This is a genomic window from Vibrio sp. T11.5, from assembly GCF_027587155.1.
Classification (GTDB): domain Bacteria; phylum Pseudomonadota; class Gammaproteobacteria; order Enterobacterales; family Vibrionaceae; genus Vibrio; species Vibrio neptunius.
On sequence record NZ_JAPPTP010000027.1, the window covers coordinates 1 to 56,282 of the forward strand.

Below are 56,282 nucleotides of genomic sequence, written 5' to 3' on the forward strand. Positions count from 1 at the left end.
GTTAGCAATCATTCAAACAAGAGTTTGTAATCAGTCCCTCGAAAAGGGGGAAATCATACTTATTTAGTCCTTTTGGTGTGTGTCCTCGAATTCACTTTCGTCCTTTTGGTGTGTGTCCCCGAATTCACCCTCCCGAATTCTGCTCCGAATTTATGCTGACTATTTGGAGTGAAAACTGAATATAAGCCGATTTTTAATGAATTGTAGCTCTGCTGGTGCTGCGTGTAGAAAGTTAAAGTGTCTGTCTAAATTGCTACCGATAAGAGAGAACGATATGGACTTTGGACACGATCCGATAAAACGCTTATTTTTCAAATTATACTGGCCAACATTAACGGGAATGCTCACCATGGCAGCTTACCAACTGGCTGATGGCATCATTGTTGGGTATGGCGTGGGTACCATGGCATTAGCTGGTATAAGTATGAGTTTTCCACTTTTGTTTGTTGCAATCTCGCTTGCTATGTTAATTGGCGTGGGCAGCAGCATGGTTATTGCAATTAAACTGGGAGAAAACCAATCTGCAGTCGCCAATCGTGTTTTTCATTACAGTTGTAGCATTTCTGTATTGGTTTCTGTTGCGTTAGCTTGTGTATTGCTGGTGTTTACAGATACATGGGTTGGCCTACTTGGTGCCAGTGCTGATATCCAACCATACTTAAAGGAATACTTAATATACTGGACGTTATTTTTGCCTACGCTTTTCCTCCGGTTTAGTTTTAGCTTCTTTGTTAATAATGACAAATCTCCCCATATTTCACGTAATGCAAACATTGTATCCAGTCTTTTGAATGTCTTGCTCGATCTCTTGTTCGTCCTTGTTTTTGAGTGGGGAATAAAGGGTGCTGCTATTGCTACGGGTATCTCTCAAGCGCTTGCTGTTATTTATATGGCTTATCATTTCTACCTCGGTGAAAAGCATCTTTCATTTAAAAACTATGCATTTAAGATACGCGACCGCGAACAAAAGCGAGTGATAGGTCTAGGCTTTCCTATTTTCATCTCAGAAATTTCGGGCGCTTTGGCTTTCGCAATGCTAAACAAAGCTGCAATTTCACATGGAGGGAGTGAAGCCGGTGCGGCATTGGCAACCGTTAATTTCACGCTATTTTTTGTGATGAAGTTTCTTGTTGGCGCAGCTTTCTCGGTACAACCAGTGTTTGGTTTTAATCATGGAGCAAAAAATCATCATCGCATCGAAGCGCTACTCAACTTTTCACTGAAATTCGTCTTTGTGATAGGTGTATTAGCTTATGTCCTCATCTATTTGTTCGCTGAGCAGCTCGTCACTCTATTCAATGTTGTGAACCCTAAAGAGGTCCAATTAGCGATTCAAGCTCTTTTGTTGTTCTACCCTGCTACCGCGTTTATGGGAGCAAACTTGATATTCGGAGCCTACTTTCAATCAGTCGAAAAAGTAAGGGTAGCAACCAACTTAGCGTTAATTCGTGGCATGGTTTTAGTCTCGTTTTTTTTAATGGTGTTACCAGACATCTTTGGTTTGGTAGGAGTGTGGCTAGCGATGCCATTGGCCGAATTCATCGCCTTTTTGTTAACGCTTCCTTTGCTCTATTTTAAGAAGGAAGAGCAGTTAGTGTAGTGGTTACATAAACTATCGAATTGTGCTTTCAGTGATTGGAATTTGTGGCTTGCTTTTTTCGCCACTGAGCAGGGGTTTGCCCTGTCACCTTTTTGAATTGGCGGATAAAATGCGTAACATCTTTCCAATCTAACTCGGTGGCAATGGTCTGGACAGAGAGTGAGCTGTGAGTCAACCGATAGGACGCTTTCTGTATTCTGGCCTGACAGATCCATTCTCCAACCGTAAAGCCAGTTTCTTTTTTTACTATGGTTGCCACATGAGAAGATACGCGGTGCACTGCCGCTGCCACTTCTTTCAGTGAAATTGCATTGTGGCAATTCTGATGAATGAATTTCAGTGACTCTGATGCTAATTGACTGATGGGTTTTTGGCTGTGTTTAAAGCTCATCCCTCGGTATACATCACCTAAGATGATTGAGAGATAGGAGCTCAACAAGTGGGGGGATTCAACACTTGATTGCTGACTTTCATCGCCTAAAGCTTCTAGAATTCGAATCAAAAAAGGCAGTCGCTCTTGGTCTACCGGAACGTTAGGTAAGGCCCCAGCGGTCACTTGCTGAAAAGGCTGCATCAATAAGCTTTCTTCATCCACCCCTAAACAGGCAATGCAAAAAGACACTAAATACATATCAATGTTTTCGGCCCTTAAGGCTTTGTGGGGTACACCAGGAGGAATGATGACGATAGCAGGAGCAACAACTTTTAAATTGGAACCATAGACCATCTCGACAACACCTTTGGTTAGCAATGCCAAGCGATGTTCTGGGTGGTGAGCTGTCTGATTATGCCCGTCAAAAGAGACACCAACCAAGTGTTCGATTTCAACATTGTGGGAGTGCTGCATCAATGATTCCTTCGGCTATGTATCATAGTATTAGCCGATTTTACCTTAAAATAGAGGTTATAGATCAAGTTTGTCTTATTGGGCGTAGCGGACTTGACGTTGTGCACGGCCTTAACAGGCTGAATTTTTACCTGCGGCACCCTCTAATTCGAAAGTGCCGCCCTATGTACTACCGTGAATACTATGTGCTGTTCAATGAAAAGGGGACCTATAACCTTGTTAAGAAGGCCATTTTCAAATGCTTGAGGCCTTGTTTAGTATGGTGTCGCCAATATTATTTTGCGCAGAATGGTTGGCTTTTATTAATGTTGGTGCAAGGCTGGGTTTCTGGTCCGTTTGGGTTGCGACCTAGTTCAACCACTTTTTTACCATCAACATCAAACATTGCGAAGTCGTATTGCTCAATTTGATCAGTGTCCCAACGGTCTAACTTAAGTGTTTTGTTCTTTAAGTCTACTTGAGAAACCCATAGAGTCGGGAAGTTCATATCATACGCTACGTCCCACTTTGTATAGCCGCTACGCATTTCATGAGCAACACCTTCAATAATATTGCCTAGTTGTTTATTGTCGCGGATACCAAAACGTTCTTCATACGCTTTAACTTCCTCCAGTGCATATTGAGCTCGGTGACGACGATCCAAAGAATTAATCGAAGCGGTTGGGAAGCGCTTCTCACCCATTAGCTCTTTGTCGATTTCCGCCATTGTGTCAAAGGTTGGGTTGTTAGAAATGACGTCTAAGGAACCAGCTCCTCGATATAGTTTTTTTTCGCCATTGACCATTTCAACAAGGATGGTCTCACCAGAATTATCGGCAAAAATGAAGTGAGCAAGGAAATGGTCTACTGTCGCATTCGCATCATACTGCCCAGGTACACCACCAAGTTTTTGATCGCGTATATTGGTGTTATTGATAATAGACTGCACTTCATCAAGGTTTTTTGCATTCGCAACAACGTATTGTACAAATTGCTGACCATCGATGTTTGTATTGCCTTTTTTTAGTGCTTTTTCATCTTGCCAGTCGGTATTGAGATAATGAATCTGACCAAGTACACCATGCTCGTTGATGGCTTCTGTGACAAACTCTGCGTCGAAGCTTGCAATTTCAATCATGGCATATTTTGACTTGTAAGCTTGGTTGGCAACCCCTGATTTGTTGAGGTCAACCCCGTATACTTTTGGTGCGCGTGTATCAAGGACAGTCCCTCTTGGGATACCGCGAACAACGGCTTGATCATATCCTTCCCAATCCATAGAGCGTGTGACCATTGTCGTATCTAAAGCGTCTGAGTGGTATAAAGCTCGCGTACAAGCCTCTGCTGCGCTCGAAATGGTGCCCATTGTTGTTGCAGCTAACGTGAGTGCTAATAATTGTTGATTCATAATCTAAATATTCCAAAAGATAAGTTTTTATCTGTGAATTGCTAGAAGCCGCAAGTAAAAGACCAAGAATATATGTGCCAAAGGCAGATAGAGTGGTTTTGTGTCTGGCTATCTTCAGCTTTCCACTTTTTAGAGGGCGTATAATGTTTGGTTATTGAATTGGTATCATTTACGCGCTGGAATTATGCATTAAGTTTCATATTTATTCAACGGGAAATCAACAGGTTAAGATGAAGGTATGGACTAGTTCATCCGAATAAGAAATTAGAAAAAATTAGGGACACACACCAAAAATATAGGGACACACACTATGAGTAGATTGCTGCTTATGGCTTATCGCTTATTCGCTGGAAAGTGCCCAAACTTCTGGGCAACTCATATCGTAAAGTGACCAACGGCATCTAAACTAGATGCCGTGTCATACCAATTCAGCCAAGCTCCTGCTCTAAAGGCGTTTGTTCCTATACCTTGTGATCTTCCTTGCCGCCATCTGCAAATCACTGAACAGTCTATCTAGGCAGGATACGAGTCAATATTGAATCTGCATCAGTCAAATACCACACCGGATACAAAAACCGCCAGACATAAGACTGGCGGCGGCTTTACGCAGATTTTTGCTTATTGCTGTAACTTGGATTTTGCTTCTTCGACTTTGGAAAAGTCTAGGCCAAGCTCCTCAACGGCTTCTTTGATTAGCGCTGGGTTTTGCATTACTTGGCCCATAAGAAGTTGTAGCTTCTCTTGAGGTAGGCCAAGTTGGCTGATGGTTGCCATGGCTGCTAGAGGATTCTGTGTCAACGTTTGAAACAGCTCGTTGATTTGCTCGTCGCTGATGTTGTTCTCTTTCAACGTCTCTAGAATGGGGTTCATCGAATTACCTTTTAACCACTAAATGAAATAGGCACCCAGTCTAACATCAAGCCAGCTAAGGTTGTACTAACGCTAGCCGACTTGAGTGAAGAATATCTCATTGAAATGAGGGTTTGCGACCAAAGCGGTCATGGATACCAAGCTTTCCGTTGGAACATCCACCTCACCTGCTGAAGAATCGATGACAATCGATTCTCTGCGATGCTCATCGTAACGGGTGGTTTTGGCTTTTCCCTCTACGATTTGACCTGACTCTACAACCAGACGTACAGGGATATGATAGAGGCAAGCTATCTCGATGTAATCGTATTGGTTACAAGATATCATACTCAGTCCTCGTAAAATATCGCTAGCCAGATGGTTTCTTCATCTGGCGTGGTATAGCTGACTCTATGCTTAGTATGGGCTGGAATCTGGATATGGTCACCTGTTTTTAACTCGATTTCTTCGCCGGATTGGTACTGAAGGCGGGCGTACCCCGCCAGTAACAAGACCCATTCATGTTCGTCCTGATCATACCAAAAATCAGGTTCTGAACATTGTCCCTTAGAGACGATACGCTCTAGACGAAATCGACGTCCAGAGAGTAAGTCTTCAAACACTTCCTGTGATAAATCTTCGGGAATGGATTGTATAAGGTTCATCTCGTTATACCGTGTAATCAAACACTACAATGTCTTCGAGGATTGGTCTGAAGATCTCTTTTAAAGCATCATGTTCTGGGTGGGGGAGGTAAAGGTCGCGACCTGCTTCATCAGCAAACGTCATCATTACACAATGGGTATAGTGCTTATTTTTCCCTTCTGGGCTGTCATTGAGGCCCCATTCTACGCTTTCGACCCCACCAACCTTGTCTGGCATAGATAAAAATGAAGCTTTTAAGGCGTCAATCTGCTGTGATGAAGCATTCGGTTTAAATTGAATAAGTAGAATATGTCTGATCATGATTGTTCCTGAATGAGTGTCGTCTGAACGTGTTGCCAGATGGTCATCATTTCTTCACCAAAAAGGTAAAACTTAATGTCCAGCTGAGCAAATTCGCTCTCTGTGCATACCGTTAACGCAATCTCAGCGGCTTCTTGTAATGGATAACCGTAAATGCCGCAAGAAATTGCTGGTAAGGCAATGTTTAGGCACTGATGAGCGAGTGCTAGTTTGAGTGATTCACGATAGGCAGATTGCAATATTTGCTCGGGATTAGCAACTTGATGATAAATAGGGCCGACAGTGTGAATAACATATTTTGCTCCTAATTTACCTGCGGTGGTTATTCTTGCTTGGCCTGAAGGACAACGCACACCATCAACGGCTTCTACTTGCTGACAGGCTTTCAGGAGATCTGAACCTGCTGCTCTATGAATTGCACCATCGACGCCTCCGCCACCCAGCATCTTCGGGTTAGCCGCATTGACGATAGCATCTACTTTAGCTTGTGTGATATCTCCGTTAATGAGCGTGATCATGACCATTACTCCAGAATATAGGCGTTAGCGATATTGCTATAGTCACCTTTAGCGAAGGAGAGGATGTTGTCAAAGGCGTGTTGAAAGTAGAGCTCATAACTGCCTTGCTCTACATAGCCTAAATGTGGTGTTGCAACTACGTTGGGTAAACGCAGTAGAGGTTCGTTGTCTTTTGCGGCGGGCTCATAGTCAAAAACATCCACGGCGGCTTGTTTGGTTGGAGCCTTAGCCAGTGTTTGATAGAGCGCATCTGGCTCAATGAGCTCAGCCCGACTGATGTTAACTAGCAACGAATCCGGCTTCATTGTGTCTAGATCTTTCTGAGTGACAATGTGGCGTGTTGCATCGTTAAGTCTCAGGTGCAGTGAAATCACATCGCAATGTTCAAAAAACGTTTCTCGACTGCTTGCGGCTTGGTAACCCATCTCTAGAGCATTTTGTCTGGAGGATTCACTACCCCAGATCATCACCTGCATTCCGAACGCTTCAGCGTATTTAGCAATGCGTTGTCCGATTTTACCAAAACCCCAAATGCCAAGGGTTTGTCCATTGAGAGTTTTACCCAATTTAGGTTGACCGGATTGCTGCCACTGTCCTTGTTTGAACCGTTCTAGGTATGCAGGAATATGGCGGCTGGCTGCCATAATTAATGCCCAACACAACTCAGACGGAGCAATAGGGGACCCAATGCCTTCGGCAACGGCCACCTGATATTGATCGCAATCCGTTAGATTAAGGTGATTGCTGATTTTTCCTGTCTGGCTGATGAGTTTTAGGTTTGGTAGGTTTTTAAGTAGATTGGGTGTGATGATGGTGCGTTCTCGAATCAGCACCAATACTTCAAACGGTTGTAGCCGTTCGATCAATTGATTCTCGTTTGAAGGAATGTCAGAAAAAACAGTGACCTCATGGCCATTCAGTTTTTTATAACAGTCTAAGTGACGAACTTGATCTTGATAGTCATCCAATATTGCAATACGCACAGTACAGTCCTTTTAACCAATGAGATACATACATTAAAAGAGAAGATTGAAGAAATGTAGCGATAGTATTAGGTCAATGTTTGCGCTTTGAGCTCGACCACATTTCCTTCTGGATCATGGACATATATTGAGCGACCAAAACCTTGAGCACCATAGCGTTCTGCAAAGGGTTCATAGATGAGGCCGCATTCATCGAGATAGTCTAGCAGAGCGTTTTCTTCTAACGGAGCGATTTGAAGACAGAAGTGATCGATATTGCGGCCATTCTGACTGGGCGCTTTGCCTCCTAATTTGCCGAGCTCACTGTCGAAGACAACCAAGTCTATAAGGGCATGGCCTGCGCGAAGCTGTGTCAGGCCCAGTTCTGGAAGCTCCCGTTCGATAGGGCAGTGTAGTATGTCTCGATAGAAGTGGATCATAGCTTGGATGTTGCCTGTTCGCAGAACGATATGATCAAGCCCTTTTACTTCAATCATAATGGAGACTCCCTTAAGTCAGAAAACTAAGTTATACGCTAACACAAGCATGATGATACCGATGACCGCTTCGAGTATCTTCCACGATCTCGCGTGTCGAAAGGCAGGGATAAGGCGTTTCGCCCCATACCCAAGGCTGAAAAAGAATACAAACGCATTCTGAGCCCCAATGGCTAAAATTAATGAGAAGCCGAATGTAAACCCGCGAAAACCGTACTCATTATCGAAGTTAGAAGCTAGAACCTGGCTGAGTCAGAAATTCAACTTCTTCGGCAGTACTTTCTCTTCCTAGTATTTCGTTTCGGTGCGGATATCGACCGAATCGCTCAATGATAACCTTATGTTTCAGCTCAAAGTCATAGTTGTTTTCCATGCCCGGAGCTTTAAACAGTTCAACGGCACGCTCATGAATCAGTAGAGACTCACTGTGCATAAACGGCATATAAAGAAAAGACTGCTGCGTTGGAGACAGCTCGGCATCTTTACCTAGAGCGATGGCCTCTTGTGCCAGCGCTAGTGCTAGTGGGTCCTGAGCAAACGCTTTGGGCGTATTACGATACACATTACGTGAAAACTGGTCGAGTACAATGATTTCCGCCAATCGACCAAGAGCATTGGTTCGCCAGCTGTAAAGTTCAGATTGCGCCGCACGTTGTAATAGGTCACCGAAACGTTGCGTGATCGTATTATCTAGCTGTTCGCTACTTACAAACCAGTCTTTAGGTTCTAACTCTTCAAACCAAAAGGACAGGACTTCTTGCGCAGTGATGGCAGTCATGGTGATATCATCCTTGTATGTAATGGGTTTTCCGTCGAATCTAATATACGAGAGTGACGGATAAATTTAAATGTTTAATCAGGCAGTTAGTTATATTAGGGGCGGTGTAGATTCGATAACGTGTTGGTGAATCAGTTTGGCCAACAGTTCGATGCCTTGATGCCACTCCGGAGTATCCTCAAAGTTAGCGGTACTCAGACGGATACAGTGACGAAATTGATCCGCGGTTGCAAATACAGTTCCCGGTAAGATGCTGATCTTATGCTTATTGCATTCCTTATAGAGGGCGAAGCTGTCTACCGATTCGGGCAAGGTAAGCCAAACTAAAAAAGAACCTTGTGGTTGAGATAGGTGGTAATGATTACCGAGCTCAGCATAGCGGTTTAACGCTGTTGTAAGCAGTAGGCTGAAACGGCGGTTGTTTTGCTGATAGATACGCTGCATCTTACTGATATGCTGTCGATATTTTCCTGTCGATAGAAATTCGCCTACAGCGGATTGCATCAGGTTCAAGCTGCCCATATTGTCACAAATCAGATACTTTTCGATCTCTGAACGATATTTTCCAGATAGTATCCAGCCGATTCGCAGTCTGGAGTCGAGCATCTTTGACAGTGAATTCACGTAGATAACTCGATCTTGGTTATCGAGTGTTTTCAGTGGCAATACACCGCTATCAAATGCCAGTGCGCCAAAAACGTCGTCTTCGATAATTGGGATATCTTTAGACACGTTGAGTAGTTCAATTCGCCTTTCTTCCGGTATCCGTGAACCTGTTGGATTAGTGAAGTTTGGCGTTATCAGGATCACAGCGATGGGCCATTCCTGAATCGCATTTTCGAGCGCTTTAGGGTCGATACCATTGCGGATGCAACTCGGGATCTCGACCACTTTTAGCCCAAGTGATTCCATCAAAAGCAGATTACCAAAGTAGCAGGGGGATTCCACGGCGACGATGTCTCCGGGTGTGGTTAGAGCGCGAAGTGCAAGACTGATCCCCTGTTGAGCTCCGTGAGTGATAGCTAAATCATTCGGATTGGCTTTGACACCAAGGTCACGGCTGATTTTTGCCAACTGCTTAATGAGCCTATCATTGCCCGGAGGCAGTTGATAGTGACTCGGCATGTGGCTTTGCATTCTGCTGTGACGGCCTATTTCCGCATACAGCGATTTGATGGCTGGAGTCTGAATGTTTGGATGAGCAGAGCCAGTCGGTAACAATTCTCTCTCCTCTGGATAGCTGAGGATTTCTTTCGAAACAGATAGCAAATCAATCGACTGAGGTGGTTGCTGCTGCAACTCCCTTGGCTGTGCCGCTTTAACGCGATACCCTGATTTGGGTACCGCATAAATGAGCTCTTCGGCTTCCATCTCCTGATAGGCTCGAATGACGGTATTTTTGCTGACCTTCAAGTCGACAACCAGTTGGCGGATCGATGGCAGTTTGTCTTCAGGTTGATAAATACCATTGTTAATCGCCTGACGAATGTAGTGCTCTACTTGAACAAACTTGTTGTCGGCTAATGAATCTGTACCCATTAAAATAACTCTATCTGTGTCTTTTTGATTTATCTGTCCCTTATTAAAGTAGCGCCAATTAGAGAGAAAAAGCCAGAGGAAATGACATGTTGGTGAGGTTAATCCCGTTTGTATTTGTGGTGCTTTGGGCATCGGGCTTTGTAGGAGCTAGGTTTGGTCTACAGTATACGGAGCCCGTGACATTACTCACTATTCGCATGCTGGCCAATGTAGGGTTGTTTTTATTGCTGATTGCTTTACTTCGTCGCTCGATACCCCAAGGCAAATTGTTTTGGCATAGCTGCGTGGTCGGGGTTTTGATTCATGGCTTCTACCTAGGTGGCACCTATATTGCGATTGATTTAGGAATGCCAGCTGGGTTGAGCTCGCTTCTGGTCGGTATTCAGCCGATATTAACCGCCATCTTATTGGTGGTATTCAGTCGTGAACAATTCAAAGTGTCGCAGTGGATAGGCTTAGCTTTGGGATTTGTAGGTATTAGTTTAGTCTTGATTGGCAAAACTCAATGGCAAGAGGAAGCGCATAAGTTTGCCGCCATCGCTCTGTGTGGGCTGTCGCTGATCGGGATCACTCTCGGCACTTTGTATCAAAAACGTTTTTGCCAAGGTGCGGATATGGTCGGCAGTGCGATGGTTCAGTATTTGGCGGCAGCTTGCTTATTCTTGCCTTATGCGATGCATTTTGAGTCAATGGAAGTTGATTGGTCCGTCGAGTTCGTACTTACTCTTATCTGGTTGGTTGTTGTGCTGTCCTGCGTCGCGATTCTTTTATTGCTTTATATGGTGGAACATGGCGCATCGTCGAAAGTGGCTTCGGTTTTTTATCTTGTGCCTCCGACCACTGCAATCCAAGCGTGGCTTGTTTTTGGTGAGTCTTTTGATGGTCTTGGTATGCTGGGTTTTGGTTTCGCTGCGACCGCTGTCTACTTGGTGGTTAAGGCACCAAGTGGGCCCTCAACGAGAATACGACGTTCCAAGCCAATGATCAGTCGCTCTTAATAGCGCGGCACTCAGATTCTCGGGGTGAATACAGTTTGTCGGAGTGGCATTACAAGCGCTGGGTTTTAATCCGCTATTTTTTCTTTAGAACTCCCGTTGTGTGAACTAAGTTTATAGAGAACTCACTAACTGGTAATTTGTCATGAAGCGAACACCTGCTCTTCTGTCACCATTGATTGGATTGGTGCTCTCTTTTTTATCGGTGTCTGCGGCGGGAAACTCTAACGATCTGCGTGAACTGTCGTTCTTTACGGAGTCATATCCCCCTGCTAATTTCATGAAAGACGATAAAATCTCGGGTTATGCGGTTGAAATTCTCGTTGCTGCAAGCAAGTTGGTTGGAGAAGAGATTGATATTTCTCAGGTGACATTACAACCTTGGGCACGTTCATACCGAACTGTCTTAACGCAAGATAGCTCAGTGCTCTTTTCTACCACACGCTCAGAGCACCGAGAAACTCTGTTTAACTGGGTTGGCCCTATTGCTGATATAAAAATCGTTGTCATGGCACGAAAAGATGCGGGCATTAAGATTGAGAAACCGATGGATATGGCCAAATACCGGATCGGGGTGATTAGAGATGATATCGGTGAGCAAACGCTGTTGGCGATGGGCTTGCCAAGAGACTCAATGCAAGAAGCCAATTATGTAACGACACTTGCAGAACAGCTTATGAAAAAACGTATCGATCTTTTGGTTTATGCTCACCGTGCTGCAATATGGTGGTCAAAGCAAGCTGAACTGGATACGGATTTGTTTGAAGCGGTTTATGTGGTGAGGGAAGGCTTTGTCTATTATGCCTTTAACGTGGACGTTAAACCGGAAGTGACCGCTAAACTTCAAAAGGGTATTGACTTGCTGAAGAGTACTCAAGGTCAGTCAGGTAAGTCCTTGTATCAGGAAATTATGGACAAATACGAACGATAAATAAGCAGCTCTCTAGCTACTTATTTAGGTGTCTAAACTTTGGCTTTTTTAACAAAGTATGGATTATCAAACTTTTTCTCTGGGCCAAGTTCTGCTTTGACCAGTCGGTTCCAAAGTGCTCTATCGAACTCACCTTTTGGAATCGAAGGGTATAGGGTCTCTTCCTCTTCACGGGCGTAACGGAGAAACTCTTTTTTCTTTATCTGGTTATATTTACGCGCGATATGATTATGCTTTGAGATCCATTCCTGCTTGAATTTTTCTAGCGCAGGCTCAGCTTGTTCAATCGGCAGACGTGTAAGATAGATACGTTTGTAAGAGACTTTACGATCTACCATAGTTCTCATCGCGGTTTGGATATATTTACCGTGATTGGTGATTGAAATATCTTCTTTGTCGAACAGATTCACGCTCCAACCTGTTGGAAAGAAATTTGGTTTACGATATTGCTTATTCCGCACTTCTATCGCCTGGTGGATCACCAAGTCCGACGTACCGTTGAATGTCTGTTGCCATTTGGCTATGCGAATTTGAGTCGCAGTGGGCAAACGATAGATATGAGTAAACTTATCTTGGTCCATAAATGAATACACAAATTGCTTTTAGTTACGAGAAAGCCTATTTCAAAGGTAAGTGCTCAATAATAGGAACTTCGAAATAGGAATAGTGGGATAGGGATAGGCCCACAACAGGGTAATTCTAGTGAAAACTTCAACAGGCTGCCACACTTTATTGGTCAATTTTTGGTAAAGAGCTGTTACGGCTTAAATATGCGTTTTAACAATGACTCTTCTTGTGTACCACAGTTAAAGGGTATCGACTACGCTTACAGATAATTAGCAAATTATAACTCAAAAGGTAAGTATGGCTGGGACAGATACTGTGTCTATTCTATGGTTGTTGGTTTGCACGTGTATTGCTTTCTTTATGCAAGCTGGTTTTACTTTAGTTGAAACAGGCAGCGTTCGCGCAAAAAATTCCGTCAACGTTGCCATGAAGAATATGGCTGACTTCCTTGTTGTGTCGGTCGTGTATGTGCTGGTGGGCTTCCATCTTGCTCAGGGAAGTTCACTGCTGTCATTTGATACCCTGCCAATCAGAAGTGAGCACCTGTCTGTTGTTATGTTTAATCTTATGTTTGTCGCGACGGCGGCTACTATAGTGTCAGGCTGTGTTGCAGAAAGGATGAGTTTTCGTGGGTATGTGTACAGTTCTGCTTTTATTGGCATTCTTATTTACCCAGTGGCCTCTTACTGGACTTGGAATCCCAACTCTTGGTTACATACGTTAGGCTTTTATGATTTTGCTGGGGGGGTGACAGTACATGTCGTTGGAGGCATGTGTGGCTTGGTGGCCACCATGGTTATCGGCCCACGTAAAGAGCGCTTCATGGCGAAACAAGAAGTGAACGAGATCCCTTCCTATAACCACACCTTTGTCACTTTAGGTGTATTTCTCATGGTATTCGCGTGGATGGGCTTCAATGGCGGAAGCTTCTATCAGTTCGATGCACGTGTTCCGGTTGTGCTGTTTAACACCCTTCTGTGTGCCACTGTAGCGGGTTTCGTGACGCTTATTCTTGTTCATCGCTCTCGACATGTTCCAGTTTTTGTCACACTCAATAGCGTATTAGGGGGGCTGGTCATCGTAACGGCAGGTGCAGACCTATTCAGTATATTTGAAGTTGTGTTACTTGGGGTATTGGCATCATTTACCGTTTACTACGGTGATAAAGCACTGATTGCCATGCGTATTGATGACCCCGTTGGTGCGATTCCAGTTCATCTCTTCTGTGGCGTTTTGGGAGGTGTCTATAGCGGATATACACTCAGTTTGACCTCGAATGGCGACTTAGTGTGGGATGTCGGCGTGCAGCTTATAGGTATATTGGCGATTTTACTTTGGTCTGGTACAAGTTCTTACATGTGTTTCCAAGTGCTGAAGTATTTTCACCTTGAGCGTGTCGCCCCTGATGATGAAAAACTTGGACTCAACATTACAGAGCATGGCGTTCAGATGAGTTGGTTGGAGACACTTAGAGTGATTGAAAATATCAGCAGGAATGGAGATTATTCTAAGCGCGTACCTGTTGAACTGGGTACAGAAGCTGGAGACGTAGCGATTTCCTTCAATCATTTAATGGACAGGCTCGAATCAAACATTGGCGTTCTGCATAACGTCGCAAAAGGTAATCTTGTTGACGTCGACATTAAACCAAGTAGTGACAAAGACATCATGGCTAACTCGCTTCATTCGATGATTGTCAGTTTACGTTCCTTGATCGACGAAGTTGAGGATGAAATCCAAAGTCAGGCAAAACAGATTGAAACTAGTGAGCACTCTATTCAAGCCCTGATTGAGAAGTTCAAGCGTACACAAGACCAATTGATGGAGGCCGAGAAAATGTCGGCGCTGACTGGGATGGTCGTCGGTGTCGCTCATGAGCTTAATACTCCACTCGGAATCACAGTGACCAGTTTGTCTGTCCTTAGCGATAAACTGGATGAGGTCTCAAAGAAATTTTCTGAACGGACTATTACCACTGAGGATTTAAATCGATTTTTGACGGTCGCAAATGAGTGTGTCGAAATGGTGGTAAACAATATCGAACGCTCTGTCGCGATAGTCAGCAAATTGAAGCAAATTAACCAGAAGATGGCATCAGAAGAACCTAAAAGGGTGGCTCTAAGGCAAATGCTGGATGAGGCAGTGTTGCATGTGAATGAGACGCTGACGCAGAAATCGATCAATGTGGAAATACAGTGTGAAGCGTCTCTTGATGTCTATTTGCCGCCGATATCGCTGCAATGTGTGATAGAAGAATTACTCAATAACAGCGCGCTTCATGGATTTACCGCAGATGACCACCACTCGCAACGAGTGATTGTAGTGAAGGTCAAAGAGGCGAGTGGACGCATTGATATTATTGTTGAAGACAATGGAGTAGGCATACCGCCAGAGAATCAGAAAAAAATTTTTCAACCTTTCTTTACGACGTTACGCGCCAAAGGGGGTACCGGTCTAGGCTTACATATGGTTTACAACATCTGCACGCAAAAGCTTGCTGGTGAGATCGACATGCAGAGTGAAATTAACAAAGGTACTCGTTTTGTCCTCTCATTGGAGTCTTTCGCTGACGCTTAACGAGGTATTTACTGAGCGCCAGTGAGACAAAATAACGTGTAAAAATATTGCCGCAAAACCTTAAGCGTCTTGTCACTTTTTGCCAAGAAACTGGGGAGCAGTGAGTTAACATGCTGGTGCGGTGATGAATGTAGCAATTTTTGGTAGTGGTTATGTCGGGCTTGTCCAGGCAGCGGTGTTGAGTGATGCAGGACATAACGTTTGCTGCATTGATGTTGATGTTGAGCGAGTAGCAAAGCTGAAAAAAGGCATTGTGCCCATTTACGAACCAGGGCTTGAAAAGCTGGTTGAAGAAAACGTGTTGGCAGGCCGGCTGGCTTTCATGACACAAGCTGAAGAGGCCCTCAATCAAGTCGAATTAATTTTCATTGCAGTTGGTACACCTCAAGACGAAGATGGCTCTGCCGATCTTAGCCATGTTCTCGCGGTGGCGTCAGAGATAGGCAAATACATTAACAAAGATATGATTGTGGTTAATAAATCCACAGTGCCTGTTGGGACAGCGCGAGCCGTCGAAGGTGAAATCCAACAACAGCTAGCTCAACGTGGACAGCCAGCGCTTGATATTGTTGTGTTGTCTAATCCAGAGTTTCTCAAAGAAGGTAGTGCGGTGGTGGATTGTATGCGTCCGGATAGAATTGTTATTGGTCTGGATAAAAATCATCGGCGCTACCAGCAGCTTAAAGATGTGATACGCGAGCTCTATGCTCCTTTCAATCGAAATCATGAAAAACTGATTTATATGGATGTTGAATCGGCGGAACTAACGAAATACGCAGCAAATAGTATGTTGGCGACCAAAATCAGTTTCATGAACGAAATGGCCAATATTGCTGAGCACGTTGGCGCTAATATTGAGGATGTCCGTAAGGGCATAGGTAGTGATGAGCGCATAGGTTATCACTTTATCTATCCCGGTTGTGGCTATGGCGGTTCATGCTTTCCTAAAGATATACAGGCCTTGATCAAGACCGCCGAAAGCTGCGGTTACAGCAGTGAAATATTGAAAGCGGTCGAGAACGTCAACTTCTATCAAAAGCATAAACTGTATGACTTAGTGCAAACACATTTTGGGGGCAGAGAACAGCTGCGAAACAAGACGTTGGCATTGTGGGGTTTGGCGTTTAAACCGCGTACCGATGATATGCGTGAAGCGCCCAGTCGTGTATTGATAGAAGCACTATGGCAAGCGGGGGCGAAGGTTCAAGCTTTCGACCCTAAAGCAATGGAAGAAGCACAGCGAATCTATGGCCCACGTGCAGATTTGTGTTTGATGGGGACGAAAGAGGCCACATTGAGGGGGGCCGATGGGCTTATCATTTGCACCGAATGGCAGAATTTCAAGGCGCCAGATTTTGATTTTATCAAACAGGCCTTGAATCAGGCTGTAATCTTTGATGGGCGGAACCTGTATGAACCTGAACGCCTTTCAAGCAAAGGTATTCAGTACTACTCTATTGGCCGCCAAACCTAATTAGTAAAAGAGGGGCACAGTGCCCCTCGTCAAGTTAGCCTAAAAACTCTGCCTGTTTGGTGTGTTCAACGACTCTACGAACTACCACAGTATTGGCAATTAAGTCATGCCAGCCTTGTTTTTTGCTACTAAAAGCGATCCAAATGAAACCAAGGCATAGCGGGATGGCGCTGACGTAATAAGCAACATAACGAAGAACGGACTTTGAAAATGTCAGTCGATGACCACTATCTGCGTCGAGGACTTCGAGTTTCAGAGCCATTTTTCCGGGAGTTGCTGAACGATAAACCCAAAATGCAACTGTGGCGATTAGAGGACAAACCCAGTTAAGGACCAGATCCCACCCGCCCAATAGAAAATCATCCGAGTTCCAATAGACTTCACCATAAATCCAGTGCATTAATGGTGTAATGAGGAGAAAGAGCAGTACCGTATCGATCAGTGACGCCGCAAAACGGATCCAAAAGCCCGCGTATTCGGTTAATTTATCGTTCATTTTTACCTTCTAGCCAGTTGAACAGCCCTTTTATCGCAAGGCTTGGTTGTGTTGAGGTGCATATTAAGAGCAATATATCAGAAGCTGAAGGTTAATTGCTTTCTTTGCTGTGAATCTAACCAAATAATGACGACAATCATACCATTAGGTAAGAGTGGCGTTGTACTTAGAGATTAAAGAATGCAATGTTTGGCGTAGCTGGTAGCTTCGTTGGCTGTCCAGTCGCCTTTCGGTTTATCAGCTAAGTCCTGGCACCAATCTTCGCTACCGACCGTATTTTGAAAGACACAGTGCTTGGCAAAGTCGAGCGCTCCCTGAGCATTCCATTCGCTCTTCGGTTTATCTTGCATATTGTCACACCATTCCTGTGTGCCGATTTCTTCTTGGCACGCGCTCAGTGCTATCGCTGTGGCAAGAACGAAAACTATTTTTTTCATCGTTTCTCTCAATATTCTGTTTGCGCCACTATACCCAAATTTGTGTCTCAAGTGTGTAATTTACGGCTGAATCAAGGGTCTGATACGCGAATAAATGCATCAAATTTGGTGAATGATGTCACTTTTTGGCGCTGTCAAAACCATCAATTAAGGATCCGTTTCACACTCTAAAGATGAGTGACTCGCAAAACTGAAGTCAGCGATTATGATTTCATCGAAACGTTTCGATGAGTTTTTTGTTAATAGCAAGGCCGGTGTGAAATAGAAACTCAAGGCAGTTTGAACGTGTAATCGATAGGTCGATGAAATGAAAAAAAGTACCCTGATAAACTCTGAACTTTCTTACCTCGTGGCGACACTAGGCCATACTGATGAAATCACGATATGTGATGCAGGTTTACCGATCCCCGAGCAGGTAAAGCGTATAGATCTCGCGTTGACTCATGGCGTGCCGGGCTTTCTGGAAACAGTGCGAGTGATTCTTTCGGAGTCGCAAATAGAAGCAGTGATCATTGCTGAAGAGTTTGCCTCCGTCAGTCCAGCGCATCATGAAACTTTGATTGCTGAGCTGCGAGCTGAACAAGCGCAGACAGGAAAAACTATTTCAGTGGTTTATGTACCACATGAAGAATTCAAAACGCGCACGCACCAAAGTCGTGCCGTAGTGAGAACGGGTGAGTGTACGCCTTACGCCAATGTAATTTTCCAAGCTGGTGTTGTGTTTTAAGCCGTTTGAGACTGAGGACCCATTATGACTCAAGCTATTCTACAACTGAGTGAGATTGAGAAAGCTTTTCCCGGCGTCAAAGCCTTGGATAAAGCGAGTTTAAACGTTTATCCCGGTAAAGTGATGGCTTTGATGGGGGAAAACGGTGCGGGCAAGTCAACCTTGATGAAAGTGTTGACGGGAATTTACAGCAAAGATTCAGGTAGCATTCATTACCAAGGTCAATCAGCTGCGTTTAAAGGCCCGCGTGATTCGCAGCAAGCGGGAATCAGCATTATTCACCAAGAGCTAAACCTGATCCCAGAACTCACGATTGCAGAAAATATCTTCCTTGGCCGAGAGTTTACAGGCGCAATGGGTCGAATTCAGTGGGACAAAATGTATGCTGAAGCGGACAAATTGTTAGCAAGACTGAACGTAAAGCACAGTGCTAAACAACTGTTAGGCGAGCTTAGCCTCGGTGAACAGCAAATGGTTGAGATTGCTAAAGCTCTGTCGTTTGAGTCGAAAGTCATCATTATGGATGAGCCGACCGATGCACTGACGGATACCGAAACTGAGTCTTTGTTTGCCGTGATTCGAGAATTACGTGAGCAAGGCTGCGGCATTGTTTATATCTCTCACCGTCTGAAAGAGATTTTTGAAATCTGCGATGACATCACAGTGCTCCGTGATGGAAAGTTCATTGGCGAGTGCTCTGTAGCGTCTACCGACGAAGATGGACTGATCGAGATGATGGTTGGTCGTAAGCTAGAAGAGCAATACCCACGCATTGACGTTCAACATGGCGACATTTGCCTTGAAGTGATTGAATTGACTGGCTCTGGGGTTCACGACATCAGTTTTAAACTGCAGCGCGGTGAAATACTCGGTGTCTCGGGTTTGATGGGCGCTGGTCGAACTGAATTGATGAAAGTTATCTATGGTGCTCTGCCCAGTGAGCGCGGCGTAATTAATCTGAATAACAAGACCATTAATCCAGTGAGCCCACAAGATGGCCTTGCAAACGGTATTGCTTATATTTCTGAAGATCGTAAGGGCGATGGCTTAGTCTTGGGTTTGTCAGTCAAAGAGAACATGTCGCTTTGCGCTCTGGATAAGTTAACCAAAGGTGGTCGAATTCAGCATGGCGATGAAGTGGTTGCCGTCGAAGACTTTATTAAACTCTTTAACATTAAGACGCCAACTCGCGATCAGATCATTGGCAATCTATCTGGTGGTAACCAGCAGAAGGTGGCGATAGCGAAAGGTCTGATGACTAAACCTAAAGTACTGATCCTTGACGAGCCCACTCGTGGTGTCGATGTCGGTGCAAAGAAAGAAATTTACCAGCTCATCAATAAATTCAAGGCCGAAGGCATGAGTATCATTCTGGTCTCTTCCGAAATGCCGGAAGTATTGGGAATGAGCGACCGCATTATTGTGATGCATGAAGGCCGCATTAGTGGTGAGTTTGATGCCAAAGACGCCGATCAGGAGAAGTTGTTGGCGTGTGCAGTAGGCAAAGAAATAAACGAGGAAGCAGCATGAGTACTAATACCATGAGCAAACCAAACCAAGCGGGCAGCAAAAAACTGTTCAGCAAAGAGTGGCTTATTGAACAAAAGTCGCTCATTGCACTTATCTTCCTAATTGTTGTTGTATCGTTCCTTAACCCCAACTTTTTTACGGTCGATAACATTCTTAACATTCTGCGTCAGACTTCGATAAACGCAATTATTGCAGTAGGTATGACCTTGGTTATCCTAACCGCAGGTATTGATCTGAGCGTTGGCTCCGTTCTGGCTTTATGTGGTGCGTTTGCGGCAAGCTTGATCGCTTTGGAAGTGCCAGTTTTGATCGCGGTTCCAACGGCTTTATTTGCTGGGGCAGCACTGGGGGCTATCAGCGGCATCATTATCGCCAAAGGTAAGGTGCAAGCATTTATCGCAACGCTGGTCACCATGACCTTGTTACGTGGTGTCACTATGGTGTACACCGATGGTCGTCCAATTTCGACAGGCTTTACCGATACCGCTGATGCTTTCGCATGGTTTGGTACAGGTTACGCTTTGGGTATTCCTGTTCCAGTCTGGTTGATGGTTATCGTGTTCGCTGCGGCTTGGTATTTACTTAATCACACACGCTTTGGTCGCTATGTGTATGCATTAGGCGGCAATGAATCTGCGACACGCCTATCTGGCATCAACGTCGATCGCGTTAAGATTGGTGTTTACGCTATATGTGGTCTGCTGTCTGCACTTGCGGGCATCATTATTACATCTCGTCTTTCTTCTGCTCAGCCAACCGCTGGCATGGGCTATGAACTGGATGCCATTGCAGCCGTTGTACTCGGTGGTACCAGTCTGATGGGCGGTAAGGGTCGAATTATGGGCACATTAATTGGTGCGCTCATCATCGGCTTCCTAAACAACGCTCTGAACTTGCTCGACGTGTCATCTTATTACCAGATGATCGCTAAAGCCGTGGTTATTCTGCTAGCGGTATTGGTCGACAACAAGAACAAGTAATTCAAAAAAGGCTTGGAGGTAAGTACTCCGAGCCACCCTACACAAGGACTAAACACAATGAAAAAACTCGCAACTCTTATCTCTGCTGCACTGCTTTCATCCACCGTTTCTATTTCAGCACAGGCGCAAGACACGGTCGCTATCGTACTGTCGACGCTGAACAACCCATTCTTCGTTACGATGAAAGATGGCGCACAAGCAAAAGCCAAAGAGCTGGGCTATGACCTGATTGTTCTGGACTCACAAAATGACCCAAGTAAAGAGCTGTCTAACGTCGAAGACCTTACAGTTAGAGGTGTAAAAGCTATCCTGATCAACCCAACCGATTCTGATGCAGTTTCAAATGCAATCCGTATGGCAAACCGCTCTGATATTCCTGTACTGACTCTAGACCGTGGTGCAAGCCGTGGTGATGTGGTAAGCCACATAGCTTCAGATAACGTAGTCGGTGGTGAAATGGCGGGTCATTTCATTATGGAAAAAGTGGGTGAAAAGGCGAAGGTTATTCAGCTTGAAGGCATTGCAGGTACGTCAGCGGCGCGTGAGCGCGGTGAAGGCTTCATGAACGCCGTCAACGGTGGAGAGATGGAACTGCTAGCAAGCCAACCGGCTGACTTCGACCGCACTAAAGGTCTCAACGTAATGGAAAACTTGCTCGCTGCCAATCCAAATGTACAAGCAGTTTTTGCTCAAAATGATGAAATGGCGCTAGGCGCACTGCGCGCTGTTCAAGCATCAGGCAAAGACGTGATGATCGTTGGTTTCGATGGTACTGATGATGGTATCGCTGCCGTTAACCGCGGTAAATTGGCTGCGACAGTGGCACAGCAGCCAGATCTTATCGGTTCATTAGGTATCGAAACGGCAGACAAAGTACTGAAAGGTGAGTCTGTTGAAGAGTACATCCCAGTACCTCTGAAAGTGATCACAAAGTAATGTGAATTTTGCCCTTCTTCCCATTTTAATCTGTCGTTTGGCGGAGGAGGGCAAATAAGTTTGCGCTTTTGCGAGAGTGCAAACTTATAACTCCCGTTGCAAATTAGTCAGGTTCAATTGAACCGAGGATAACCGTATGAATAAGTTAGTGGTATTAGGTAGTGTTAACGCTGACCATGTCCTCCAAGTGCCTTCTTTTCCTCGTCCAGGCGAGACATTACATGGTCGCAATTATCAAGTTATCCCAGGTGGTAAAGGAGCAAATCAAGCCGTAGCGGCTGCGCGATTAAACGCAGACACCGGATTCATCGCCTGTGTTGGTGATGATGCGTTTGGTATCAATATTCGTGAAAACTTTAAAATGGACAACATCAATATTGCAGGGGTCAAAATGCAGCCGAATTGTCCAACTGGCATTGCCATGATTCAGGTAGCTGAAAGTGGTGAAAACAGTATATGTATCTCCGCGGAGGCGAATGCGAAGTTAACTGAAGACGCGATTGAAGTTGATTTAGAGCGAATCCGTCAGGCCAACTATCTGCTCATGCAGTTGGAAACACCGATGTGTGGCATTGAAAAAGCTGCGCAAGTCGCAAAAGCGTCGAGAACCAACGTCATCCTGAATCCAGCGCCAGCGCGTGAGTTATCGGATGAATTGCTGGCATGTATTGATGTGATTACGCCTAATGAAACCGAAGCTGAAGTGCTTACTGGTATTACAGTAACGGACAACCAGTCAGCGCAAGAAGCCGCAAATGCGCTTCACCGTAAGGGAATAGAGGTCGTCTTGATAACACTCGGTGCTAAAGGAGTATGGCTTAGTCTCAATGGGTGTGGTGAACTTATTCCGGGCTTCCGAGTCGAAGCAACAGATACTACAGCTGCAGGCGATACCTTTAATGGAGCCTTGGTCACTGGTTTATTGGAAGATTTGCCTCTAGAATCTGCGATAAAGTTTGCTCACGCTGCGGCAGCCATTTCCGTGACACGTTTTGGCGCTCAGACTTCAATTCCTAGCCGAGAGGAAGTGGATACTTTTCTCGAGCAACACAGTTAGTCAGATGTAAGGAGATAGTGACATGGCTACAATGAAAGATATTGCCCGGCTCGCCGGGGTTTCCACTTCAACGGTCAGCCATGTCATTAATCAGTCTCGTTATGTGAGTGAAGAAATCTCTGAGCGTGTCAATAAGGCGGCTCAAGAACTTAACTACACGCCTTCCGCGCTTGCCCGTAGCCTCAAGATCAATCGCACTAACACCATCGGTATGCTAGTAACGACCTCGACAAACCCCTTCTTTGGCGAAGTGGTTAAGGGGGTAGAACGCAGTTGCTATCAACAAGGTTATAACCTTATTTTATGCAACACCGAAGGGGACAACGAACGTATGCGTGAGTCGATTAACACCCTGTTGCAAAAGCGCGTTGATGGTTTGATTCTTATGTGTTCTTCTTTAGAAGGGGAACGCATCGATGTGTTCGAGAAATACCCTGATATTCCAGTCGTCGTGATGGACTGGGGTCCGATGCTGTTTACCAGTGATAAAATTCAGGACAATTCGTTACGCGGCGGCTACATGGCGGCGAAGCATCTGATTGAATCGGGCCACACAGAGATAGGTTGTATTACGGGACCTTTAGCCAAACACCAGGCACAGATGCGTTATGAAGGTTATAAACGCGCTTTGATAGAAGCAGGGCTAGAATTCAATCCAAATTGGATTATTGAATCTGACTTCGAATGTGAAGGCGGCTATGAGGCGCTGAACAAGATGCACGCCAAAGGTTCGTTACCCAGTTCGATTTTCGTCTGCAATGATATGATGTCGATGGGCGTGATTAATGCCGCCCATGAGAAAGGAATTCGAGTACCAGAGGAACTTTCCATTATCGGTTACGATGATATCCACATCTCCAAGTTTATGACCCCGGCCCTGACGACTATCCACCAACCTAAATACCGTTTAGGTAAAGCTGCTGTGGAAGCCGTATTGAAAAAGTTAGAAGGTGGAGAGACGGAACCACAAGTCGTTCAGTTGGAGCCCACTCTGGTTGAACGAAAAACGGTTCGTGCAATGAATTGATGTATCGAGATTGGTTATATCCATAAATTTCATGTGGTTAAATGTTTCCACCAAATGGCGGAATGAAACTGCATATTGAATGCCATTTACACTTTTTCTATAAGTTTGTGCTAAAACTTAAGATAGGGAAATGGAATTAGGGGGTTAGACAAGAAATGGAATTGTTTGCGGACCATCGACAGTCACAACAACCTGAGGTCGAAGGCAGTAGTAATGCTGAAAATTTGGCTACTCCTTGGAAAGTGCTACTTATCGATGATGATGAGCAGATGCATCAGGTTACGAAGCTGGCCCTATCTGATTTTGAATTTGAAGGAAGACACTTAGAACTGATCTCTGCTCACTCAGCAGAGGAAGCGAAAGGTATTTTCCAGAGCGCAGATGATATTGCTCTCGCGCTTGTTGATGTGGTGATGGAAACCGAGCATGCAGGTTTAGAGCTGGTTAAATATGTCCGTGAAGAGCTAGGCAACAGCTTAGTTCGCCTCGTTCTGCGAACCGGACAGGCGGGGCAGGCGCCAGAAGATACCGTCATTCGTGAATATGAAATCGACGACTACAAAGAAAAAACCGAACTGACTACGCAGAAACTCAAAACCCTACTTTATTCCATGCTTCGTTCTTACCGTGATCTTTGTTTGATTGAACATCAAAAGAAGGGGCTTAGCAAAGTTATTGAGGCGTCAGCGTATGTTCAAAACACCAATACCCTTCAGACTTACGCTACTTGCGTTTTAGAACAACTGACCTCGTTACTTAAACTGGACAAATCTGCTTTGTACTGCATTGTTCAGCCAAGACCAAATGGCGAAGAGTCGCGTGCTTTAACGCTGGCTGCGACGGGTAATTTCGTTGATTTCTATAGCGAATGTGCATTTGAAAAGCTACCTCAAGAAGTCTCAGAACGGTGTAAACGAGTTTTTGAGACTCAGAAGTCAGAAAATTTTGGCGACGCCTATGTATTGTATACGCATGATGAGCAAGGGGTTGACTGTATCCTATATGTCAATGTCGCACGCGTACTGACCGAGCTCGACATGCAGCTACTCGAAATCTATATGCAAAATATAGGGCTAACCTTTGAAAATCTAAGCTTGATGCTCGATATCCGAGAAACATCGAAAGAGCTGGTTTACAACTTGGCTAATGCGGTTGAAGCGCGGAGTAAAGAAACAGGGGCGCACGTACAGCGAGTGTCTTTGTTCAGTGAAAAACTGGCTCAGCTATATGGGTTGAGTGAGTATGATGCATCAATGATCAAACATGCGTCGCCTCTACATGATGTAGGGAAGGTAGCGGTACCGGATTCTATCCTTCACAAACCCGGTAAACTTAATGCGGAAGAGTGGGAGATAATGAAGAAGCATGTTGATTACGGTGTTGATATTTTGAGCAAGTCTAAGCGTCGCTTGATCACTGTTGCTAAGGAAATCGCTGGTTATCACCATGAAAAATGGGATGGGACTGGTTACCCAAATGGTTTATCAGGTTTGGACATCCCCGTCACCGGTCGTATCACCGCTCTAGCCGATGTGTTTGACGCATTGGGTGCGAAACGCAGCTACAAAGAGCCATGGAGCGATGAAGATATTATGGTCGAGCTGGTCGCACAAAAAGGTAAGCATTTCGAACCTGAATTGGTTGAGCTCCTTGTTCAGCACTGGGACGAGTTTATTGAAATTCGTAACTCACTCCCTGATTAATCTTGTTGTTCATCCAAAGGAAGCTCTTTGGGGAGCGTGAGTATAAACAATACTCCTTCCCCTTGTTGAGAGTTGAATTTCAGCTCTCCTTGGAGTTTCTGTTTCACTAAATTAAACACTAAGTTAAGCCCCAAGCCTGAACCACCCAAACCGCGTTTGCTGGTATAGAATGGTTCAAAAATCTTCTGATGCAACGACTCTTCAACGCCACTGCCATTGTCCCGGTATTCAAATACTACTGAGTCATCAACGGCATAAAAATGTATCTCAATCTCAGCATCAGGCTGGTCGTCAAACGCGTGGTTAATACTGTTCATCACTAGATTAGAAATGATCTGAGTGAGTACACCCGGTAAGCTAGTCATTACGATCGATGAGTCACCATTCAGACGCGGCGCTACAGGCACTTTGCGCGTTTCCGGGTGCAGACTGGCGAGTAGGGCTTCTAGCACCTGAAGGACGTTAAACGGCGAGCGAGCTTCGGACACTTGATCAACGGCAGTTTGTTTGAAATCTTTCACCAGTTTGGCAGCTCTACTGAGGTTATGTTCTAGCATTTGGCTGCCATCAGACATACGTTTCATCAGCGTCTCAAACTGAGTACTAGTCAGAGTCTGGGCGGCAAAAGCGGCGTTGAGCTCACTGGTCACGTCCCTTATCACTGAGGTTGCTGTGACTGCAATGCCGAGTGGCGTATTCACTTCATGAGCAACACCTGCTACCAGCCCCCCTAAGGCTGCGAGTTTTTCTGATTCAACCAGCTTGTCCTGAGTCTCTTGCAGTTGCTCCATGCTTTGTTTGAGGTCCAAGGTTCTTGAGGCGACCAAGCGTTCAAGATTTTGGTTGAGTTCTTCAAGTTCAATCTGCGTCAGCTTGAGTTCGGTGATGTTGATGGCAGTACCTCTAAAGCCCAAAAATTGACTATTTTCATAGCGTGCTTTCGCCTGGAATAAGAGATATAAAGTTATGCTATTGATGGTGAGACTTTCCTCAATTTGTGTGAAGTCATTGCGCTTAGAAATAGCCTGATGTAGGCCTGTCGCATCACGTAAACCTTGGATTTCAGTAAAGCTGATGTGATTCACTGTGGTCAATTCCAGCGTCTCCTTCATTGTTTCTGAGCAATAAACAAGTCGGCCAAGATCATCGGTTTCCCATAACCAATCGGAAGATACATGAGTAAAATCAGCCAATCGTTCCTGCTCTTCTTTGATGCTGTTATAGAGCAGAGTGATGTTGCTGCTGATTTTATTCGCACCCTCACCGAGCCAATCCAGTTCGTCATCTTTCTCTTGGATCCAGCGCTGCCTTTCTAACACTAAAGGCTTGCTGGGGTGGCGAGGGTTAAATGCCCGAAGGTATTGTGCAATTTGAAATATGCGACGATTGACACTGGCATGGAAGATAAACAGCATAATGGAGCAGACAAGCAGAGTCTTAAAGGCATTGAGTAATAATGTGGAAATAAACTGTTGAATTAGATAGTCGTAGATTTCTTGTGCATTGGATTCAACATTGATGGTGCCAATGTCTTCAGTATGGCCATCTTCTGGGTCACGATAGGTCAGCAAGTATGTGGCTTTGACGACATTGCCTTTGACTTTTTTACCAGAGTTAAAGGTGTAGTTTCCGGAATGAACTTCAAGGTAGTCAATTTTGGGTAAGTTGACCAATCCATCGAGTCTTTCCTGTAGAACGACTAAATCAAAAGACCACAGGGAAGAGGCTAACAAACTCGCATGCACGTCACGTATCTCAACGTGCCTTTGCTCAACATCATTGAACTCTTTTTCATAATCCCAAGACAGTTGCAAGACAGTGGTAAGTAGTGTCACCACGCTACTCAATGTCACCATGAGTAAAATAATCCGGCGACCAATCCTGCTATACAAGGGGTTGTTTATGCTTTCTTCTACTTTTTTACTGCGGCTCATAGGACTCTAACGTCGTGTTTTTACTTGAGTATAGTCTGCACTGGTTGACTTTTATAACGTGCTATTCATACCAAAGATGGTTTTTAATCCTAAACTAAAGCATGAGTTGCATTTTTTGAGATGGTCTATGAGAGTATTGACGCTTTGGTTATTGCTTTACTGTGGCTTTGCTCAAGCTGAGAAAGTGCTGCTTATAGAGAGCTATCACGCTGAATATCCATGGAACGCCAGCTATGTCAAAGGGATTGAGTCGGTTTTGACCGATTCTGCACAGCTCTATCGGTTTCAAATGGACACTAAACGCCTACCGGCCAAAGAATTCGAATCTAGAGCCGACGAAGCGCTGTCGTACTATTACAGCTTACAGCCAGACGTTGTTATTCTGGGCGACGATAACGCGTTAAATTACATGCTACCTAGGCTTTATAAGGAACCGATTTCCATTGTGTTCTTAGGGATTAACGCTAACCCCCGTTATCTTTTGTTCCAATATCGGGGGCAAGCCAAGGTTACCGGAGTACTAGAGCTCCCTTTATACGTCAAAACCCTTGGTGATCTCAGTCTTGTCTATCCTGAGCGCTATTTTAAAGTACGTGTGATGTTTGACTCAGGAGTGACGTCCAAAATTGCGGCGAAGTACATTCAACGGCAATATGAAATGATCAAAGATAATCTAGGAATTGAAACGGAAATACTACTGCTGTCGACGCGTAATGAATGGGAAGCCGCGATTATGGGGGCCAAAGCTGACAATGTGGCGATGATCATCATAGGTTTGTATCATACATTGATTGATGACGGAGGTGAGAGTGTACCTTCAGAGCAGGTGTTGCAGTGGACCAATGAACATGCCACAACACCATTGTTTGCTTTCTGGGATTTCGCAGTGGGAACGGGCAAAGCGAGCGGAGGTGTCGTCTTATTTGGCGAAAGTCAAGGTAAGCAGGCAGGTACTATGGTCAACCGGATCTTAGCGGGTGAAATTGCCGATCAAATCCCTATTGCTATTGGTGAACAGGGCAGAGCTATTTACTCCCCGGCGGAGATGGAACGCTGGGGTTTGAAGCCTCCCTCTCATTGGCAGCCAATTGATTAACCGTAGATAATAAAAAGCCCCACTAGCTGAGCTGGTGGGGCTTTTCAATGAGTGCTAATTAAGCTTCGCTGCGACGGTCACGGCCATGTCCGCGTTCACCACGATGGTTGCCACGGTGGTCACCACCACGGTTACGGTCAAAGCGACGCTCGCCATCACGACGGCCACCGTCGCGATTACCACGGCCACCTTCTCGGTTACCACGATAGCCACCTTCACGGTTTCCGTCACGATTACCACGGTAACCGCCATCACGGCGACCACCATCGCGACGTCCACCGTCACGACGACCACGAGGTTCACGGAAATCATCAAAGTCACACACTACCGCACCCACTTCTTTCTGACGAATGCGTAGTTTGCGCAGCTTGTTCGCTGTCTCAGAAGACATCGCTTTTGGCAGCTGAACGTAAGTCTCGCCCTGTGCTAGTTTAATCGCACCGATAGAGCCTTTAACTAGGCCAAGCTCGTTTGCTAGTGCGCCAACGATATCTTTAACTTGAACACCTTGATCACGACCAACCTGAAGCTGGTAAGTATCCCAGTCTTGGTTGTTGAAGTTGCGATCACGACCACGACCGTCACGACCACCTTCGCGACGCTCTTTACGGCGTTGCTTGTCACGTTCAATTGCTTCAATCATTGGATCTTCGCCAATGTAGAACAGTGGGCGCTTACCTTGCTGGCGTTTAAGTAGGATTGCTGCAAGTGTTGCTGCGTCAATCTCTAGCGTACCTTGTAGCTTTTCTACAAGCTCACCGAACTTCTCAAGAGATTTGTGTTCTTTCTCTTGCTCAAGCTCTGCACCAAGTTTAACCAAACGAGCTTCTGCTACCTTGTCACGAAGTGGAAGTTGAATTTCTTCCATTGAAGACTTAGTCACGCGCTCGATCGTACGAAGCATACGAATTTGGTTAGTGCGAACTAGAAGGATCGCTTTACCTTTACGTCCAGCACGACCTGTACGGCCGATACGGTGGATGTAAGACTCGACATCGAATGGGATGTCGTAGTTAAATACGTGTGTGATACGTGGAACGTCAAGGCCACGTGCTACAACGTCAGTTGCAACTAGGATGTCGATAACACCTTGTTTGATGTGATCAACCGTACGCTCACGTAGAGACTGAGGAATGTCACCGTGCAGCGCAGACGCTTTGAAGCCGCGAGCACATAGCCAATCAGCAAGACGCTCAGTATCTTGACGAGTACGTACGAATACGATTGATGCATCAGTCTCTTCTGTTTCTAGAAGACGAGACATTGCTTCGTCTTTCTCTACACCTTTAACAACCCAGAACTGCTGCTCTACTTTGTCTACAGTGTGGTTTTTACCTGCAACGTCGATAGTGATAGGGTCACGTAGGAAACGCTCAACAATGTTTTTCAGCATTGGAGGCATAGTTGCAGAGAAAAGTACACGTTGTGCTGATTCAGGAGCGTGCTCCATAATTTCAGTTACGTCGTCAACGAAGCCCATGTTTAGCATCTCATCCGCCTCATCAAGAACGAATGTGTGTACTTCGTCTAGGTGCAGACGTTCACGATTGATAAGGTCTTGAACACGGCCTGGTGTACCGACCACAATATGAGCACCGCTCTTGAGGGCGCGCATTTGGTCAACGATTGAAGCACCACCGTAGATTTCAAGTACCTTAAGGCCAGAGATGTTTTGGCCGAGGTTTTTCATTTCTGCAGCAACCTGAATCGCTAGTTCACGAGTTGGTGCTAGAACGATAGCTTGAGGCTTACGCTGAGACAGGTTGATTTTGTTCAGAAGAGGTAAAGAGAAGGCGGCAGTTTTACCAGTACCAGTTTGAGCTTTACCTAGTGCGTCTGTACCTTCCATTAGGTGCGGGATAGCTGCAGCCTGAATTGGAGTTGGTGAAACGAAACCCATTCCATCAAGTGCAGAAAGGATAGAGTCGTTAAGCGCTAAGTCGCTAAACTGAATTACAGAATCTGTCATTGGGATCCTACTATATTAATGTAAACAAAAGGTCCCACGAGCTCTACCAATTCCATTACCAATCCAGTTCTTTGCTGAATCCGTTCAGATGCGGATAAGTCGTAAATCGCATCAAGCCGCTAGGGACATATCTAAGGGGGCGGAATTATTCCTTAAATACACAAAAAAAGCCAGAAAAAATTGAATTACATCACATATTTTTCTCACTATTGATTAAAGTGAGTGTTCAATGACCAAAAATAGTGAATATATGGATCTATTAGCGCGGAAAATAGTCGCTGTTAGTTTTCGAGACGGATAGGTAAATCAATAGATAGGAGAAGCTTTGCGGTTTGCTCGGCATTAGTGCTGCATTCCCGGTAAGTGCAGCGCTCAACCCACAACTGAAGAACAAAAGGGTAGGTATCATTGGAGCTGGTGCTGCTGGAATGTGTACTGGTTGTCTGCTCAAGGCTCTTGGTGTTGAATATACCTTATTCGAAGCGTCATCGAGAATTGGTGGACGAATCAAAGAAGACAACACATTCGCTGACTTTCCCTTTATGGTGAGCAAGTTCGTAATGGTTATGTAAAGCACAGTTCAAAATTGGAATGAGGAACCTTTTGCAATGGGAGCGTACCTCGCCGACAGCGCAACGTATCGCTTGCCATCCAAGTTGTTTAAGCCTGTGAAAGACAAAGTGTTCTTTGCCGGAGAAGCCTACCACCCCGATAAAGAGGATTGGGGAGGAGTACATAATGCTACGCGGGCGGCGCGAAATGTGGTTGAGATGATCACTAGACACAAGTTCAATTGAGGCTGTTTTCTGTGGCAATGGTACAAAGCGTTGTCAATGTGGCTTTAGTATGAACAATCAATGATAAAACGCTTCTTCAATATACTTTCAGTACATTAACTAGTACCATGTGCGCAATAGATTGATGCCCCAAATAGGCTTGCCACTAGCTTGTGCGGCAAGCTTATAAACTTGGGGCCCATATAGCGCCGCATGCATTTGTCATTCGGAATAAAGAACGAATTAGTTAGAAATTAAAATGTTCCAAGATAACCCTCTACTGGCTCAACTTAAGCAGCAAATTCAGGAAAACCTTCCTAAAAAGGAAGGTACGATCAAAGCGACTGAAAAAGGCTTCGGCTTTTTAGAAGTCGACAGCAAGACCAGCTTCTTTATTCCGCCGCCATACATGAAAAAATGTATGCATGGTGACAAAGTGAAAGCCATTATCCGCACAGAAAAAGAACGTGAAGTAGCAGAGCCAGAAGAACTGGTTGAACAAGGTGTAAACCGTTTTATTGGGCGTATCAAACTCTTCAAAGGCAAGTTGAATGTTGCACCTGATCATCCTCAGCTTAAGAAACTCTCTTTGAAAGCAAAAGTGAGAAAAGGCTTAAAAAGTGATGAATTCAAAGAGGGGGACTGGGTGGTGGCTCATCTCACCCAGCATCCTTTGAAAGGCGACAATGGTTTCTTTGTCGAGATCTCAGAAAAAATCACCGACGCTGACGACAAGATTGCCCCTTGGTGGGTAACGTTAGCGCAAAATGATTTGCCAAATAGTGAGCCTGCAGGTATCGACAACTGGGAAATCAAAGATGACGCTGATTTAGCGCGTATCGACATGACGCACATACCGTTTGTGACTATAGATGGTGAGTCAACCAAAGATATGGACGATGCGTTGTACGCGAAGAAGACAGAAACCGGTGATTTTGAACTGACAATTGCGATTGCCGATCCAACGGCCTATATCACGCCAGACAGCGATATGGACAAGGTTGCCCGAGAGCGTGGCTTTACCATTTACCTGCCGGGTCGTAACATCCCGATGCTACCGCGTGATTTGGCTGATGAACTCTGTTCTCTTATCGAAAACGAAGAACGTCCAGCACTTTGCTGTACAGTTACAATCAGCAAAGATGGTGTGATTGGCGATGACGTTAAGTTCTTTGCTGCGAACATTAAATCCCACGCGCGTCTCGCTTATGATCATGTATCTGATTGGCTTGAAAAAGGGCAATCTGAATCGTGGCAGCCTACGGAAGACATTGCTGAAATTGTTCGTGACTTGTACGAGTTTTCTCAAGCTCGCGCAGAGTGGCGCGAGACCAACGCGGTGGTTTTCCCAGACCGGCCAGATTACCGCTTTGAGCTAAGCGAAGATAACGACGTAGTCGCCATTCATTCAGATATGCGTCGCTGTGCGAATCGCTTGGTTGAAGAGTCGATGATTACGGCAAACATCTGTGCAGGTAAAGCGCTGAAGGCAAGCTTTGATTCAGGTGTATTTAATACTCACGCAGGTTTTAAACCAGAAAAGATCGCTGACGTGATTGAGTTGGTTAACCCTGAAGGTGAGTTGCCGTTTAATGCAGAAAGTGTGGTGACCCTACAAGGATTTGCGGAACTGCGTCGTTGGTTGGCAACACAAGAGACGAGCTACCTAGACAATCGTATCCGTAAGTACCAAGCATACAGCGAAATTGGTAACCAACCTTTGCCCCACTATGCAATGGGCTTAGAGCTGTACGCTACGTGGACCTCTCCAATTCGTAAGTACGGCGACATGATTAACCATCGTATGCTTAAAGCTCATATTTTGGGTAAAGAGCCCGTTCAAATCGCAGATGAATCTGTGGGTGAAGAATTGGCCTTGCATCGTAAGCATCATAAGATGGCAGAACGTAGTGTGAGTGACTGGTTGTATGCTCGCACTCTGGCTGAAGAACCAGCAAAAGGGACCGTCTTTAATGGAGAAATCTTTGATGTATCTCGGGCTGGTGTTCGAGTAAGACTAATCGAAAATGGTGCGGCGGCCTTCATCCCTGGCTCTTTGATTTTGGCGAATAAAGAGCGATTAGAATGTAATAGTGACCTTGGTACGGTTTCGATTGATAAACAAGTGATTTACCGTTTGGGCGATGTACTTGAATTAGTCCTGAATGACGTTAACCAAGAAACGCGCAGTATTGTAGCTAAGCCGACTCAGGTTTTTGACGATGTCAAAGCAGCTGAAACGAGCACAGATTAGCCACGACATTTAATCGAATAAATAAGGGCGCTGAAAGCGCCCTTATGTTTGACTATCTTAATGGTCCCAAAATACCGACTTAGGATCCTTGTCTACTTCGCGCATGATTGCCGTCAAGTCATGGCTTTGTGCTAGGTAAGGGTAGGGCAGCCACCTTTCTTCTTTCGACTCGTCAGGCATAGATAACAACCATGCACTGCGCTCATCGTCCCATTGGACTTTAGCCACAGGCAGCATATAGTCACAGTGCGTTGAATCGAGCAAAAAGTGTTGCTTGATAAATACCACTCCGTTATCCGTTACCTCATAGGTCGCTTTGCCCAATTCAGCGGGTAAGCTCCTATTACGTTGCTCACATATAACCCGTGCACGACTTTCGATTTGTTTTTGTAGCAAACTGACCAGTCCCATACCGGCTCCATAGTTAATGCACACCTTTTCATAGTATGTACAAGAATATGAAGAGTCTGTATAGGTTTTCACAAAAATGTCATGTAATCGAAATATGATAGCGCCAGTTAACTTACCCGCATCAGATTGGAGATTATTATGATTCGTGTTGCGCTGGCGGCAATATTGTCCTCTTCTTTATTTACATTCCCTACGCTAGCGAGCGAAGTCAATGTGTCTGGTTCAACTTCCGTGGCACGTGTTATGGATGTGTTGGCGGAAAACTTCAATACAGCTCACCCAGAGACTTATATTGCAGTCCAAGGCATTGGCTCAACGGCAGGCATCACTTTGTTAAAGAAAGGTGTTGCAGATATTGGTATGAGCTCTCGATATCTCACAGAGAGAGAACAAGATGAATCACTGACGGTCACGCCACTCGCGTTTGATGGCTTGGCCGTTGTTGTGAACAAGTCGAATTCGGTTCAGAATGTCAGCCGTGAACAGTTGTATGATATCTATAAAGGTAAAATCACCAACTGGAAAGAAATTGGTGGTGCCGATCAGAAAATTGCCGTGGTAACCCGTGAAGCGTCTTCAGGTTCGCGTTACAGTTTCGAGAGCTTGCTAGGGTTGACTAAGATCGTCAATGGTCGCCAGGTCTCTGACATCAACCCAGACAACTTGGTGGTTAATAGCAACAGTATGGTTAAGACCATCGTGAACCACAATAAACAAGCAATAGGATTTATTTCAACCGGTTCTGTCGACAGCTCAATTAAGGCGATTCAATTTGAAGGGGTAGATGCGAACAGCCAATCAATTGCCAACCGCAAGTATGAGCTTGCACGTCCATTCCTTGTGTTGTACAAAAAATCAGAACTAGGTAAAGAGGCTGAGTCGTTTATCCAGTACCTGAAAGGCAAGCAGGCTAGAGCTCTGATCAGCGAGTATGGTTATACGCCAGTGGATAAATAATAGCGATAAAAAAGGAGAGCTTTTGGCTCTCCTTTTTTAAATAAGTGGCTACTTAAAAGTGCAATTGAATCACGGATACCACCACAGCACCTGGGCGACGAACCCCTTCAATTTCTACTTTGATTTCACGCTCGATTTCTAAACCTTTGCGAATGGGCGTTATTTTCGAGAGTCGACTTATCGCACGAACTCGGCTGTTGGCTTTAACCGGATAAGGAAAACGAACCTGATTAAGACCAATATTGACCACCATTTTTGCGGTTGGAAATAATGTATGGTCTGGGTTAACACTGTCCGTTAACTTTGGCAGCATTGCGAGTGTCAGAAAGCCATGAGCAATCGTTGTCTTGAATGGAGATTCGTTTTCAGCACGCTCAGGATCGGTGTGGATCCACTGCATATCTTCCGTTACTTGACCGAACTGGTTTATGCGCTCTTGAGACATATTGAGCCAGTCACCGGTGTGAATGATTTCACCTAGCTTGCTTTGCAGCTCATCATAGAGCTTTTGTGCTTCTGGCTTTAGCTCAATAGGTTTTGGCTCGGCTTTCACCGGCACGACGGTTGTCGGTACTTCATCGTTGACCGCTGGGCGTTGCAAATCTCTTAGACGAGTAAATAGTTGGCGGTTGTTTGTTTTGTGCAAAAACTCGCCCCAATATTCACGTACAGCAGGAGATACCCATTGCATGAGCTCTGAGTGCTGCTTATCACCACGATGTTTAAATAGGTCAGCGACTTTCATAAAAACCTCAGAAATCTAGTATTGATAAAGGTCAACCTGCTAATTTTGAATTACTTCACAATTGTGTGCAATGACTTTCGGGCGTACAGGTGTTTTCCCAAAGTATTATTTTTTATTTAAATCAGAAACTTGCTAATAAAACATTATTTTATTAGAAAATGCCGTTTAGAGTATTTACTCTCCACAATCGACTTATATTATTGCTTTTTCGGCAAAAACGACAGTAAACAGGTGGTTAGTTTATCGTCACTTAAGCTCGTTGGCGCAAATTAACGCTTTACAAAACTCGTGCCAAAACCTAGTATACCTCCCGCAACGGAGAGATGGCTGAGTGGTTGAAAGCACCGGTCTTGAAAACCGGCATACGTTAATAGCGTATCTAGGGTTCAAATCCCTATCTCTCCGCCACTTTTAAAAAAGCCGTTGATATTCAACGGCTTTTTTACTTTCTGTATGTACCTGCTTAATCAAATCTCCTTTTGGCAGCTAAGACACTCGTCTTTGTCATAAAATCTTTTATTAATGCTTCGGAATCGTCACACGCTTAGCGTAGAAAATGGTTTTGTAGTCTCTATCACAGGTTCAATTTCAACAATGGTCTCCAAGAAAGCCACAAGCGATGGCGAGTAAGCCTCAACGAACAAGCCTGCGAACAATAGCATTGACTCCCAAAAGATGTGCCTTGCGCACAATTCGCCTGTCCCCGTTGGGGTAATGTCGAAACGAAAACCTGTTTAAAAGCGTGTGGTTAAACGCTGTACTTGCACCACAGAGCGAGCAAAAATGGGTCTACCTGAACAATGAATGCGTTTGACTAACTGGCAAAATTTGAATGTAGTCACAATTAACATATGCATCAGTATGCGTTTTCAGGGTTTTGAAATAGTGTTATTACATTTTTAATCAAGCAGTATCGGTCCATGAGCGAATTTGATAAACACCAAATAATCACCCTTGATATCCACAAACCTGAGCAAATTGAATCTGCACTTCACCAGTATCAAGCCCTATTAAAAAGTGGCGATGCTTTCAACCCGCACCATTTTGATGTGGAGTTCAAGCAGCAAGACGCACACGGTGTGCGCCGCTTACAGCCAAGCGATGCTGGTGAAAACCTCAAACTGTTAAAATCAGCCCTTAATATGGGGCAGGAAGGTGGACGCCACTACTACGCTCATGAAATTACTGATGAGCGCGAAGTGTATATCTCGGAAGTGATTTTGTTCGCCGCAGCACTGCAATACCCTCAGCTTAAACCAAGCGTAGTTGAGACCGCCAAATCGATCGTTGCGTATGCACGCCGCGTCAATGATACAGATGACATGTGGCTAGATGATATGCGTGTCTTTGGCATTGAAGCCTTGTATATGCTGGCAAAAACCGATCTGCAATTTGCCTACCTAGTCGGTCAGTTCTTTGTGCCGTATTGGGATGATGAGCATGCCACTCAATATGAGGAATACCTTGCTACGTTTTTGAATGAGCATGGCTGGCATCCAGAGGTCATCAAAGCGTTCATTTGGTGTGACAATTCGAGTTTCCGCTTAGGGATGTTTATGGCTGATCGCTACAGTGAGGAAACGACTCATCAACCTTTGGGCGAATACTTACAACAGAATCCGAGCCAGTATGACCATTTTAAACAGATGGTGCTAGAACGTTTTATCGCCGAGCCAGTCTTGCTTGAAACTTACGACGGGATCTATGATGACGAACCAGATGAAGCAGAGTGGAACAGTTATAAACCGGTTATTTGGCTCTACCAAACTCTATTTGCTGGTCGCTATGCGTGTGATGAGCAAGAAGACAGTTTTATGCAGCAGCCTTTTATGGCTAGCACTCTCGAAGACGAAGCGTACGACTTGCAATGTTACATCGAAAGCCAAGTTACTACTGACTTAGTCAAACCCGCGGATAGCGCCTTGGAGAAGCGCGCCAAATATCTGGCCTCTCGGGAACGCGACGATCGCCGTTATGACCTTAACTATGGCAGTGAAGTGCTCAAACCTTTGATCCTTGCTCTTCCACAGGGCGAGTGTTTATGGCGCTACATCGAAGATGGCTCTGAAATAGATGCTTTGGAGACACTTTCAGAGGTTGAACTGTTGCCTCTTGCCCGCCAGCATGCGCCAGAGATGGCGGATCATATTGATGACCATGTACACAAGTGGGCATACAACAACCAAGGTGTTGCAGACGAGATCGAAGGTGTTCTTGATCTTGTGCGTGGGGATTTACTAACTGATCACTTCGGTCAAGAAACCACGATTGAACATGCCAATGGATTGACCATCACTCTCAACATCACCCCAGACAGCGAAGCCTCTCTTCTTCAGGCGCGATGCGAGCAGTATTTACGAGTCATCGATGTCTTCTATCGAGCATTGGGTAAACGCGAGTTTAGTGAGTACATGATGGAGTCGCTTACGGACGAAGAACAACCGCTCATGTCTCGCCAAGACTATTACCGCCGTTACAGCCAGTTGCCAGTACCACAAACCGAATCAGACAACGAGCAAGATGGCGCCCTAACACGTGAGATACAATCCATCTTCTACGCTTTCACAGATGTGGATGGCATTCTGTACAAAAAGAATCTTCAGATGGTCGACAGTGTACTGCGAAGTTCTCGTGAACGATGTCATCCGAAGCATTATCCACGAGCACATATGGGCTTTATCGCTCTCACATGTTATCAATTGCACACAGATTTCAATCAACGTATTCGTGATCAGGTAAGTGAAGCGCTGATCAATGACTTAAATCAGCAGAATATCTGGCAGCAAGCGGTCGATAAAATGCTGGATAAAGCCTTTATCAAGGGAGGCTATCATTGCCCAGAACACAAAGGGTTAACAGAACATGATGTCGCCCGAGTACGCGACTACTTCTGCGCCGAAAACCCAAGTGAAGATCAAGAGAGTGTGATGGCGCTTTTAGAACCACAACTAGTGCGTGATCAAGTTTGTCGAGGCGATCTCTACCTCAATAAATTCAGTGAATATCAACAAGGTTATGATTTTTTACACGATCACGATGAAGACTTCCAGCGCTTTACCTTAATGGCCTTTTGGTTAAGACAACTGCCTTTACCGCAACGAGCGCAAGCCGATCGCCTATGGACATTTATTACCGCTTTAGCGCCTGTGCGGGTTGCGCGAAACGTGCTGCGTGCATACTCTGATGATTCATGGAGCATCGAGTTCAATAACGTATTGGATGAGATAGACATTCACGATCAACTCATAAAAGCGGGTATCGACAGAGGTATTCTCGACGCCTACCGGATGAGCCGTGTCACTGGCGACATTGAACAATATTCAAGTTGGCTGGATCGCTACAGTGAGATCACCAATACCTCAACCAGTATGTTTGGCAGCCAAGATCGTCAAAACGCGCAGGCGCTACATGAAGGTTTGAAGTTTATCAACGAGAGTGACCGTGTGGCTTTCTTGCATCATGCATCACTTAAATATCCAAGCATTACTTTAGACATAGAGCATGATTTTAAGCGAGCGCTGCAACTGTTTATTCAGCACAACGTTACGTCGTGGGAATTTGCGTTTGCTCACGAGCTAGGAACCCTTTGTCTGTATGTGGGTGAGGGCGAAAAAGTGCCGGCTAAACTGCGCAAACCAGTGATCGTCGATGACAACACCGTACATGATAAGCCTTGCCATATGGATGGTATGAGCTGGCTTGCTAGTACAGTGGTGCAGAAACAAGGTGATCAATATGTTGTGCTTATGGCTGACAATGACGTGCCGCTCGAGATTTACCGCAGCGGTCTGCCAAGTGGAATGTTAGTGATTGTTGATGAGGCCCTTGAGCCTCATGCGCTGCTAACGCGTATTGCTGAACTGCAACAAACATCACAACGTATTACGTATCTAGTCGAGCAAACTTTAGCCTACCTTGCTGGGAATATCGATTATCCGACCATTTCCGCATTGTATCGTGCGCAAATAGCAACAGAGAACTTGCGTCCAAGTCTGGATGAATATCGCCTCTACAGCTTGGGCCAATTAATGTGGATGCTTGAAAAGCCTGTGCGTGACAAGTTTGTCAAACTTATGTTCAACCATGATTATCGCGGCTTTAAATTTATCGAGCAACAACACGGTAAAGCTTGGCTATTGCATCAACTTTCCCACAGTGAGATTGATTTCGACAGCTACTTAGAAGAAGAGAGGGAAGCAGAAGTTTCTGAGCAGGGCATGCAGTTTTTACTCAATTGGATGTTGCAATTAGAGATTGATACTGCCCACATGACGTTATTCTGTATTAAAAACGCTGAGTTTGAAGCTTGCAGTGAGTTTATTCAAGCCCATGCTCGTGGACAATATGGCGACTTTAAGCGCACGCTGAAGTACCTTCACGCAGGCAGGCGTGCACAACTTCCAGAGATCTTAAGCCAAGTGAATGATGCGACGCAATTGATGGAGCCGTTAACAAAAGACCGATCACGCCTTGTGAAAGAGGCAGTGGCTAAGTGCCTACTGTTGGCGTAAGACCTCCGAGCTAATCTTACTAATTAATCAAACACTCTTGGCGATGATGCCAAGGGTGTTTGGAAGTTCATGCCATTGACGGTACCAAAGCCCAAAAGTCATCCACACACGACTGCTTAGCGCTGTCGTTTCACTGTATACCAACAGATAACATATAGTATTGGTGCTGGTCGTACGAGTACACACCGTTCGAAGTTTTTGGCGAACAAAACTTGGGATTAGGAACAACTCTAGCCCACTTCATCAATGTCCTGACGCTTGTAATGAGAATGAGTGGTCCCTAATTGCCAACGTTGCTGAATCGAATGTTATGCGTCTGTCGTGACGAGTTCATTCTTCGCAGCTACTTTGTCATCAAATCTGGCCATTCTAACCGTAAACGCTTGGGACATACTCTTCGGAATGGAGGTCGCAAGAGGCAGGTTGGCTTTCATTGGATCGACCGCTTTGTTTCGCACCAACACTTCGAAATGAAGGTGTGGCCCTGTCAGGCGTCCTGTTGCGCCAGAGAGTGCAATTTTCTGGCCTCGCTTAACGTGTTGCCCTTTCTTAACAAGAAAGCGGCTAAGGTGAAGGTAGCGTGTTTTATAAACGCTGTTGTGCTCTATAACCAGATACTTACCTGCATAGGGGTGATTTCTGATCGCAATCACTTTACCGTCGCCCGTCGAATAGATAGGTGTTCCGACTGGCGTTGCGAAATCGGTGCCGTTGTGGGGAGAGATTCGGCCCGTAACGGGATGTTTTCTTTTTGGGTTAAAAGGTGAGGTGATTCTTCGATAGGCGCGTGTAACTGGGAATCGGTCAAAGGCCTGCTCTAGGCTATTGCCTTGCCTGTCATAGAAGCGGCCATCTGGTGCTAGAAACGCAGCGACCTCTTTGCCTCTTATTGTCAATGAGATGCCTTCAATTTCGGTATTGCCGGTTTTATGTGTCGCCAAATACTGTTCATTGACCAGAATGTTAAAGGAGTCGCCAGCGCGCAGATCGCGCGCGAAGTTGACTTTATCTCCCAAGACGCGAGTCATGTTAGCGATCTGTGTGGTTGTTAAGCCTAGTTTGTGAGCTGTCAGCGAGAAACTGCCCTTAATGTTGCCGGAATAGAGCTTTGAACGCCACTGTCCGGGTTGTTCTTCAAAGCGGTAGCTGAATTGCCCGCTGGTCTCTTTTTCATAAATGGCTTGCTCAACCAGACTTTGGTGGAAAATGAGTGACTTTAGTTGTCGAGAATCTGCGTCTATGACAAATTCCAGATGGTCGCCGGGCTTTATCGTATCGAGCTTGAGCGAAGTAAGGTCAGCCTCCAGTACCTTCTGCAAGGTATGATAAGGGAGGTTCCAGGATGAGAAGATCGAGCTCAACGTATCGCCGACTTTCACTATGTAGTGCACCTTTATGGGATGATTGGGTGGGGGGATCGCCCCCGGCAGTGAATGATAAGAGACTGTCGTTACCGAGGTCGGGGTTGATTGGGCTTTTTCGTTGTGCTCAATTTCAATCAGTGCAGCGATGGAGAAACAGGTGAGAGCAATCAAGATCAGCAATGAGCGGTTCAATGGCATGGTGCGTTCGGCATTATGGTTGTATTTAAATGTTATAACATAACATTTGATGGGTTTGTAGTGTTGACATCTATGATGTCTAAGCCGGATTAGTATGGTTTAAATTGCCTACGAAACGCTGAAGGCGTGATGTTTTTCATTGCTTTGAATTGACGGTTAAAGTTAGACAGGTTGTGAAACCCTGCCAGTTCTGCGACGAGTGCGATTGGCTTGTCTGAGCTTGCCAGTAGTTCGCAGGCTTTGCCGATACGATATTGTTTGAGGTGTTGTGAAAAGCTCACACCATAGTGTTTTTCGTACATGCGATAGATGGCGCTTTCGCTCATATGGAGAAGCTGACACAAGTTATCCATTTTGAGCGGCTGATGGTAATGCTGTTCTATGTACTTCCGAGCTTCTTCAATTCGCAAGTACGACTCTTTGTCGTCTTTAAATTGATGTAAGTAATACGGAGACGCGGATAACCTGCGCCTTGTGCTGTCATCGGTGAGCAAAAGTATTATCTCGACAATGCGCAATGCTTGGCGTTGAGGGTTTAGACCATCAAAGTTCTCGACCAGATCACGGACATTCTGGGCGACTGGTTGACTGAACTCGACGCCATAGGCAGAGTCAGTTAACAATCGCTGTAACTGGCGAGCTTCTGGGATCAGTTCTTGTATCTGCTCAAGCCATTGATGTTTCAACCATATAACGATCGTATGGTGGGATTTTTGTCCTTCTCCGGATAAACGTCCTGTCAACATATGGGGTAACCCAGGGCCGTACAAAAACATCGACAGATTATGAATTTTGCCAATGCCATCGCCAGCAAAGTAATTGCCGTCGAAGACTTGATCAGGGTCGAGATAAATCACCAGTTCGTATTCAGCATGATAGTGCCATGGGCAGGCGTATTCCTGCTTTGGAACTGGGCAGTGAAAGTGTTTTATCAACCAGTTGAAGCTGGCTTGGTGACTGATATTTTCGATAAACGGTTTCAATGTAACGTCCTTTACTGAGGCGATACTAGGCTAAATAGACTAGGCGAAAGCTGTCAATGAAAATGCAGTTCTTGAAGGCAAAGTATTAGATATAGGTCGAATACCATTAATTTGGCGGTTATTGATTGATTAGACTTAAGCGAATCAAACCTCGGTATTGTTTCGTCTATTTGCTACAAAGAGCAGGCACATGTTTAAAGATAAAATCGCGATGTTATTCATTGTTACCGCTTTCATCTCCGGCTTATGCGGAGCATTTTTTTACCCTCTTTCTAGTTTGTTTATGGTTGAAGCCATAGGGGCGCCTCCCATGATGTTGTCAGTTTACATGGTGGTGGCCGTGGTCAGTTCTGTGATGGTTTCGCAGATGATCGCTCGTTATTCTGATCAAGGCTGGCAGAGAAAAAGAATACTGATGGTTTCTTTGGGCTGCTACCTAGTGACCGTAGTGAGTTTTATTTTTATTCGCGAGTTCTGGTTGGCGATCCTGGTGGTGACCCTATTTGGGAGTGTTAGCGGGGCTGCCTTTGGTCAGTTGTTTGCCCTTGGAAGAGAGTACGGCGATAGTCAATTCGAAGACAGCACGAGCTTTTTATCTATTATGAGAGCGGGTATTGCTATTGCATGGGTGTTCGGTCCTCCGATCGCCTTTGTCCTCAAAGCACAGTTCGGATTCAGTGCGTCTTTCATGACTTCCGCCGTCATAGTGAGCGTGGCGATTGCGGTAATTGGTTTTTACCTGCCAGGGAGTGCGGTGAAGCCTCTAAAGGAACAAAACGAAACGCCGGCGCAGGGTTCTTCGTTCAACTTAATGATCGTTATCTATGCTGGTGTCCTTGTATGTGCTTTTACTGCTAACAACCTGTATATCGTTAGTATACCTTTGTACCTATCACAAGAGCTCAGCGTAGACGCCAATTGGCTGGGGGTCTTGTTCGGTGTTGCCGCACTGTGTGAGATCCCCATTATGCTCTACGCTGGGAAGTTGGCTGCCAGATATAGCGCTGTGCGAGTGATCTGTGTTGGCTTGATGAGTGGTTGTGTATTTTTTCTGATCATGCTGACGGCGGCAGATAAAATGACGTTGATCGTCGCCCAGATATTCAATGGTGTCTTCATTGGCACTTGCGCTACATTGGGAATGGTTGTGTTACAAAACATGATGCGTGACAGGTTAGGAACGGCATCGACGCTGTTTTCCAACTTACTCAATGTGAGTATGTTGATTGCCAGCCTAGCCGTTGGTGTGGTGGGTGAGCTTTACAGTTATTACAGCGCTCTCTATGTTTGTTTATGCGCTGTGTCCTCTGCTTTGTTGTTGCTGATGCTGTTTTCGTCCAAGGCCAAAAGTGCTGTGATGCAGAGACTCAACTCACAACATCGTGTAGGGGTGTGATGAAAAAGGAGCGCGGTTGCGCTCCTCTATGCTATGCGGCGGGATAAACCATGGGGAAGTCCATCGTCGGATGTTTGTTGATGATCGAGGCGTAACCATACACCGACGCTATCATTTCTGGTGTCAGCGCTTGCCATGGTGGCGCGTCACAGACCACATCACCGTTGTGCAGCACGACTAGGCGATCGGAATACTGCGCTGCCAGATTAAGATCATGCAACACAATCACGACCGCCGTGTTGTGCTGATCCGCTAATTGGCGCGCAATCTTTAAAGTATTATGTTGATGTGCCAAGTCGAGTGCGGACGTCGGTTCATCGAGCATTAGGATTTTATTATCACCTGAATGGGCTAACTGAACCAGTACACGAGCCAGATGCAAGCGCTGTTTTTCTCCTCCAGATAAAGAAGGGTAGAGCCGTTGAGCTAGATGTTCGACATCGGTCATCTTCATGCAAGCTTTGGCAAGTGTTTGCGTCTCTTTATTGGCCAAATTAAGCGGTATCGCGCCGAGTTCGACGACCTCATGTGCCAAAAATGGAAAGCTCAATGTGCTGTGTTGAGGAAGCATACCTAGGTGCTTCGCCAAGGTGCTTGCTGCCCATTTTTCCTTATGTTGACCAAAGTAGTGAATTTCATTATCTGACGGGATTTCACCACAAAGCAATTTGAGCAACGTGCTTTTTCCAGCGCCATTGGGGCCCAGCAAGGCCGTGACTTCCCCTGATTTGATCTCGATATCAATCTTGTCTAGAACCTGACGCTGACCAAAGCTGATCGAGATGTTCTTTGCGGATAGTACAACTTCACCCATTACAAAATCTTGCCTTTTTGTTTAAACAACAGATAGATAAAGAACGGCGCACCAATAATGGCGGTGACGATACCTACGGGGAGTTCTGCAGGCGCGAAAGCGACTCGAGAGAACATATCAGCGCAGGTAAGCAACAGCGCGCCCATTAGAGCAGAGATGGGCAGTAAACTGCGGTGGTCTGGTCCAGAAAGCATCCTTCCCAAATGAGGGATCACCAAGCCTATAAAGCCAATCATCCCTGATACACTGACGGTGACTCCGACGCCTACGGCCGTCAGCAATATCAATTGACGCTTGAGCTTTTGTACGGGGACACCAAGATGATTCGCTTCGGCTTCGCCAAGCAGCAATGCGTTGAGTGGCATCGCTTTACGCATAAACACTACCAGCAGAATCAGTAAGGTTACAGCACAAAGAGCAATGCTGGTCCAGTTTGCTCCTGCCAGAGAGCCCATTTGCCACAAGGATAGATCACGCAACATTTGGTCATTGGCGACGAAGCTCATAAAGCCGATGCCCGCACCGGAGAGGGCACTAATTGCGACACCTGCGAGCAGCATGATGGTCACAGAAGTGCCCATTTTGCTGGTCCCCAGTCGGTAGACCATGATGGTCGTCAGGGCTCCACCGAAAAAAGCAAACAGAGGCACGGCTGCGAAGTTCATCAGCTGTGGGTAGTCAAGGCTGAACGTGGCAAACATGACGAAAGCAAACGCAGCGCCGAGTGATGCGCCCGCAGAGACACCAATAATGCCCGGTTCAGCCAATGGATTGCGAAACAGGCCCTGCATGACAGTGCCACAAATCGCTAGTATTGCCCCGACTAACATACAGAGAACGGTTCGAGGGAAGCGAATCTCGTGGATAACCATATTGATGTGCGGTGCAAGCTGATTGGAACGTAAGATAAGGCTGTAGACGCTGTCCATAAAGCTAATCTTCATTGGGCCAACGGTTACCGATGCCAGTGCTGTCAGCGTTAGAACAGAGCCAAACAGCAAAAGCGTTGCAGATAAAGGGGTACGACGTAACAACATAAGCGGATTGCTATTCCACACCAGCTAGAATGTGACTGATACGTTCAGCTTCAGAAAGACTCTTCAAACCAAGGCCGCCGACCAACGCATGGCCGTCAACTTTGATAATGTTTTTTGATTGCCCTGCAGGTGTGGCGGCCAAGAGTGGCATCTTGGCCAGAATGGCGTCGGCACCCCCCATCTTCTCATAACTCCGGCCACTGACCAGAATGACATCAGGTTGCATCTCAACCATGGCTTCGGTTGAGAGAGGTTTATAAGAATCCAACTTACCAGCTGCTGGGTTAATGCCTCCGGCTAGCTCAATGATCGCGTTGGGGGTTGTGCTTGCCCCTGCGACGTTGGCTGAGCGTCCTTCATGGAGCAGCAGAAACAGAACTTTTTTGGCTTGCTTGGTCTTCGCTTTATTTTTCTCAAGGCTTGAGATCTGCTGGTTGACCTCTGCTTTCAGTGCTTGGGCGTTTTTCTGGCTATCGGTTAGAGCCGCAATTTCATCAATACGTGCCAGTAAGCCTTCAGGGGTTGGTAAGGTATTGACGATATCGACTTCAACACCAGCGGTTCTTAGTTGATTCAGACTGGTTTCTGGCCCCATTTCATCTGAACCAATCAAGCGTGTTGGGTTAAGTGCCATCAAGCCCTCGGGCGATAAACGGCGATGATACCCAATCTTTGGCAGAGTAAGGTCTTGTGGCAGTTCGCTGGTGACATCAACAGCAATCAGTTGGTTTTGTTGCTCCAAAGCAAGAATAAGTTCTGTCACCGCGCTACCCGCGCTGATAATACGTTCATTGGCGATGGCGCTAGCCGCAATCGCAGAAAGAGAAAGGGCGACCAATCCGTTGATCAATTTTTTGTTAAGCATAATAGACTCTATTTTATCGACTCTTCTGTAAGTAACTGTGTGGCCTGAATACCATTTTCTTGTAAAAAAGCGAGCAGCTTGACGAGGTGTTGCACGTCAGCGGTTTTTTCTGCGCCAATCACTATCGGTTGGTTATTTGATTTGTGCTGTTCGAGTAGCGCGAGCGTGAAGTTCTCCCAGTCAATGTATTCTTTGCCATTGATTGCCCAGTAAGGCTCATGGTTGATAATATTGACGGTGATCGATTTGTTATCCACCTCTGAAACGGCTTGTGAGTCGGTGACTGGCAAGTCGACTTCGAGCGAATCTAGCTTGACGGCCGCGGTGAGCATTAGGAACACCATGACGATGAAAATAATATCCAGTAGAGGAGTGAGATCGGGGGTAAGACCGAAGTCACTCTTCTGTTGTGATACTTTAATCATGACGACGCCTCGGTAACGGGTATAGAAGTTTGTTGAGAAACGCGAGGAGAAACGTGTTGCAGACTGATACCTTCCAACCACAAGTTAACGTAATTGAGGGTGTGTTCTAGTTTGGCCATCACTTTATCAGCCCACAGGCTAAGCAATTGAGCCCCGGCGATAGCTGGTAAGGCAATCAGTAGGCCAGCAGCAGTGGTACGCATAGCTAAACCTAGGCCGTCAGCAAGATCATTGGGCGTAATATTACCCGTTGATGCAGCTACGCCCTTAAACATGTCAATCAGGCCAAGTACTGTTCCCAGCAGACCAATCAATGGGCTGATCACTCCAATGAGTGTTAGCAAGCGCAGACCAGAATTAAGTTGATGACGCTTTTCCTGAAGCCACATGCCTGCCGCATCTTCACGCAAAACTTTGGAAAATGAATGGTGAGCTAACAGCATTGCCACACCTTTGTAGAGAAGCGGGCGACGCGGAGAAAGCGTCTCGGCTAGGGCCTCTAGTTGCTGTTTGTCGCTAGGGGAGATTTGGTTGAGTTGATGGCGAATGGCGCGTTTACCTACGCCAAGACTGATCATGACTTGAAACAAACGCTCGGTGATGATCATAACGGTCAATGCTGAGCAAATGATCAGTGGCCAAGTCATTAAGCCAAGCTGCTGTTGTAATTGATGTAGTTGTTCCATGGTTAATCCAATTTGAAACGGACAGGTAGTCTGACTCGATAAGCCATTTTTTGACCGTTAACGATGTTTGGGGAAAATTCCCATTGTTTAATGGCTTTCAGAGCAGAGTTATCCAAAATAGTGGCTCCGGAAGAAGAAATAAGGACTTGTTTTACCTGATTGCCATTCTCATCCAGCCAGACTTCGTACATAGCGACCCCCTCTATGTGGCGTTTTTGTGCCAATCGAGGATATGAAGGACGAGAAGGTGGTGAGCGAAAACTTGGCTTCTTGATTAAAACGGGCTCGCGACTCGCGCCCTGATTGACTTCAGCGGGTTTGGACGTTTTTGGTTTCTCCTGCTGCTCTTTAACATCAGGTTCTTTATCAATGGTTTTTTGTTCAGGTTTCTCAACGTTCTGAGCGACCTGTTTCTCAACCACTTTTTTCTGCTTAGGCGCTGGCTTTTTTACCACCGACTTCTCTTTTACCGGTGGTGATTCTTTCACTGGCTTTGAAGGTTTAGGGGCTGGTAAAGGTTGAGCAACGGCTGGTGGTTGCGGAGTGGATACGGCTCTGAAATTAAGCGTGACCGAGGAAGACTGAGCACCAGCAGGCATCGCATAAAGCTTTGGTTCATCAGCGACAAAGAGAACAGCGGTATGAAGAGCGAGTGAAACGCCTCCTGCTATCGCATATCTTTTTAGGTTCACTACCAGCCTCACGAATGAATCATTTTTTACAACACGGAGTGAGATTATTACTTACAATCGAAATAAGATCAATTATCAATTGCATTATCATTTCCTCCATTTTATGATCGTCGCCATTGATGGAGCATTTATCGTCAGCCCTTATACCAGAAGCGTTGAGAGATGTTATGTGATGTTGGCAATTGATAAATTTGTTCAATCAATTTGGGCAAAGGATAGGCCACTAGCAATGACATCAGACAGGGCCTCTGGGTATGAACTGGCATCAAAATGACCGCCAAGCAACATGTATTGGACGCGTTTGTCTATGTCCCAAGCGGCGTTTAAACAAAGTGAAGTCAGCCGCCATCAACTACTTTTACTAACAGGTCACGTTATGTTTGGTTAGCAGTTGACGCCATTTGAAGTTTGGCGGAAGGACCATGTGCAAAAACTCATTCTGAAGCAATCGCGTCACACAAAGTGACACTCTAAGTGGAATTATTATGGAAGCATTAAAACAACAAGTCGCTCAACTGATCGAGCAAGAACCCACACTTCTCCCAGTTGCAATTGCAGAGCGTCTAGACGTTTCTGAATTTGAAGCGGTAGCGGCTCTGCCAGAAGAGATGATCGCTTTGGCTCCGGGAGAGCAAGCACAGTCTTTCTTGGAAAACCTGGTTGGTTTTGGCCCAGTGACCACCATAATGCATTCATTTGGTTCTATCTTCGAAGTGAAAGCGCCATTCCCGAAAGGCAAATTGGCCCGAGGTTATTACAACTTGATGGGTAAGGAAGGTGAACTCCATGGTCACCTTAAGTTAGACAATGTGAAAAATATCGCTTTGGTTAGCAAGCCCTTCATGGGACGTGAAAGCCACTACTTTGGCTTCTTCTGTGAACAAGGCAATAACATTTTTAAGATTTACCTTGGCCGTAATGAAAAGCGTGAGCTGATCGCCGAACAGGTAGAAACATTCAAGCAGTGGCAGCAAGAGCTACGCAAATAAATAGGAGCACCGGCATGAAAGACTGTGTCGGATGCCAAGATGAATAGAAATAAAACGTATTGAAAATTCAGGAGTTCACAATGGATCCACAAGTAAAACAAGAGCGTCTTCAAGGTCGTCTTGGTCCAGAAATCAAAGAGTTTCGTCAAGAGCGTCGCACGCTTCAACTCGCCACCGTTGATGCAGATGGTCAACCAAACGTGAGCTATGCGCCATTTGTTCAAAACCAAGAGGGTTACTTCGTATTGATTTCTGAAATTGCGCGTCACGCTCGCAACCTGCAAGTCAATCCTAATGTCTCTATTATGATGATTGAAGACGAAGACACGTCAAAGCAGCTATTTGCACGTAAGCGACTGACGTTCGACGCGGTCGCGACAGTCGTGGAGCGTGAATCAGAGCAGTGGCAGCAGGTGGTAAGTCAGATGAAAGACCGCTTTGGTGAAATCATTGATGGCCTGAGCCAACTACAAGATTTTGTTCTTTTTAACCTCAAAGCGGAAAAGGGTCTGTTTGTAAAAGGCTTTGGTCAGGCTTATCAGGTATCGGGTGATGATCTGGTTGATTTTGTCCACCTTGAAGAAGGCCATAAGCAGGTTGAAAGCGCTTAATTTGGGTCGCAAATGAGCTGAGAGGGAGCCATATTGTCTCCCTTTATTGTATCTGCACCAATTTGTTAGCCAATGCTATGCCTATACTCGCTTGTTAGACCAACCAAGTTCACTAAGTCTTTGAAGCAGGATTGGTGAGCAAAAGTTATCCAATGCCCAAATAGTATCAAGTAATGGAAATAAAAACGCCCGGCATTAAGCCGAGCGTAGTTATAATCGCTTGTCGATTACTCTTCGAAATCGACTCCTGCCTCTTTGTATAAGCGACGGCAAGCCATGCCGTCACTGTGGAATAAGTGACAACGGTGTGCTGGAATACCTACCATTAGTTTATCGCCAGCTTCGACTGCAAGTGTATCCGGTTGGCGATAGATCATATCGGCATCCGCCGCGTCAATGTGCATGTAAACCTGAGTCTCGTTGCCTAGCTTTTCAACGATATTGATTTCACCTTCAATAGCAGCATCCCCTTGATCGGCGGGAAGCAAGTGCTCAGGGCGAACCCCCAATGACATACGCTCGCCCCGGGTCACCGTACGGCCATCGACTGGAATCCAAAAAGCGGTACCGTTGGCGAGTTGAACCATGACGCGCTCGTCTTCTACGGCTTCGATAAAGACACTCATAAAGTTCATTTTAGGTGAGCCGATAAAACCCGCCACAAAGCGGTTTTGTGGGTAATGATAAAGCTCAAGTGGTTTACCAACCTGCGCCACATAGCCTGCATCCAACACGACGATCTTGTCGGCCATGGTCATCGCTTCTACCTGATCGTGAGTCACGTAAATCATGGTACAACCGAGTTTACGCTGAAGCTTAGTGATTTCAGAACGCATCTGAACACGTAAGGCCGCATCTAGGTTTGACAGTGGCTCGTCCAGCAGGAAAACATTCGGTTGCGATACGAGAGTACGCCCGATCGCTACACGCTGACGTTGTCCACCTGAAAGGGCTTTGGGTTGACGATCCAACAGGTGACTAAGTTGAAGAATATCCGCAGCGTGTTCAACACGCTTGTCGATTTCACCCTTATCGGCTTTAGCCAGCTTAAGTCCAAACGACATGTTGTCGTATAGGTTTAGGTGTGGGTACAACGCATAAGATTGGAAAACCATACCGACGCCGCGCTGAGAAGGCTCAACATCGTTCATGCGTTCTTTACCGATATAAAGGTCACCTGAAGTAATATCTTCTAGACCAGCAATACAACGTAGCAAGGTTGATTTACCACAGCCTGATGGACCGACGAAGACAACAAACTCGCCTTCGTGAATGTCCAGATTGACGTTCTTTGAAATTAAAACGTCTCCATAAGCTTTACATACATTTTTTAACGTGACACTCGCCATCTAGCTCGCCCTCGATCAATATTTTTATTTTACTGCCCATCATTATATGAATTATTGCGCGAGCAGTAAGAGTAGGAATTCGGTAAGGTGAATTGAAGTGTAAGAAAATAAGGGTGATGGATTCAATCGCATCACCCGTCAAAGCCAAAAAAAAGTTCGCTTCCCCCGTATGAAAGTAACTGTCTCCCCCGTTGAATCCAAACTGGTAATGACACCAGAATCACTAAGAACATCTACTTCATAACAGCGAACCCCGCGGCATTGCAAACCAGCTTCAGTTAATGACTGAACACACTGGAAAGGGTTCTTACCATCCACTCTTGGATGACTATAGTTTGGCTTTATTGCATGGTGACTACATCCTCCTGATGGTTTTTTTTAAAGGGGTAGTAGACGGGGAGTAGGGAGAGGAGCGCTCACTGCACGGAGTTAGATCGAGTTCAAAGAAATCTGGGGTCTGATGGTGAAGCCGATCACGTTAAGCATCATTTTTGTGATTTCTGTCGCCTAGGGTGACAGATGATGATCACGAAAATAGGCCATAATACCGAGGGCGTAGGGAGTAGGAGGATGAGCTAATTGACAGTTTAGCTAAAAATGTATGTCGAAATACGGTGAAACCTCCCAGCGGTGGAGCCCTACAATACAAATATAAAAAGGATATGAACATGAAAAATGCCCTAAGCACAGTGGCACTAGGGACCCTAGTTGCTCTTGGCTCATTTGGTGCAAATGCTGCTATCGAAGAAGGTCAATTAACTATCTGGATAAACGGCGATAAAGGTTACAACGGACTGGCTGAGGTAGGTAAACAGTTTGAAGAAGAGACTGGCATCAAAGTGACAGTGGCTCACCCGGATGCGCTACAAGATAAGTTTCCTCAAACAGCAGCGACTGGCGACGGTCCTGATATTGTGTTCTGGGCTCATGACCGTTTTGGCGGATACGCAGAAGCGGGTCTTCTGAGTGAGGTTAAGCCGTCTAAAGAAGTCAAAGAAGGCATCGTAGACTTTGCTTGGGATGCGGTGAAATATAACGGCAAAATCATTGGTTACCCAGTGGCGGTTGAATCACTTTCTCTGATCTACAACAAAGACCTTGTCCCAAACCCACCAAAGAGCTGGGAAGAAGTCGAAGCACTTGACACTAAACTAAAGAAAGAAGGCAAGTCTGCCATTATGTGGAACCTGAAAGAACCATACTTCACATGGCCGTTAATGGCTGCTGACGGTGGTTACGCATTCAAATATGGTGCGGAAGGTTATGACGTTAAAGATGCGGGTATTGCCAATGAAGGCGTGAAAGACGCGATGGACTTTGTAAAAGGTCTGGTAGACAAAGGTGTGATCTCTTCTGACATGGATTACTCTGTTTCTGAGTCTGCATTTAACCAAGGCAACACAGCGATGACCATTAACGGTCCGTGGGCGTGGGGCAACATCGAGAAATCTGGCATCAACTACGGTGTCACCACTTTGCCTAAATTTAATGGCCAATCTTCTAAACCATTCGTTGGTGTTTTGACAGCAGGTATCAGCACAGCGTCGCCAAACAAAGACCTAGCGGTTGAGTTCATTGAAAACTACCTTCTAACTAACGATGGCCTACGCAAAATAAATAATGACAAGCCATTAGGGGCGGTTGCGCTAAACTCTTTCCAGCGTGAGCTAGACTCAGATAAGCGTATTGCAGCGACAATGGACAACGCGATGAATGGTGAAATCATGCCAAACATCCCACAAATGAACGCGTTCTGGGGCAGTGCTAAGAACGCCATCATCAACATTGTTGATGGTCGTCAGTCTGTAGATGCAGCTCTGGCTGACGCAGAAAAACAAATGACAAAATAATTGTCGACCTTTTTAAGGAGGGGGTAACTCCTCCTTCATTTTTTGTTTTATTATCGCTAGCAGGTTCTTTTTATGCAGTCAGTTCAAGGTACAGATGCAATGACATCACCAACAACGAGCTTGCCTTCAAGTAAAAATGTATTCATAAAATGGGCACTTCTTGGCTCAGTCGGTATTCTTAATGGCTACGCGACGATTTTAATGTATTCACGCGGTGAGATTGCGTTCGCACTTCTTACCCTTATCGTAACCGCACTTGCTCTTTATATCTTTGGTAGTAAAAAGACTTACGCACATCGCTACATATATCCAGGCATCGCAGGCATGATTTTATTCATCCTGTTTCCACTGGCGTACACCGTTGGTCTTGCCTTCACTAACTACAGTGCAAAAAATCAGCTCTCCTTTGAACGTGCTCAGTCTGTTCTGCTTGATCGTACTTATCAAAGTGGTGATAGCTATCCGTTTTCCCTGATCAAGACAGAGAATGGCCATCGTATCTCAGTCAAAAAAGGTGACCAGCTATTCGTAACGGAAGAATTCAACCTCGCTACGCTACCAGGTGATATGTCGTTGTCTCCTGTTGAGCAAGTAGCAGGCGAAAAAGAGAAAATTAAAACCATCATCAAGAACAAATCCGTTCTTGGTGCGGTAGACCTGCACATGCCATCCGGTGAAGACATCCGCATGAGTGGTTTACGCAAGTTTGCTGCTGTGGTGCCATTGTACACTTTGCAAGCTGATGGAGAATCACTCTACAACAATGAGACGCAAGAGACCCTGCGTCCTAACAACGACGTTGGCTTTTACCAGCCTGTTGATAACAATGGCCAATTTGTGGGATCAACGGTGTCACCTGGTTTCATCGTCACAATTGGCACAGATAACTTTGAACGTGTTTGGAAAGACGACGGGATTAAAGAACCCTTTATCAGTATTTTCATTTGGACAATTGTGTTTTCAGCCGTTAGTGTCGCGCTAACCGTACTGATTGGATTAATTCTGGCAAGCGTCGTTCAGTGGGAAGAGCTGAAAGGGCGTGCGGTGTATCGTGTTCTATTGATTCTGCCTTACGCGGTACCTGCGTTTATCTCGATTCTGATCTTCAAAGGTTTGTTCAACCAGAGCTTTGGTGAAGTAAACATGGTATTGGAAGCGATGTTTGGTATCAGCCCAACTTGGTTCTCTGATCCCTTCTTAGCAAAACTGATGATTATCATCGTCAATACTTGGTTGGGCTTCCCTTACATGATGATTCTATGTATGGGCCTACTGAAAGCGATTCCGGAAGATTTGTATGAAGCATCAGCGATTGATGGGGCGAACTTTATCGACAATTTCCGTCGCATCACACTACCCTTGATGATCAAACCTTTGACACCGCTGCTGATTGCTAGCTTTGCTTTTAACTTCAACAACTTCGTATTGATTCAATTGTTGACGCAAGGCGGCCCGAACATGATTGGTACTTCGGAACCTGCCGGTTATACAGACCTTCTGGTTAACTACACATACCGCATCGCATTTGAAGGCGCTGGTGGTCAAGACTTTGGTTTGGCAAGTGCAATCGCAACGCTGATCTTCCTGTTGGTTGGTGCGCTAGCACTGTTAAACCTTCGTGTCACAAAAGTAGCTCAGGACTAAGGAGAAACATAATGGCAATGGTACAAGGTAAGTCATTAAAATACCGTGTTTGGGCTACTCACATTGCAATGTGGGCTTTCCTAGCACTGATCATCTTCCCTTTGTTGATGATCATCGCAATTTCATTCCGTGAAGGTAATTTCGCAACGGGCAGTCTTATTCCGGAAAATCCCTCTTTAGAGCACTGGAAACTGGCATTAGGCTTCTCAGTCACTCATGCGGATGGGTCGGTAACGCCACCACCATTCCCTGTTCTAACATGGTTATGGAACTCGGTGAAAGTAGCGGGTATTAGTTCGATTCTCATCGTGTCACTGTCTACCACTTCGGCGTATGCATTTGCCCGCATGAAGTTCAAAGGCAAAAACACCATCCTAAAAGCAATGATGATTTTCCAGATGTTCCCAGCTGTACTGGCTTTGGTCGCCATCTATGCGTTGTTCGATAAACTCGGTCAGTATATTCCGTTCCTAGGTCTCAATACTCATGGAGGTTTAATCTTCTCTTACCTCGGTGGTATCGCGCTTCACGTTTGGACGATTAAGGGATACTTTGAGACGATTGACAACTCGTTGGAAGAAGCAGCAGCATTGGATGGCGCGACACCTTGGCAGGCGTTCCGATTGGTTCTACTTCCTCTATCAGTGCCTATTCTGGCCGTAGTGTTTATTTTGTCATTCATTATGGTGGTCGGTGAAGTTCCAGTGGCATCTTTGCTACTTTCTGATGTAGACTCGTACACATTAGCGGTTGGTATGCAGCAGTACCTATACCCTCAGAACTATCTCTGGGGTGATTTCGCGGCAGCAGCCGTCTTGTCTGCATTACCAATTACCATCGTCTTCTTACTTGCACAGCGCTGGTTGGTTGGAGGTTTAACCGCCGGTGGTGTGAAAGGCTAATAAGAAAGATAAGGGCGACCGCAGGGTCGCCCATTTTGTTTCTCGACTTAACACTTTTGGTTTGGCCGCTGATCAGTTAAGAAGAGGGCAAAACTGGCGTTACGCATAGCTGGCTGTTAGCTTAGATTCCTTACTATTTCACAACTAACAGTTTTTGTAACCAAAGCCCGGGTTGACCCGGGCTTTTTTATGCCTGCGAATCCGCCATTGTGGTCTCATCGCGGTGTGGTGAGTAAAAATATCATTGGTTTTAATGTAACCATAAACACAGATAAGCCTTGTTTTTGGTTGGTTGATTTACCCTATTTACCTGTTGTTAATTTATCCTAAATTAATGTGGTCTCTATTTATGATCGATCAAAAAACAATCAATTCAAATCAGTTGTTTTTTAAATGATTTAATCTGATTTTGCGAGCTTTATAGGTAGTTAGCCTATTTTAACT

At 45.5% G+C, this 56,282-nt stretch carries 51 protein-coding genes, 1 tRNA gene and 1 pseudogene; 25 read left to right on the plus strand and 28 right to left on the minus strand.

Going from position 1 to position 56,282, the window contains the following annotated elements; translation table 11 throughout:
• Window positions 1-274 precede the first annotated feature (274 nt).
• The gene (locus tag OH455_RS19675) at window positions 275-1,600 is read left to right on the plus strand and encodes an MATE family efflux transporter (RefSeq protein WP_269982541.1); all 1,326 of its coding nucleotides are present in this window, start codon (window positions 275-277) and stop codon (window positions 1,598-1,600) included.
• 28 nt (window positions 1,601-1,628) lie between these two features.
• Here OH455_RS19675 and OH455_RS19680 read toward each other — a convergent pair whose 3' ends face one another.
• From OH455_RS19680 to OH455_RS19735, 12 genes and pseudogenes are all read right to left on the minus strand, one after another.
• Window positions 1,629-2,447 (minus strand): AraC family transcriptional regulator, encoded by an 819-nt coding sequence (locus OH455_RS19680; protein WP_269982542.1) that lies wholly within the window; start codon window positions 2,445-2,447, stop codon window positions 1,629-1,631.
• A gap of 274 nt (window positions 2,448-2,721) precedes the next feature.
• Entirely contained in the window at window positions 2,722-3,834 is a 1,113-nt protein-coding gene (locus OH455_RS19685; protein ID WP_269982543.1) for a linear amide C-N hydrolase, read from the minus strand.
• Between the two features lie 618 nt (window positions 3,835-4,452).
• Window positions 4,453-4,704: a DUF2999 family protein gene (locus OH455_RS19690; RefSeq protein WP_006960580.1), complete on the minus strand. Its 252-nt coding sequence runs from the start codon at window positions 4,702-4,704 to the stop codon at window positions 4,453-4,455.
• Window positions 4,705-4,776: 72 nt separating this feature from the next.
• Entirely contained in the window at window positions 4,777-5,031 is a 255-nt protein-coding gene (locus tag OH455_RS19695; protein ID WP_269982544.1) for a Rho-binding antiterminator, read from the minus strand.
• A gap of 2 nt (window positions 5,032-5,033) precedes the next feature.
• Complete coding sequence (locus tag OH455_RS19700; protein WP_269982545.1) at window positions 5,034-5,348, minus strand: cupin domain-containing protein; 315 nt, start codon at window positions 5,346-5,348, stop codon at window positions 5,034-5,036.
• A 4-nt stretch (window positions 5,349-5,352) separates the two neighbouring features.
• Entirely contained in the window at window positions 5,353-5,649 is a 297-nt protein-coding gene (locus OH455_RS19705) for a Dabb family protein (protein ID WP_045977510.1), read from the minus strand.
• Window positions 5,646-6,173, minus strand: coding sequence for an O-acetyl-ADP-ribose deacetylase (locus OH455_RS19710; protein ID WP_333482730.1), 528 nt, complete (start codon window positions 6,171-6,173; stop codon window positions 5,646-5,648). Before OH455_RS19710 ends, OH455_RS19705 begins: the two co-directional genes overlap by 4 nt.
• Entirely contained in the window at window positions 6,173-7,150 is a 978-nt protein-coding gene (locus OH455_RS19715; protein ID WP_269982547.1) for a D-2-hydroxyacid dehydrogenase family protein, read from the minus strand. The genes OH455_RS19710 and OH455_RS19715 overlap by 1 nt, the downstream gene beginning before the upstream one ends.
• A 68-nt stretch (window positions 7,151-7,218) precedes the next feature.
• Entirely contained in the window at window positions 7,219-7,626 is a 408-nt protein-coding gene (locus OH455_RS19720; protein WP_269982548.1) for a VOC family protein, read from the minus strand.
• Window positions 7,627-7,644: 18 nt separating this feature from the next.
• Window positions 7,645-7,800 (minus strand): annotated as a pseudogene (locus OH455_RS19725) (amino acid transporter); the annotation flags it as partial.
• Window positions 7,801-7,855: 55 nt separating this feature from the next.
• The gene (locus OH455_RS19730) at window positions 7,856-8,404 is read right to left on the minus strand and encodes a DUF924 family protein (RefSeq protein ID WP_269982549.1); all 549 of its coding nucleotides are present in this window, start codon (window positions 8,402-8,404) and stop codon (window positions 7,856-7,858) included.
• A 90-nt stretch (window positions 8,405-8,494) separates the two neighbouring features.
• Window positions 8,495-9,943, minus strand: a complete 1,449-nt coding sequence (locus OH455_RS19735; RefSeq protein WP_269982550.1) for an aminotransferase-like domain-containing protein — start codon at window positions 9,941-9,943, stop codon at window positions 8,495-8,497.
• 86 nt (window positions 9,944-10,029) lie between these two features.
• Here OH455_RS19735 and OH455_RS19740 point away from each other — a divergent pair, with 86 nt between their 5' ends.
• Both OH455_RS19740 and OH455_RS19745 read left to right on the plus strand, forming a co-directional pair.
• A complete protein-coding gene (locus OH455_RS19740; protein WP_269982551.1) occupies window positions 10,030-10,941 on the plus strand; it encodes a DMT family transporter in 912 nt (303 codons plus the stop codon).
• Window positions 10,942-11,083: 142 nt separating this feature from the next.
• Entirely contained in the window at window positions 11,084-11,869 is a 786-nt protein-coding gene (locus tag OH455_RS19745) for a substrate-binding periplasmic protein (protein WP_269982552.1), read from the plus strand.
• Between the two features lie 32 nt (window positions 11,870-11,901).
• On the opposite strand, the gene OH455_RS19750 is transcribed toward OH455_RS19745, so the two are convergent.
• Window positions 11,902-12,450 carry an MSHA operon transcriptional regulator gene (locus tag OH455_RS19750; RefSeq protein WP_269982553.1) on the minus strand — a complete coding sequence of 183 codons (549 nt, stop codon included), beginning with the start codon at window positions 12,448-12,450 and terminating at the stop codon, window positions 11,902-11,904.
• 283 nt (window positions 12,451-12,733) lie between these two features.
• Between OH455_RS19750 and OH455_RS19755 the strand changes: the two genes are divergently transcribed.
• Together OH455_RS19755 and OH455_RS19760 are read left to right on the plus strand one after the other, a co-directional pair.
• Window positions 12,734-15,013, plus strand: a complete 2,280-nt coding sequence (locus OH455_RS19755; RefSeq protein ID WP_269982554.1) for an ATP-binding protein — start codon at window positions 12,734-12,736, stop codon at window positions 15,011-15,013.
• Window positions 15,014-15,137: 124 nt separating this feature from the next.
• Window positions 15,138-16,487, plus strand: coding sequence for a UDP-glucose dehydrogenase family protein (locus OH455_RS19760; protein WP_269982555.1), 1,350 nt, complete (start codon window positions 15,138-15,140; stop codon window positions 16,485-16,487).
• 34 nt (window positions 16,488-16,521) lie between these two features.
• On the opposite strand, the gene OH455_RS19765 is transcribed toward OH455_RS19760, so the two are convergent.
• Window positions 16,522-16,983 carry an RDD family protein gene (locus OH455_RS19765; RefSeq protein WP_206371636.1) on the minus strand — a complete coding sequence of 154 codons (462 nt, stop codon included), beginning with the start codon at window positions 16,981-16,983 and terminating at the stop codon, window positions 16,522-16,524.
• Window positions 16,984-17,156: 173 nt separating this feature from the next.
• Window positions 17,157-17,420 carry a DUF3012 domain-containing protein gene (locus OH455_RS19770; RefSeq protein WP_045977497.1) on the minus strand — a complete coding sequence of 88 codons (264 nt, stop codon included), beginning with the start codon at window positions 17,418-17,420 and terminating at the stop codon, window positions 17,157-17,159.
• Window positions 17,421-17,727: 307 nt separating this feature from the next.
• Between OH455_RS19770 and rbsD the strand changes: the two genes are divergently transcribed.
• The 7 genes from rbsD (at window position 17,728) to OH455_RS19805 (ending at window position 25,380) form a co-directional block, all read left to right on the plus strand.
• Window positions 17,728-18,147 carry a D-ribose pyranase gene (gene rbsD / locus OH455_RS19775; RefSeq protein ID WP_269982556.1) on the plus strand — a complete coding sequence of 140 codons (420 nt, stop codon included), beginning with the start codon at window positions 17,728-17,730 and terminating at the stop codon, window positions 18,145-18,147.
• Between the two features lie 24 nt (window positions 18,148-18,171).
• Window positions 18,172-19,677 (plus strand): ribose ABC transporter ATP-binding protein RbsA, encoded by a 1,506-nt coding sequence (rbsA, locus tag OH455_RS19780; RefSeq protein WP_269982557.1) that lies wholly within the window; start codon window positions 18,172-18,174, stop codon window positions 19,675-19,677.
• Window positions 19,674-20,657 (plus strand): ribose ABC transporter permease, encoded by a 984-nt coding sequence (gene rbsC / locus OH455_RS19785; protein ID WP_045977494.1) that lies wholly within the window; start codon window positions 19,674-19,676, stop codon window positions 20,655-20,657. Before rbsA ends, rbsC begins: the two co-directional genes overlap by 4 nt.
• Before the next feature lie 57 nt (window positions 20,658-20,714).
• Complete coding sequence (gene rbsB / locus OH455_RS19790; RefSeq protein WP_045977493.1) at window positions 20,715-21,593, plus strand: ribose ABC transporter substrate-binding protein RbsB; 879 nt, start codon at window positions 20,715-20,717, stop codon at window positions 21,591-21,593.
• 136 nt (window positions 21,594-21,729) lie between these two features.
• Complete coding sequence (gene rbsK / locus OH455_RS19795) at window positions 21,730-22,650, plus strand: ribokinase (protein ID WP_269982558.1); 921 nt, start codon at window positions 21,730-21,732, stop codon at window positions 22,648-22,650.
• A 22-nt stretch (window positions 22,651-22,672) separates the two neighbouring features.
• Window positions 22,673-23,677, plus strand: coding sequence for a substrate-binding domain-containing protein (locus tag OH455_RS19800; RefSeq protein WP_269982559.1), 1,005 nt, complete (start codon window positions 22,673-22,675; stop codon window positions 23,675-23,677).
• Window positions 23,678-23,832: 155 nt separating this feature from the next.
• Window positions 23,833-25,380, plus strand: coding sequence for a DUF3369 domain-containing protein (locus OH455_RS19805; RefSeq protein ID WP_269982560.1), 1,548 nt, complete (start codon window positions 23,833-23,835; stop codon window positions 25,378-25,380).
• Here the strand turns inward: OH455_RS19805 and OH455_RS19810 are convergent.
• Complete coding sequence (locus OH455_RS19810; protein ID WP_269982561.1) at window positions 25,377-27,314, minus strand: PAS domain-containing sensor histidine kinase; 1,938 nt, start codon at window positions 27,312-27,314, stop codon at window positions 25,377-25,379. The genes OH455_RS19805 and OH455_RS19810 overlap by 4 nt on opposite strands.
• Before the next feature lie 127 nt (window positions 27,315-27,441).
• Between OH455_RS19810 and OH455_RS19815 the strand changes: the two genes are divergently transcribed.
• Window positions 27,442-28,410: an ABC transporter substrate-binding protein gene (locus OH455_RS19815; protein ID WP_269982562.1), complete on the plus strand. Its 969-nt coding sequence runs from the start codon at window positions 27,442-27,444 to the stop codon at window positions 28,408-28,410.
• A gap of 58 nt (window positions 28,411-28,468) precedes the next feature.
• Here the strand turns inward: OH455_RS19815 and OH455_RS19820 are convergent, their stop codons facing one another.
• Window positions 28,469-30,379 carry a DEAD/DEAH box helicase gene (locus tag OH455_RS19820; protein WP_269982563.1) on the minus strand — a complete coding sequence of 637 codons (1,911 nt, stop codon included), beginning with the start codon at window positions 30,377-30,379 and terminating at the stop codon, window positions 28,469-28,471.
• Window positions 30,380-30,711: 332 nt separating this feature from the next.
• Between OH455_RS19820 and OH455_RS19825 the strand changes: the two genes are divergently transcribed.
• The 3 genes from OH455_RS19825 (at window position 30,712) to rnb (ending at window position 33,409) form a co-directional block, all read left to right on the plus strand.
• Window positions 30,712-30,951 carry an NAD(P)-binding protein gene (locus tag OH455_RS19825; protein ID WP_269982564.1) on the plus strand — a complete coding sequence of 80 codons (240 nt, stop codon included), beginning with the start codon at window positions 30,712-30,714 and terminating at the stop codon, window positions 30,949-30,951.
• A 36-nt stretch (window positions 30,952-30,987) separates the two neighbouring features.
• Entirely contained in the window at window positions 30,988-31,176 is a 189-nt protein-coding gene (locus tag OH455_RS19830; protein ID WP_269982565.1) for a hypothetical protein, read from the plus strand.
• Between the two features lie 238 nt (window positions 31,177-31,414).
• On the plus strand, window positions 31,415-33,409 hold the full coding sequence (gene rnb, locus OH455_RS19835; RefSeq protein ID WP_269982566.1) for an exoribonuclease II: 1,995 nt from the start codon (window positions 31,415-31,417) through the stop codon (window positions 33,407-33,409).
• Between the two features lie 57 nt (window positions 33,410-33,466).
• Here the strand turns inward: rnb and OH455_RS19840 are convergent, their stop codons facing one another.
• On the minus strand, window positions 33,467-33,820 hold the full coding sequence (locus OH455_RS19840) for a DUF3024 domain-containing protein (RefSeq protein WP_269982567.1): 354 nt from the start codon (window positions 33,818-33,820) through the stop codon (window positions 33,467-33,469).
• Between the two features lie 138 nt (window positions 33,821-33,958).
• On the opposite strand from OH455_RS19840, the gene OH455_RS19845 reads away from it, so the two are divergent.
• A complete protein-coding gene (locus tag OH455_RS19845) occupies window positions 33,959-34,777 on the plus strand; it encodes a phosphate ABC transporter substrate-binding protein (protein WP_269982568.1) in 819 nt (272 codons plus the stop codon).
• A 52-nt stretch (window positions 34,778-34,829) separates the two neighbouring features.
• Here the strand turns inward: OH455_RS19845 and OH455_RS19850 are convergent, their stop codons facing one another.
• Complete coding sequence (locus OH455_RS19850) at window positions 34,830-35,522, minus strand: MaoC family dehydratase (protein WP_269982569.1); 693 nt, start codon at window positions 35,520-35,522, stop codon at window positions 34,830-34,832.
• 317 nt (window positions 35,523-35,839) lie between these two features.
• Here OH455_RS19850 and OH455_RS19855 point away from each other — a divergent pair.
• A tRNA-Ser gene (locus OH455_RS19855) sits at window positions 35,840-35,930 on the plus strand.
• A 512-nt stretch (window positions 35,931-36,442) separates the two neighbouring features.
• Window positions 36,443-40,033 (plus strand): hypothetical protein, encoded by a 3,591-nt coding sequence (locus OH455_RS19860; protein WP_269982570.1) that lies wholly within the window; start codon window positions 36,443-36,445, stop codon window positions 40,031-40,033.
• 308 nt (window positions 40,034-40,341) lie between these two features.
• Here OH455_RS19860 and OH455_RS19865 read toward each other — a convergent pair whose 3' ends face one another.
• Window positions 40,342-41,595, minus strand: coding sequence for a peptidoglycan DD-metalloendopeptidase family protein (locus OH455_RS19865; RefSeq protein ID WP_269982571.1), 1,254 nt, complete (start codon window positions 41,593-41,595; stop codon window positions 40,342-40,344).
• A gap of 89 nt (window positions 41,596-41,684) precedes the next feature.
• Window positions 41,685-42,578, minus strand: coding sequence for an AraC family transcriptional regulator (locus OH455_RS19870; protein ID WP_269982572.1), 894 nt, complete (start codon window positions 42,576-42,578; stop codon window positions 41,685-41,687).
• A 190-nt stretch (window positions 42,579-42,768) separates the two neighbouring features.
• Here OH455_RS19870 and OH455_RS19875 point away from each other — a divergent pair, with 190 nt between their 5' ends.
• On the plus strand, window positions 42,769-43,974 hold the full coding sequence (locus OH455_RS19875; protein WP_269982573.1) for a sugar efflux transporter: 1,206 nt from the start codon (window positions 42,769-42,771) through the stop codon (window positions 43,972-43,974).
• Window positions 43,975-44,005: 31 nt separating this feature from the next.
• Here the strand turns inward: OH455_RS19875 and OH455_RS19880 are convergent, their stop codons facing one another.
• The 6 genes from OH455_RS19880 to OH455_RS19905 are packed head-to-tail and all read right to left on the minus strand — an operon-like array spanning window position 44,006 to window position 48,493.
• A complete protein-coding gene (locus OH455_RS19880; RefSeq protein ID WP_269982574.1) occupies window positions 44,006-44,788 on the minus strand; it encodes a heme ABC transporter ATP-binding protein in 783 nt (260 codons plus the stop codon).
• Window positions 44,788-45,825: a FecCD family ABC transporter permease gene (locus OH455_RS19885; protein WP_045977092.1), complete on the minus strand. Its 1,038-nt coding sequence runs from the start codon at window positions 45,823-45,825 to the stop codon at window positions 44,788-44,790. Before OH455_RS19885 ends, OH455_RS19880 begins: the two co-directional genes overlap by 1 nt.
• Window positions 45,826-45,835: 10 nt before the next feature.
• Window positions 45,836-46,690, minus strand: a complete 855-nt coding sequence (locus tag OH455_RS19890) for a heme/hemin ABC transporter substrate-binding protein (protein ID WP_206376125.1) — start codon at window positions 46,688-46,690, stop codon at window positions 45,836-45,838.
• A gap of 8 nt (window positions 46,691-46,698) precedes the next feature.
• The gene (locus OH455_RS19895; RefSeq protein ID WP_045977094.1) at window positions 46,699-47,115 is read right to left on the minus strand and encodes an ExbD/TolR family protein; all 417 of its coding nucleotides are present in this window, start codon (window positions 47,113-47,115) and stop codon (window positions 46,699-46,701) included.
• Window positions 47,112-47,801 carry a MotA/TolQ/ExbB proton channel family protein gene (locus OH455_RS19900; RefSeq protein ID WP_045977095.1) on the minus strand — a complete coding sequence of 230 codons (690 nt, stop codon included), beginning with the start codon at window positions 47,799-47,801 and terminating at the stop codon, window positions 47,112-47,114. Before OH455_RS19900 ends, OH455_RS19895 begins: the two co-directional genes overlap by 4 nt.
• Before the next feature lie 2 nt (window positions 47,802-47,803).
• Entirely contained in the window at window positions 47,804-48,493 is a 690-nt protein-coding gene (locus OH455_RS19905; protein WP_269982575.1) for an energy transducer TonB, read from the minus strand.
• A 485-nt stretch (window positions 48,494-48,978) separates the two neighbouring features.
• Here OH455_RS19905 and hutX point away from each other — a divergent pair, with 485 nt between their 5' ends.
• Window positions 48,979-49,482, plus strand: coding sequence for a heme utilization cystosolic carrier protein HutX (hutX, locus tag OH455_RS19910; RefSeq protein WP_269982576.1), 504 nt, complete (start codon window positions 48,979-48,981; stop codon window positions 49,480-49,482).
• 80 nt (window positions 49,483-49,562) lie between these two features.
• Window positions 49,563-50,093, plus strand: coding sequence for a heme utilization protein HutZ (gene hutZ / locus OH455_RS19915; protein WP_045977097.1), 531 nt, complete (start codon window positions 49,563-49,565; stop codon window positions 50,091-50,093).
• Window positions 50,094-50,320: 227 nt separating this feature from the next.
• Here hutZ and malK read toward each other — a convergent pair whose 3' ends face one another.
• Window positions 50,321-51,442, minus strand: a complete 1,122-nt coding sequence (gene malK, locus OH455_RS19920; RefSeq protein WP_269982577.1) for a maltose/maltodextrin ABC transporter ATP-binding protein MalK — start codon at window positions 51,440-51,442, stop codon at window positions 50,321-50,323.
• Between the two features lie 668 nt (window positions 51,443-52,110).
• Here malK and malE point away from each other — a divergent pair.
• From malE to malG, 3 genes are all read left to right on the plus strand, one after another.
• Window positions 52,111-53,292, plus strand: coding sequence for a maltose/maltodextrin ABC transporter substrate-binding protein MalE (gene malE, locus OH455_RS19925; RefSeq protein WP_045977099.1), 1,182 nt, complete (start codon window positions 52,111-52,113; stop codon window positions 53,290-53,292).
• Between the two features lie 72 nt (window positions 53,293-53,364).
• Window positions 53,365-54,936 carry a maltose ABC transporter permease MalF gene (gene malF, locus OH455_RS19930; protein ID WP_269982578.1) on the plus strand — a complete coding sequence of 524 codons (1,572 nt, stop codon included), beginning with the start codon at window positions 53,365-53,367 and terminating at the stop codon, window positions 54,934-54,936.
• 11 nt (window positions 54,937-54,947) lie between these two features.
• The gene (malG, locus tag OH455_RS19935) at window positions 54,948-55,838 is read left to right on the plus strand and encodes a maltose ABC transporter permease MalG (RefSeq protein WP_045977101.1); all 891 of its coding nucleotides are present in this window, start codon (window positions 54,948-54,950) and stop codon (window positions 55,836-55,838) included.
• Window positions 55,839-56,282: the final 444 nt, after the last annotated feature.

Coding starts and splice junctions, on each gene's coding strand:
- OH455_RS19865 (WP_269982571.1), bottom strand. CDS start 41,595: ATGCCATTGAACCGCTCATTGCTGATCTTGATTGCTCTCACCTGTTTC.
- hutZ (WP_045977097.1), top strand. CDS start 49,563: ATGGATCCACAAGTAAAACAAGAGCGTCTTCAAGGTCGTCTTGGTCCA.
- malK (WP_269982577.1), bottom strand. CDS start 51,442: ATGGCGAGTGTCACGTTAAAAAATGTATGTAAAGCTTATGGAGACGTT.
- OH455_RS19690 (WP_006960580.1), bottom strand. CDS start 4,704: ATGAACCCCATTCTAGAGACGTTGAAAGAGAACAACATCAGCGACGAG.
- OH455_RS19830 (WP_269982565.1), top strand. CDS start 30,988: ATGGGAGCGTACCTCGCCGACAGCGCAACGTATCGCTTGCCATCCAAG.
- OH455_RS19740 (WP_269982551.1), top strand. CDS start 10,030: ATGTTGGTGAGGTTAATCCCGTTTGTATTTGTGGTGCTTTGGGCATCG.
- OH455_RS19750 (WP_269982553.1), bottom strand. CDS start 12,450: ATGGACCAAGATAAGTTTACTCATATCTATCGTTTGCCCACTGCGACT.
- OH455_RS19820 (WP_269982563.1), bottom strand. CDS start 30,379: ATGACAGATTCTGTAATTCAGTTTAGCGACTTAGCGCTTAACGACTCT.
- OH455_RS19680 (WP_269982542.1), bottom strand. CDS start 2,447: ATGCAGCACTCCCACAATGTTGAAATCGAACACTTGGTTGGTGTCTCT.
- OH455_RS19875 (WP_269982573.1), top strand. CDS start 42,769: ATGTTTAAAGATAAAATCGCGATGTTATTCATTGTTACCGCTTTCATC.
- rbsB (WP_045977493.1), top strand. CDS start 20,715: ATGAAAAAACTCGCAACTCTTATCTCTGCTGCACTGCTTTCATCCACC.
- OH455_RS19840 (WP_269982567.1), bottom strand. CDS start 33,820: ATGGGACTGGTCAGTTTGCTACAAAAACAAATCGAAAGTCGTGCACGG.
- OH455_RS19805 (WP_269982560.1), top strand. CDS start 23,833: ATGGAATTGTTTGCGGACCATCGACAGTCACAACAACCTGAGGTCGAA.
- OH455_RS19815 (WP_269982562.1), top strand. CDS start 27,442: ATGAGAGTATTGACGCTTTGGTTATTGCTTTACTGTGGCTTTGCTCAA.
- rnb (WP_269982566.1), top strand. CDS start 31,415: ATGTTCCAAGATAACCCTCTACTGGCTCAACTTAAGCAGCAAATTCAG.
- OH455_RS19710 (WP_333482730.1), bottom strand. CDS start 6,173: ATGGTCATGATCACGCTCATTAACGGAGATATCACACAAGCTAAAGTA.
- rbsC (WP_045977494.1), top strand. CDS start 19,674: ATGAGTACTAATACCATGAGCAAACCAAACCAAGCGGGCAGCAAAAAA.
- OH455_RS19685 (WP_269982543.1), bottom strand. CDS start 3,834: ATGAATCAACAATTATTAGCACTCACGTTAGCTGCAACAACAATGGGC.
- OH455_RS19895 (WP_045977094.1), bottom strand. CDS start 47,115: ATGATTAAAGTATCACAACAGAAGAGTGACTTCGGTCTTACCCCCGAT.
- OH455_RS19720 (WP_269982548.1), bottom strand. CDS start 7,626: ATGATTGAAGTAAAAGGGCTTGATCATATCGTTCTGCGAACAGGCAAC.
- hutX (WP_269982576.1), top strand. CDS start 48,979: ATGGAAGCATTAAAACAACAAGTCGCTCAACTGATCGAGCAAGAACCC.
- rbsA (WP_269982557.1), top strand. CDS start 18,172: ATGACTCAAGCTATTCTACAACTGAGTGAGATTGAGAAAGCTTTTCCC.
- OH455_RS19900 (WP_045977095.1), bottom strand. CDS start 47,801: ATGGAACAACTACATCAATTACAACAGCAGCTTGGCTTAATGACTTGG.
- OH455_RS19770 (WP_045977497.1), bottom strand. CDS start 17,420: ATGAAAAAAATAGTTTTCGTTCTTGCCACAGCGATAGCACTGAGCGCG.
- OH455_RS19745 (WP_269982552.1), top strand. CDS start 11,084: ATGAAGCGAACACCTGCTCTTCTGTCACCATTGATTGGATTGGTGCTC.
- OH455_RS19760 (WP_269982555.1), top strand. CDS start 15,138: ATGAATGTAGCAATTTTTGGTAGTGGTTATGTCGGGCTTGTCCAGGCA.
- OH455_RS19860 (WP_269982570.1), top strand. CDS start 36,443: ATGAGCGAATTTGATAAACACCAAATAATCACCCTTGATATCCACAAA.
- malG (WP_045977101.1), top strand. CDS start 54,948: ATGGCAATGGTACAAGGTAAGTCATTAAAATACCGTGTTTGGGCTACT.
- OH455_RS19810 (WP_269982561.1), bottom strand. CDS start 27,314: ATGAGCCGCAGTAAAAAAGTAGAAGAAAGCATAAACAACCCCTTGTAT.
- OH455_RS19700 (WP_269982545.1), bottom strand. CDS start 5,348: ATGAACCTTATACAATCCATTCCCGAAGATTTATCACAGGAAGTGTTT.
- OH455_RS19890 (WP_206376125.1), bottom strand. CDS start 46,690: ATGCTTAACAAAAAATTGATCAACGGATTGGTCGCCCTTTCTCTTTCT.
- OH455_RS19880 (WP_269982574.1), bottom strand. CDS start 44,788: ATGGGTGAAGTTGTACTATCCGCAAAGAACATCTCGATCAGCTTTGGT.
- OH455_RS19845 (WP_269982568.1), top strand. CDS start 33,959: ATGATTCGTGTTGCGCTGGCGGCAATATTGTCCTCTTCTTTATTTACA.
- OH455_RS19765 (WP_206371636.1), bottom strand. CDS start 16,983: ATGAACGATAAATTAACCGAATACGCGGGCTTTTGGATCCGTTTTGCG.
- OH455_RS19695 (WP_269982544.1), bottom strand. CDS start 5,031: ATGATATCTTGTAACCAATACGATTACATCGAGATAGCTTGCCTCTAT.
- OH455_RS19730 (WP_269982549.1), bottom strand. CDS start 8,404: ATGACTGCCATCACTGCGCAAGAAGTCCTGTCCTTTTGGTTTGAAGAG.
- OH455_RS19675 (WP_269982541.1), top strand. CDS start 275: ATGGACTTTGGACACGATCCGATAAAACGCTTATTTTTCAAATTATAC.
- malF (WP_269982578.1), top strand. CDS start 53,365: ATGCAGTCAGTTCAAGGTACAGATGCAATGACATCACCAACAACGAGC.
- OH455_RS19800 (WP_269982559.1), top strand. CDS start 22,673: ATGGCTACAATGAAAGATATTGCCCGGCTCGCCGGGGTTTCCACTTCA.
- OH455_RS19885 (WP_045977092.1), bottom strand. CDS start 45,825: ATGTTGTTACGTCGTACCCCTTTATCTGCAACGCTTTTGCTGTTTGGC.
- rbsD (WP_269982556.1), top strand. CDS start 17,728: ATGAAAAAAAGTACCCTGATAAACTCTGAACTTTCTTACCTCGTGGCG.
- OH455_RS19735 (WP_269982550.1), bottom strand. CDS start 9,943: ATGGGTACAGATTCATTAGCCGACAACAAGTTTGTTCAAGTAGAGCAC.
- OH455_RS19755 (WP_269982554.1), top strand. CDS start 12,734: ATGGCTGGGACAGATACTGTGTCTATTCTATGGTTGTTGGTTTGCACG.
- rbsK (WP_269982558.1), top strand. CDS start 21,730: ATGAATAAGTTAGTGGTATTAGGTAGTGTTAACGCTGACCATGTCCTC.
- OH455_RS19705 (WP_045977510.1), bottom strand. CDS start 5,649: ATGATCAGACATATTCTACTTATTCAATTTAAACCGAATGCTTCATCA.
- malE (WP_045977099.1), top strand. CDS start 52,111: ATGAAAAATGCCCTAAGCACAGTGGCACTAGGGACCCTAGTTGCTCTT.
- OH455_RS19850 (WP_269982569.1), bottom strand. CDS start 35,522: ATGAAAGTCGCTGACCTATTTAAACATCGTGGTGATAAGCAGCACTCA.